The sequence below is a fragment of the Micromonospora sp. WMMC264 genome (assembly GCF_027497275.1).
Lineage (GTDB): Bacteria > Actinomycetota > Actinomycetes > Mycobacteriales > Micromonosporaceae > Micromonospora > Micromonospora chalcea.
The window spans coordinates 5,352,265-5,407,521 of record NZ_CP114907.1 but is presented as its reverse complement, the minus strand read 5'-3'; the positions used below and the strand labels follow the sequence as shown (position 1 = coordinate 5,407,521).

The 55,257-nt window shown below is 72.2% G+C and carries 59 protein-coding genes and 1 tRNA gene (2 of these 60 cut by a window edge); 33 read left to right on the top strand and 27 right to left on the bottom strand.

Annotated features, from left to right (window positions below; all coding sequences use genetic code 11):
- Positions 1-275: the 3' portion of a hypothetical protein gene (locus O7542_RS23800; RefSeq protein WP_064448457.1), read on the top strand. The gene continues 394 nt to the left of window position 1, outside the view; only the last 275 of its 669 coding nucleotides appear in the window; its start codon lies off the left edge, out of view; its stop codon occupies positions 273-275.
- 259 nt (positions 276-534) lie between these two features.
- A complete protein-coding gene (gene ricT, locus O7542_RS23795; protein ID WP_043327224.1) occupies positions 535-1,377 on the top strand; it encodes a regulatory iron-sulfur-containing complex subunit RicT in 843 nt (280 codons plus the stop codon).
- A gap of 30 nt (positions 1,378-1,407) precedes the next feature.
- On the opposite strand, the gene O7542_RS23790 is transcribed toward ricT, so the two are convergent.
- Positions 1,408-3,138 (bottom strand): metallophosphoesterase, encoded by a 1,731-nt coding sequence (locus O7542_RS23790; protein ID WP_069088065.1) that lies wholly within the window; start codon positions 3,136-3,138, stop codon positions 1,408-1,410.
- 133 nt (positions 3,139-3,271) lie between these two features.
- Here O7542_RS23790 and O7542_RS23785 point away from each other — a divergent pair.
- The 3 genes from O7542_RS23785 (at position 3,272) to O7542_RS23775 (ending at position 5,708) form a co-directional block, all read left to right on the top strand.
- Positions 3,272-3,348 (top strand) — tRNA-Thr (locus tag O7542_RS23785).
- 708 nt (positions 3,349-4,056) lie between these two features.
- Positions 4,057-4,563 (top strand): SigE family RNA polymerase sigma factor, encoded by a 507-nt coding sequence (locus O7542_RS23780; protein ID WP_274477211.1) that lies wholly within the window; start codon positions 4,057-4,059, stop codon positions 4,561-4,563.
- Complete coding sequence (locus tag O7542_RS23775; RefSeq protein WP_274477212.1) at positions 4,560-5,708, top strand: hypothetical protein; 1,149 nt, start codon at positions 4,560-4,562, stop codon at positions 5,706-5,708. Before O7542_RS23780 ends, O7542_RS23775 begins: the two co-directional genes overlap by 4 nt.
- Before the next feature lie 601 nt (positions 5,709-6,309).
- Here the strand turns inward: O7542_RS23775 and O7542_RS23770 are convergent.
- From O7542_RS23770 to O7542_RS23745, 6 genes are all read right to left on the bottom strand, one after another.
- Entirely contained in the window at positions 6,310-7,092 is a 783-nt protein-coding gene (locus O7542_RS23770) for a hypothetical protein (RefSeq protein ID WP_281605232.1), read from the bottom strand.
- Complete coding sequence (locus O7542_RS23765) at positions 7,089-7,658, bottom strand: sigma-70 family RNA polymerase sigma factor (RefSeq protein WP_043327218.1); 570 nt, start codon at positions 7,656-7,658, stop codon at positions 7,089-7,091. The genes O7542_RS23770 and O7542_RS23765 overlap by 4 nt, the downstream gene beginning before the upstream one ends.
- A gap of 35 nt (positions 7,659-7,693) precedes the next feature.
- Entirely contained in the window at positions 7,694-8,809 is a 1,116-nt protein-coding gene (locus O7542_RS23760; protein WP_166455723.1) for an acyltransferase, read from the bottom strand.
- 117 nt (positions 8,810-8,926) lie between these two features.
- On the bottom strand, positions 8,927-9,331 hold the full coding sequence (locus tag O7542_RS23755) for a hypothetical protein (RefSeq protein WP_281605231.1): 405 nt from the start codon (positions 9,329-9,331) through the stop codon (positions 8,927-8,929).
- A 342-nt stretch (positions 9,332-9,673) separates the two neighbouring features.
- On the bottom strand, positions 9,674-10,345 hold the full coding sequence (locus tag O7542_RS23750) for a hypothetical protein (protein WP_281605230.1): 672 nt from the start codon (positions 10,343-10,345) through the stop codon (positions 9,674-9,676).
- A gap of 102 nt (positions 10,346-10,447) precedes the next feature.
- Positions 10,448-11,344 carry an NAD(P)-binding domain-containing protein gene (locus O7542_RS23745; protein WP_281605229.1) on the bottom strand — a complete coding sequence of 299 codons (897 nt, stop codon included), beginning with the start codon at positions 11,342-11,344 and terminating at the stop codon, positions 10,448-10,450.
- Positions 11,345-11,441: 97 nt separating this feature from the next.
- Between O7542_RS23745 and O7542_RS23740 the strand changes: the two genes are divergently transcribed.
- The gene (locus O7542_RS23740; protein ID WP_064448862.1) at positions 11,442-11,804 is read left to right on the top strand and encodes a helix-turn-helix domain-containing protein; all 363 of its coding nucleotides are present in this window, start codon (positions 11,442-11,444) and stop codon (positions 11,802-11,804) included.
- Positions 11,805-11,819: 15 nt separating this feature from the next.
- On the opposite strand, the gene O7542_RS23735 is transcribed toward O7542_RS23740, so the two are convergent.
- Positions 11,820-12,644, bottom strand: a complete 825-nt coding sequence (locus O7542_RS23735) for a TrmH family RNA methyltransferase (RefSeq protein WP_281605228.1) — start codon at positions 12,642-12,644, stop codon at positions 11,820-11,822.
- Positions 12,645-12,707: 63 nt separating this feature from the next.
- On the opposite strand from O7542_RS23735, the gene O7542_RS23730 reads away from it, so the two are divergent.
- Positions 12,708-13,262 carry a DUF3592 domain-containing protein gene (locus tag O7542_RS23730; protein WP_281605227.1) on the top strand — a complete coding sequence of 185 codons (555 nt, stop codon included), beginning with the start codon at positions 12,708-12,710 and terminating at the stop codon, positions 13,260-13,262.
- Positions 13,263-13,271: 9 nt separating this feature from the next.
- On the opposite strand, the gene O7542_RS23725 is transcribed toward O7542_RS23730, so the two are convergent.
- On the bottom strand, positions 13,272-13,892 hold the full coding sequence (locus O7542_RS23725) for a pyridoxamine 5'-phosphate oxidase family protein (protein ID WP_281605226.1): 621 nt from the start codon (positions 13,890-13,892) through the stop codon (positions 13,272-13,274).
- Positions 13,893-14,059: 167 nt separating this feature from the next.
- On the opposite strand from O7542_RS23725, the gene O7542_RS23720 reads away from it, so the two are divergent.
- From O7542_RS23720 to O7542_RS23710, 3 genes are read left to right on the top strand one after another with little or no spacing between them, the layout of a single operon-like run.
- Entirely contained in the window at positions 14,060-14,566 is a 507-nt protein-coding gene (locus tag O7542_RS23720) for a DUF2231 domain-containing protein (RefSeq protein WP_030503780.1), read from the top strand.
- Positions 14,563-15,099, top strand: a complete 537-nt coding sequence (locus tag O7542_RS23715) for an Hsp20/alpha crystallin family protein (RefSeq protein ID WP_069088075.1) — start codon at positions 14,563-14,565, stop codon at positions 15,097-15,099. The genes O7542_RS23720 and O7542_RS23715 overlap by 4 nt, the downstream gene beginning before the upstream one ends.
- A 7-nt stretch (positions 15,100-15,106) precedes the next feature.
- The gene (locus tag O7542_RS23710; protein WP_069088076.1) at positions 15,107-16,267 is read left to right on the top strand and encodes a glycosyltransferase family 9 protein; all 1,161 of its coding nucleotides are present in this window, start codon (positions 15,107-15,109) and stop codon (positions 16,265-16,267) included.
- Here the strand turns inward: O7542_RS23710 and O7542_RS23705 are convergent.
- Both O7542_RS23705 and rfaE2 read right to left on the bottom strand, forming a co-directional pair.
- A complete protein-coding gene (locus O7542_RS23705; protein ID WP_064448865.1) occupies positions 16,242-17,114 on the bottom strand; it encodes a glycosyltransferase family A protein in 873 nt (290 codons plus the stop codon). The genes O7542_RS23710 and O7542_RS23705 overlap by 26 nt on opposite strands.
- Positions 17,111-18,976: a D-glycero-beta-D-manno-heptose 1-phosphate adenylyltransferase gene (gene rfaE2 / locus O7542_RS23700; protein ID WP_281605225.1), complete on the bottom strand. Its 1,866-nt coding sequence runs from the start codon at positions 18,974-18,976 to the stop codon at positions 17,111-17,113. Before rfaE2 ends, O7542_RS23705 begins: the two co-directional genes overlap by 4 nt.
- Positions 18,977-19,095: 119 nt before the next feature.
- Between rfaE2 and O7542_RS23695 the strand changes: the two genes are divergently transcribed.
- Both O7542_RS23695 and O7542_RS23690 read left to right on the top strand, forming a co-directional pair.
- The gene (locus O7542_RS23695) at positions 19,096-19,650 is read left to right on the top strand and encodes a type 1 glutamine amidotransferase domain-containing protein (protein ID WP_043327208.1); all 555 of its coding nucleotides are present in this window, start codon (positions 19,096-19,098) and stop codon (positions 19,648-19,650) included.
- A 56-nt stretch (positions 19,651-19,706) separates the two neighbouring features.
- Positions 19,707-21,374: an MDR family MFS transporter gene (locus O7542_RS23690; RefSeq protein ID WP_064448866.1), complete on the top strand. Its 1,668-nt coding sequence runs from the start codon at positions 19,707-19,709 to the stop codon at positions 21,372-21,374.
- A 7-nt stretch (positions 21,375-21,381) separates the two neighbouring features.
- Here O7542_RS23690 and O7542_RS23685 read toward each other — a convergent pair whose 3' ends face one another.
- The gene (locus tag O7542_RS23685) at positions 21,382-21,873 is read right to left on the bottom strand and encodes an NUDIX domain-containing protein (RefSeq protein WP_030503787.1); all 492 of its coding nucleotides are present in this window, start codon (positions 21,871-21,873) and stop codon (positions 21,382-21,384) included.
- 100 nt (positions 21,874-21,973) lie between these two features.
- Here O7542_RS23685 and O7542_RS23680 point away from each other — a divergent pair, with 100 nt between their 5' ends.
- A complete protein-coding gene (locus O7542_RS23680) occupies positions 21,974-23,608 on the top strand; it encodes a fatty acid--CoA ligase (RefSeq protein WP_281606501.1) in 1,635 nt (544 codons plus the stop codon).
- 180 nt (positions 23,609-23,788) lie between these two features.
- Here the strand turns inward: O7542_RS23680 and O7542_RS23675 are convergent, their stop codons facing one another.
- From O7542_RS23675 to O7542_RS23655, 5 genes are all read right to left on the bottom strand, one after another.
- A complete protein-coding gene (locus O7542_RS23675; protein WP_281605224.1) occupies positions 23,789-24,802 on the bottom strand; it encodes an NADPH:quinone reductase in 1,014 nt (337 codons plus the stop codon).
- A gap of 91 nt (positions 24,803-24,893) precedes the next feature.
- Positions 24,894-26,030 (bottom strand): glutathione-independent formaldehyde dehydrogenase, encoded by a 1,137-nt coding sequence (locus O7542_RS23670; RefSeq protein WP_043327200.1) that lies wholly within the window; start codon positions 26,028-26,030, stop codon positions 24,894-24,896.
- Between the two features lie 41 nt (positions 26,031-26,071).
- Positions 26,072-26,725, bottom strand: a complete 654-nt coding sequence (locus tag O7542_RS23665; RefSeq protein WP_281605223.1) for an HAD family phosphatase — start codon at positions 26,723-26,725, stop codon at positions 26,072-26,074.
- 31 nt (positions 26,726-26,756) lie between these two features.
- Positions 26,757-27,605, bottom strand: a complete 849-nt coding sequence (locus O7542_RS23660) for a hypothetical protein (RefSeq protein ID WP_281606500.1) — start codon at positions 27,603-27,605, stop codon at positions 26,757-26,759.
- Positions 27,606-27,744: 139 nt separating this feature from the next.
- Complete coding sequence (locus O7542_RS23655; protein WP_166455733.1) at positions 27,745-28,500, bottom strand: FKBP-type peptidyl-prolyl cis-trans isomerase; 756 nt, start codon at positions 28,498-28,500, stop codon at positions 27,745-27,747.
- Positions 28,501-28,563: 63 nt separating this feature from the next.
- On the opposite strand from O7542_RS23655, the gene O7542_RS23650 reads away from it, so the two are divergent.
- Positions 28,564-28,956, top strand: a complete 393-nt coding sequence (locus O7542_RS23650; RefSeq protein ID WP_281605222.1) for a PPOX class F420-dependent oxidoreductase — start codon at positions 28,564-28,566, stop codon at positions 28,954-28,956.
- A 50-nt stretch (positions 28,957-29,006) separates the two neighbouring features.
- Here O7542_RS23650 and O7542_RS23645 read toward each other — a convergent pair whose 3' ends face one another.
- Positions 29,007-30,026 (bottom strand): Ku protein, encoded by a 1,020-nt coding sequence (locus tag O7542_RS23645; protein WP_043327190.1) that lies wholly within the window; start codon positions 30,024-30,026, stop codon positions 29,007-29,009.
- Positions 30,027-30,113: 87 nt separating this feature from the next.
- Here O7542_RS23645 and ligD (O7542_RS23640) point away from each other — a divergent pair, with 87 nt between their 5' ends.
- The 8 genes from ligD (O7542_RS23640) to O7542_RS23605 all read left to right on the top strand — a co-directional run bounded on the left by ligD (O7542_RS23640) (position 30,114) and on the right by O7542_RS23605 (position 36,008).
- Positions 30,114-31,052, top strand: a complete 939-nt coding sequence (gene ligD, locus O7542_RS23640) for a non-homologous end-joining DNA ligase (RefSeq protein WP_043327188.1) — start codon at positions 30,114-30,116, stop codon at positions 31,050-31,052.
- Positions 31,042-31,956 (top strand): non-homologous end-joining DNA ligase, encoded by a 915-nt coding sequence (gene ligD, locus O7542_RS23635; RefSeq protein WP_274477223.1) that lies wholly within the window; start codon positions 31,042-31,044, stop codon positions 31,954-31,956. Before ligD (O7542_RS23640) ends, ligD (O7542_RS23635) begins: the two co-directional genes overlap by 11 nt.
- Positions 31,957-32,033: 77 nt before the next feature.
- Positions 32,034-32,753, top strand: a complete 720-nt coding sequence (locus O7542_RS23630) for a TIGR03089 family protein (RefSeq protein ID WP_113972164.1) — start codon at positions 32,034-32,036, stop codon at positions 32,751-32,753.
- A gap of 410 nt (positions 32,754-33,163) precedes the next feature.
- Positions 33,164-34,021 (top strand): GNAT family N-acetyltransferase, encoded by an 858-nt coding sequence (locus O7542_RS23625; protein ID WP_166455734.1) that lies wholly within the window; start codon positions 33,164-33,166, stop codon positions 34,019-34,021.
- Positions 34,014-34,307: a hypothetical protein gene (locus O7542_RS23620; protein ID WP_281605221.1), complete on the top strand. Its 294-nt coding sequence runs from the start codon at positions 34,014-34,016 to the stop codon at positions 34,305-34,307. Before O7542_RS23625 ends, O7542_RS23620 begins: the two co-directional genes overlap by 8 nt.
- A gap of 27 nt (positions 34,308-34,334) precedes the next feature.
- Positions 34,335-34,580, top strand: coding sequence for a toxin HicA (locus tag O7542_RS23615; protein WP_227457452.1), 246 nt, complete (start codon positions 34,335-34,337; stop codon positions 34,578-34,580).
- The gene (locus O7542_RS23610) at positions 34,580-34,921 is read left to right on the top strand and encodes a toxin-antitoxin system HicB family antitoxin (protein WP_104115490.1); all 342 of its coding nucleotides are present in this window, start codon (positions 34,580-34,582) and stop codon (positions 34,919-34,921) included. The genes O7542_RS23615 and O7542_RS23610 overlap by 1 nt, the downstream gene beginning before the upstream one ends.
- A 139-nt stretch (positions 34,922-35,060) precedes the next feature.
- The gene (locus tag O7542_RS23605) at positions 35,061-36,008 is read left to right on the top strand and encodes a zinc metalloprotease (RefSeq protein WP_281605220.1); all 948 of its coding nucleotides are present in this window, start codon (positions 35,061-35,063) and stop codon (positions 36,006-36,008) included.
- A gap of 51 nt (positions 36,009-36,059) precedes the next feature.
- Here the strand turns inward: O7542_RS23605 and O7542_RS23600 are convergent, their stop codons facing one another.
- A complete protein-coding gene (locus O7542_RS23600; protein WP_043327178.1) occupies positions 36,060-37,739 on the bottom strand; it encodes a DNA repair helicase XPB in 1,680 nt (559 codons plus the stop codon).
- 186 nt (positions 37,740-37,925) lie between these two features.
- Here O7542_RS23600 and O7542_RS23595 point away from each other — a divergent pair, with 186 nt between their 5' ends.
- Positions 37,926-38,801, top strand: coding sequence for a L,D-transpeptidase family protein (locus O7542_RS23595; RefSeq protein ID WP_281605219.1), 876 nt, complete (start codon positions 37,926-37,928; stop codon positions 38,799-38,801).
- A gap of 125 nt (positions 38,802-38,926) precedes the next feature.
- Entirely contained in the window at positions 38,927-39,163 is a 237-nt protein-coding gene (locus O7542_RS23590; protein WP_030503577.1) for a hypothetical protein, read from the top strand.
- 4 nt (positions 39,164-39,167) lie between these two features.
- On the opposite strand, the gene O7542_RS23585 is transcribed toward O7542_RS23590, so the two are convergent.
- A complete protein-coding gene (locus tag O7542_RS23585; RefSeq protein ID WP_069088089.1) occupies positions 39,168-41,630 on the bottom strand; it encodes a helicase-associated domain-containing protein in 2,463 nt (820 codons plus the stop codon).
- Between the two features lie 37 nt (positions 41,631-41,667).
- Here O7542_RS23585 and O7542_RS23580 point away from each other — a divergent pair, with 37 nt between their 5' ends.
- Together O7542_RS23580 and O7542_RS23575 are read left to right on the top strand one after the other, a co-directional pair.
- On the top strand, positions 41,668-42,291 hold the full coding sequence (locus O7542_RS23580; protein WP_113972161.1) for an HAD hydrolase-like protein: 624 nt from the start codon (positions 41,668-41,670) through the stop codon (positions 42,289-42,291).
- A 28-nt stretch (positions 42,292-42,319) separates the two neighbouring features.
- Complete coding sequence (locus tag O7542_RS23575; RefSeq protein WP_030503574.1) at positions 42,320-42,706, top strand: cold shock domain-containing protein; 387 nt, start codon at positions 42,320-42,322, stop codon at positions 42,704-42,706.
- On the opposite strand, the gene O7542_RS23570 is transcribed toward O7542_RS23575, so the two are convergent.
- On the bottom strand, positions 42,667-43,500 hold the full coding sequence (locus O7542_RS23570; RefSeq protein ID WP_281605218.1) for a 1,4-dihydroxy-6-naphthoate synthase: 834 nt from the start codon (positions 43,498-43,500) through the stop codon (positions 42,667-42,669). The two genes, O7542_RS23575 and O7542_RS23570, sit on opposite strands and share 40 nt — an antisense overlap.
- 34 nt (positions 43,501-43,534) lie before the next feature.
- Positions 43,535-44,245, bottom strand: coding sequence for a TetR/AcrR family transcriptional regulator C-terminal domain-containing protein (locus tag O7542_RS23565; protein WP_187693186.1), 711 nt, complete (start codon positions 44,243-44,245; stop codon positions 43,535-43,537).
- Positions 44,246-44,362: 117 nt separating this feature from the next.
- Here O7542_RS23565 and O7542_RS23560 point away from each other — a divergent pair, with 117 nt between their 5' ends.
- Positions 44,363-45,346, top strand: coding sequence for an NAD(P)-dependent alcohol dehydrogenase (locus tag O7542_RS23560; protein ID WP_281605217.1), 984 nt, complete (start codon positions 44,363-44,365; stop codon positions 45,344-45,346).
- A 56-nt stretch (positions 45,347-45,402) separates the two neighbouring features.
- Here O7542_RS23560 and O7542_RS23555 read toward each other — a convergent pair whose 3' ends face one another.
- Complete coding sequence (locus O7542_RS23555) at positions 45,403-46,080, bottom strand: futalosine hydrolase (RefSeq protein ID WP_281605216.1); 678 nt, start codon at positions 46,078-46,080, stop codon at positions 45,403-45,405.
- Positions 46,077-47,690: an MFS transporter gene (locus tag O7542_RS23550; RefSeq protein ID WP_043327166.1), complete on the bottom strand. Its 1,614-nt coding sequence runs from the start codon at positions 47,688-47,690 to the stop codon at positions 46,077-46,079. The genes O7542_RS23555 and O7542_RS23550 overlap by 4 nt, the downstream gene beginning before the upstream one ends.
- A gap of 87 nt (positions 47,691-47,777) precedes the next feature.
- Between O7542_RS23550 and O7542_RS23545 the strand changes: the two genes are divergently transcribed.
- Complete coding sequence (locus O7542_RS23545; RefSeq protein WP_043327164.1) at positions 47,778-48,617, top strand: DUF3027 domain-containing protein; 840 nt, start codon at positions 47,778-47,780, stop codon at positions 48,615-48,617.
- 4 nt (positions 48,618-48,621) lie between these two features.
- On the opposite strand, the gene O7542_RS23540 is transcribed toward O7542_RS23545, so the two are convergent.
- Positions 48,622-48,885 carry a DUF2530 domain-containing protein gene (locus O7542_RS23540; RefSeq protein ID WP_030503567.1) on the bottom strand — a complete coding sequence of 88 codons (264 nt, stop codon included), beginning with the start codon at positions 48,883-48,885 and terminating at the stop codon, positions 48,622-48,624.
- A gap of 92 nt (positions 48,886-48,977) precedes the next feature.
- Between O7542_RS23540 and O7542_RS23535 the strand changes: the two genes are divergently transcribed.
- The 5 genes from O7542_RS23535 (at position 48,978) to thpR (ending at position 53,478) form a co-directional block, all read left to right on the top strand.
- Complete coding sequence (locus O7542_RS23535; protein ID WP_043327162.1) at positions 48,978-50,459, top strand: NCS2 family permease; 1,482 nt, start codon at positions 48,978-48,980, stop codon at positions 50,457-50,459.
- Positions 50,460-50,520: 61 nt separating this feature from the next.
- Positions 50,521-50,970 (top strand): MarR family transcriptional regulator, encoded by a 450-nt coding sequence (locus O7542_RS23530; RefSeq protein ID WP_030503565.1) that lies wholly within the window; start codon positions 50,521-50,523, stop codon positions 50,968-50,970.
- A gap of 68 nt (positions 50,971-51,038) precedes the next feature.
- A complete protein-coding gene (locus O7542_RS23525) occupies positions 51,039-52,325 on the top strand; it encodes an MFS transporter (RefSeq protein WP_064448807.1) in 1,287 nt (428 codons plus the stop codon).
- Between the two features lie 75 nt (positions 52,326-52,400).
- Positions 52,401-52,910 carry a hypothetical protein gene (locus O7542_RS23520; RefSeq protein ID WP_069089571.1) on the top strand — a complete coding sequence of 170 codons (510 nt, stop codon included), beginning with the start codon at positions 52,401-52,403 and terminating at the stop codon, positions 52,908-52,910.
- A gap of 4 nt (positions 52,911-52,914) precedes the next feature.
- Positions 52,915-53,478, top strand: a complete 564-nt coding sequence (gene thpR / locus O7542_RS23515; protein WP_281605215.1) for an RNA 2',3'-cyclic phosphodiesterase — start codon at positions 52,915-52,917, stop codon at positions 53,476-53,478.
- 80 nt (positions 53,479-53,558) lie between these two features.
- On the opposite strand, the gene O7542_RS23510 is transcribed toward thpR, so the two are convergent.
- Positions 53,559-54,545: an aldo/keto reductase gene (locus O7542_RS23510; RefSeq protein WP_043327155.1), complete on the bottom strand. Its 987-nt coding sequence runs from the start codon at positions 54,543-54,545 to the stop codon at positions 53,559-53,561.
- Between the two features lie 64 nt (positions 54,546-54,609).
- Positions 54,610-55,257, bottom strand: partial view of a septation protein SepH gene (gene sepH / locus O7542_RS23505; protein WP_043327153.1) — the 3' portion only. 432 nt of this gene lie beyond the right edge of the window; only the last 648 of its 1,080 coding nucleotides appear in the window; its start codon lies beyond the right edge, outside the window; the stop codon is at positions 54,610-54,612.

Below are 55,257 nucleotides of genomic sequence, written 5' to 3'. Positions count from 1 at the left end.
GCCGGGTCGCGCTGGCCCGCGCGCTGGCCGAAGTGCTGGGTTCGTCCGAAGCGGTCGCCGTGCACGCGGCGACCCGGCCCGGCGTCCACGCCGGACCGGCCGGGGCGTCGGCCGCGGCCGAGATCGCCACCCGGATCCTGGGCGTGCTCGGAGTCGCCTACGACGGCGCCGAGACGCTGCTGCGTCAGTGGGGGCCGAGCCTCGCCGAGACGGTCTGGCGGGATCGGCCGGCGGTCGCGCCGCACTACGGCGGCACCACCCGAATCGGCTACTGACGGTCCACGGCGCCGCGCGCCGGACCGGCCGTGGCCGGGCAACGGCGGCGACGCCGTGGACTTCCCCTGCACCCCCCGCAGGTATGTCTTCACTCAACGCTGTCGGCAGACGCTTGTCCCGGCGGCGGGCGAGGTTTCAGCCGTCCGGGCGAGGCGAAGGGGCGATTCGGCCGGGTCGACGGAGCCGATCGCCGCTGTCGGTGACCGTACGGCGACCGCCCGCCGTACGGCGGGCCCCGATCCGCGTAGGGTGGGGCGCATGGGCATGCTCTGCGCGGTCAGTTTCAACCGGTACGGGCGCCTCTACTACCTCGACCCGGGCGAGCTGCGCCCGCAGGTGGGCGACCGGGTGCTGGTGCCCACCGACGAGGGGCCCGAGGTGGCCGAGTGCGTCTGGGCGGCCCAGTGGGTCACCGAGGACACCGACGGATTCCCGAAACTCGCCGGGCTCGCCGAGGACGACGATCTGCGCCGCGACGAGATGCTGCGCCGGCGCAAGGCCGAGGCGAAGGTGGCCGCCAAGCGGCTGATCCGCGAACACGGCCTGCCGATGAAGGTGGTAGCCGTCGACCACGTCCTGGCCACGCCGGAGAACGGCAGCGACCGCACCACCATCTACTTCACCGCGCCGCACCGGGTCGACTTCCGTTCCCTGGTCCGGGACCTGGGCGCCACCCTGCACTGCCGGGTCGAGCTGCGGCAGCTGTCCGCCCGCGACTCGGCACGGGTGCAGGGCGGCATCGGCTCCTGCGGGCGTGACCTGTGCTGCGCCACGTTCCTGACCGACTTCGAGCCGGTGACCATCCGGATGGCGAAGGACCAGGACCTGCCGCTCAACCCGCTGCGCATCTCCGGCGCGTGCGGGCGGCTGATGTGCTGCCTGAAGTACGAGCACCCGCTGTACCAGAAGTTCCAGGAGACGGCCCCCGCGGTCGGCAGCCGGGTGTCCACGCCGCAGGGTGAGGGCAAGGTGGTCGGCCACAGCGTCCCGCGCGACGCGGTGACGGTCCGCCTGGACGCCGACGGCTCCCGCTCGATGTGCTCCCGCGCGTCGGTCTGCGGCCCCAGACAGGCCCACGACCAGCACTACCCCCAGCCCTGACCCTCCCGCCCCTTCGGCGGCGATCAGGGGTCAGCGGATGACGATGGGGGGTTCGGCCAGGCGGGGGGTCAGCGGGGTCTTCGGGGTCAGCCAGGAGGCGGTGGGGGACTGGTCGGGGTTGAGCTGCCAGTCGTGGGACACCTTGTCCACGGCGATCGGGTAGATCGTCAACGTGCCGTCCGGGTCGATCCGGAACCGCAGGAACGCCTTCGAGTCCTCGATGCCCTGGGCGGCGAACAACTCGTTCAGGTTGACCCCGAACGCGCCGGCCACCAGCAGGTACAGCGCGACGAGCTGGCTGGCGACCAGACCGCTCACCGGCCCGTAGAGCACCGCTGCGGCGACCGCCGGCAGCGGCCACGGCCAGTCGTAGAACGGCAGCTGCAACCAGACCCACGTGCCGCCGGCGGCGAGAGCTATCTGGGCCAGTCCGTGCGCCACCCCGAGGATCCAGTGGCGGGCGTGCCGCTTCCCGCCCGCCGTCGGCGGCTTGGCGAAGAACACCGCGCCCATCATCGCCACCACCAGCATGATCGCCAGCGGCACGCTGAACAGGCGCTGCTCGGTGGTGCCCACCCGCTGCACCGCCACGCCGGCCATGGCCAGCATCAGCAGCGTGTGCAGGGTGCCGAGCAGCGTGGTGAAGCCCGGATTGCGGAACGGCAGCCGGGCGAAGATGCCCCAGCCGTACCGGCGGGAGCGCGCCTTGTCCGGGTAGCGCGCGGCCAGGTCGTACTCCCGGGTGTTGCTGGCCCGCCGGGTCAGCGTGTCACGCGGCGGCACCTCCAGCTTCTCCGGCAGCCGGTGCGTGGGGTAGAGGTAGGCGCCGCCACCGCCGCACGTGACGAGCTGCCGGTCCGCCCCGGCGTAGCGGGCGTAGTGGTGCAGGTCGCCGGAGACCAGCACCCGCACCTGCGCGCCGGTCGGCGCGACGAGGGTACGGATGAAGTAGTCGATCGAGTCGTACGCGTTGGGGTGGTCCACGGCCTTGACCCACGTCGGCGCCGGTACCGCCAGGATCACCTTGGATTCCGGGGTGAGCTTGCGGGCCACCTCGTCGAAGTAGGTGAGCTGCGGGTCGTCCAGGTACGAGCCGGACTGGTCGTCGAGGCCGAGCAGCCACCAGCCGGCCGGCAGCTCGACCGCGAAGTACGAGCGGGACTGGCCGGTGCCCCAGCCGCCGAAGTGCCGGTCCCGGGTCCGCACGAACAGCCGCAGGAACGCGGTCAGCCCGTCGTACCAGTCGTGGTTGCCCGGCACCGCGAACAGCGTCGGCTTCTCCGGCGGAGCGACCGGCAGCGCGGACTGGTACGGGCCCTTGCAGCGGTCCTCGTACGCCTCGTAGCCCGCCGCCGGGTAGACCTGGTCACCACCCATCACCAGCGTCTGCGCCCGCGGAAGCCGGTGCCCGTCCACCGTCAGCTCCGGCTGGGCGAGCAGGTACGCCACCGAGTACGTGGCGTCGAAGCCGTCACCCAGGTCGGCCACGTAGTCGAGCCAGAGCCCGCCGTCCGGCCCGACCTGCCGGAACGTGCCGTCGCCGAACGCGTTCTGCAGCTCGCGCTTGTCCAGGTACGCCCCGAACAGCATCGCCAGCAGCGTACGCAGGCCGGTGCTGATCAACAGCAGCGGCGCGAGCCAGGGCACCGGCCGGCGCGGGGTGAAGCCCAACTCCTGCGGGTCGATCTTGCGGGGGCGGCGGGTGGCGCGCTCGCCGGGATGCGCCTCGGGGGCCGCTGGTCGCGGCGGTTCGTCGGTCACCCGCCGCAGGGTAGTCGGGACGCGGCGCGAAGTCTCTCCCGTGACGGGGCGGATGTGGCTCGGTGTCCGGGTTCGGAGGCGGGGGGATCCGGTTCGGCTTCGGCCGGGGAGTGCCGTACACTTTACGATCGTTGCCGCCTTAGCTCAGTCGGCTAGAGCGACGCACTCGTAATGCGTAGGTCGACGGTTCGATTCCGTCAGGCGGCTCCACGGAAAGGCCCAGGTCACCGGCTTGATCGCCGATCATGACCTGGGCCTTTCGCCTACCGTCGCAGGGCCGAGCAGCCAAGCGAGCAGCCGACCTATTCATCCGACCACCGCGCCCCTCCAGCCGCGAAGCCGCTTCTCGTGCGATCCCCGGAGCAACGTGGGCGTAGATGTTGAGGGTGACGTAGGCCCGCCGGCCGGATGATCTCCCGGAACGACCGGTGGTCGTTGCGCGGATGGATGGGCGTGCCAACGGCTGTCGCGAAGACCAGAGCCGGATCAGCCCAGCTGTCAGCGTCGAACCGTTCCGCCGCCTTGGGCCTGGTGAAGCATTGGTTGTGCTGGCCGTGCTGCCCCAGCTTGGGCGATCAATGCCGGTCGTGAGCATGGTGGCGCAGCACGGCGAGACGTCCGCAGCGGCGAGGCAGCAAGAAGACAGCACGAAGCCTGAGCAGGGATGACCAGGAGCATCAAGAGGCGCCGGCCTTCAGCTGCTTGCCGATGCCAGTCAGCACGGTTCGGGAGCCGTCAAGAGTTCGAGTCCGCATCCCCCGCCGGGGTCATGTCCGACGGAGGATGCTGGGCGGGCGCTGCGGGTGAGATCCACGCAAGCCGGCTGCTGAGTCGGTGATGACCTGGGCGTTGACGCCGGGGCAACCGTCGCATCGAGTCAAGGCGTAGATGAGGGGCAGGCCCGACGGAGGAGGACGGTTGGCCGACCGAACCGAATACGACCAATTTGTGGTCGACCGATCGCCCCGATTGCTGCGGGTCGCCTACCTGCTGACCTGCGACTGGGCGGCGGCCGAGGACTTGCTGCAGACGGCTCTGGTGAAGGCCTGGTTCGCGTGGCATCGGGTGCACGGCGACGCCGAGGCGTACATCCGCCGGACCATCGTCAACACCTACGTCTCCTGGCGCCGTCGCCGCTGGACCGGCGAGATCCCGCAGGCGCTGCCCGAACGCATCGAAGCAGCCGACCGAGTGACGGAGTACGTCGAACGAGATGCGTTGTGGCGGATGCTCGCCGAACTCCCGCGACGGCAGCGGGCAGTCATCGTGCTGCGGTACTTCGAGGACCTCACCGAGGCCCAAATCGCCGAGACGCTCGGCATCAGCGTGGGCACCGTCAAGAGCCAGGCCAGCAAGGGTTTGGCGAAGCTCCGCACGCATCCCGCGCTAGTCGATAGCCCAGACCAGAAGGAGCTCCTCCCTTGACCGTCGAAGAGGAGCGCCTGCGCCGTCTCCTGACGACGCAGAGCGCTGAAATTCCGACCGGCGTGGACCGTGTGGGCATGCTGCACCGTCGCATTGCCCGGCAGCGACGGGTCCGCGCCGCGGGCGTCGTCGCCGCCGTACTGCTGGTGACCACCGGGACGTCGGTCGGCCTGGTCACACGTCAACCCGCCGACTCGACGCCGTCGCCCATGGCCAGCATCACCTCGGCCGCCCCGGCTCCAACGGCCACGGCCAGCCCGGTGCCTCCACCGGCCGACGAACTGCTGCCCGAGTATCTCCGCGGATATCGCCGGATCCTGGCGCGCGAGATGACGCTGCCACGGCAGTCAAGCATCACCTTCACCTTCACCCCGCAGACGGCAGACTTCCAGCTGGGCATCCGATGCGACGATCGATTGGGCGCGGGCTCGGCTCCGGGCCGATCCGACCACCTGATTCAGGTCACGGTCAGCAAGGCCGTGATCGGCACTGGTGACTGCAGCTCGTCGCCGCAGCCCGGCACAGTGCTGGTCGGCGCCGGGATGAATGGGCATTATGAACAGTGGAGCGATCTTGGCGTTCGGGCGGGAAAACCGGTGACGGTCACCGTCAAGATCGGCAAGCCGCTGGTCGCCGACAACAGGGACGCGCGGCCGGGTGACCCGAGCCGCCTCACCGGCACGATGGCGGTCGGTGTCTACACGCCGGTGCCGTTCGAGCAATTCCCGATACCGCCTCGGCCCGCGGAGTTGGTCGATCTGGACACGGCAGGGGAGTTGGTGACTGGCAATCCGGCTCAGCCATTCCCTGATCAACTCGGTGAGCTCGACGCCCGCGCCCTTGCATCTCCGAACGGATCCCACCACCTCGACTTGGCCATGCCGTTGCAGCTCGACATCTTCATCTGCGCCGTGGCGCCCGGCCGGATCCGCGTACTGGTCGACGGAAAGGAGGTTGAGCGGCGAGCGTTCTACGACTGGAGCGGCGAGTGCTCGACGGGTGGCGCGTTGGCCGTTGAATACGACCTGCCGCCCAGGTTCAAGGTGCCTGCCCGGACCGGGCAACGGGTCACGGTCACGGTCATCGCCGACAGCTTCACCGTACCCGGTTGGCGGGTTGGCCTCGCTCGCGGCGCCGCCAGCTGACCCGAACGGTCCGGCTGCGGTGAGCGATCCGCCGGACCGGCTAGTGACCCGCCAGCCCGGCCCGACGCCGATCAGACGGTCACGTCGAGCAGCCAACCCAGCGAACGACAGCGGACAATCGCGGACTCCAGCACTAGGCCGAGGAGAGGACCAAGCGGCGGACCAGCACCGGGGGACCGACTCGTAATGCGTAGGTCGACGGTTCGATTCCGTCAGGCGGCTCGGTACAGAAGCCCAGGTCATCGGCCTGGGCTTCGCCGTTTCTCGAGGCGTCGGTGAGGTCGATGAGCGAGAGCTCGACTTCCCCTGGATCCGCGCTTTCGGCCAGAGCCTGCATTCCAACCACTGCGACCGATTTTCGTGGCATGGATCGAGGCCGTGAACTCCGGGGATGTTGAGGCATTGCGCCAGGCGCACGAGGCCATCTATCCGGCCGTGACGCCGCTGATCGATAGCAAACCGGCCAGTACGTGGTACGTCGGGTGGTCGCCACGGGGTACGACAGGCAGGTCCCGGGCCTACCCGCACAGGTCGGGCCGGCGACGGTGCGAGGACATGCCGCCAGCCGGCATCCCGGCGGGCGGGGCCTGCCGAGCCACCCTCAGTCCAGCTTCGGTTGTTCGTACAGTTCGCGGGCGGACAGGATCACCGCGCTGCCGTCTGCGAGGTGGACGGTCAGTGTGGTGGTGTTGCTGCTCGACTCATCGAGGCCTTCGGGGTACCAGGCGCCGAAGTAACCGTCGCGAACGGTTGCCCGCGCCGTCCGTGACGAATCGCCATCCTCGGCCCGCAAGTTGATCTCCACGCTCGTCACCTGTGAGCCGACGTGTCCCGCCATGATCCGGACGTAGCCTTCGTCGGTGCGTAGCTGACCCCACGAGTACAGCTCGACACCCCCGGCGCCGAGCCGCTCGGTGCTGGTCAGCACGGTCAGGATGCTGGTATTCGTCACGTCCCCGTTGCGATCGCGGAAGCATGTCTGGCTTCCAGCCGGCGACACGGCGTTCACGTATGCGTACTCGCCGCGTTTTTCACCGATGACCACCCTTGCGACGCTCGCGTCCTGGGCAGGCAGGCATTTGCCGGCGATGTCGCGTGCCTCGGTATCCGAGATCGGACTCGGCTCGGGCGTCCACGACGCAAACGCGGGACCAGCGTTGAGAAATGTCAGGGTGAAGGCGACAGCGGCGGCGAGCGCTCCGGCCGCGCCGGCGATCGCCAGGCGAGGCCGACGGTGCGGTGTGCGCGCTGGTGCCGGGCGCGGTCGCCGATCAGTGGCGACGATCCGCTCGAGCAATTCTCGCGCGGGTTCCTGCGCGACGCGTGCGGGCACCGGGACGGCGGCAGAGCGGATTGTCCGGGCGAGGACGTCGTCGTGGGTCATGCGGAGCCTCCGCGTCGTGAAGGGCCGGCCGGTGCAGGGACGTTTGTGGGTTCGCTGATCGGCCGCTGACCAAGATGCTGACGCAGGCGGCGACGGGCGCGCAGCAGGCGCAAACTGAACGCGGGCCGGGAAATGCCCAGTACGTGTGCTGCCTGCGGCCCGGTGAGGTCTTCGATCGCGGTCAGCGTCAGCACTTCCTGATCGGCCGATGACAGGCGCTGCCAAGCCTTCACCAGGTCGACGCGGGTAGCCGCGAGGTCGGCCTCGGCGCTGCTCGGAGCATCGGGTTCCTGGAGGACGCGAAGCGCGAGGCTCTGCTGCCGCTGGTCGCTGCGCTGCCGATTGTGCAGAACATTGCGGGCGACGGTGAACAGCCAGGCGCGGGCCTCGCCGAGTGACTTCGGTACTTCGTCCAAGCGGCGCCACGCTATCAAGAACGTCTCGGCGACCACGTCTTCGGCAACGGCGAGGTGTGCACGGCGTTCGACGAAGAGCAGCAAATCGTCATACGCGGCCTCGAACAGCTCGCGGAAGGCGGAATCGGCCTCCGCGGTCGTCGGATCCACACCCTTCCTCGTGTTCGGCGCGTGGCGTCTGGTGCTCATAGTCGTCGCCGGTCCAATACGAAGCCGCGGATCAAGGGTGCGAGTGGGCGCTCGACGAAGCGATGGACAAGCCAGGCTGCCGCCAGCAGCCCAAGCACGGTGCCGCCGATCAGTATCGACGCGGGAAGGTTGGTTTCCTCGTACACGTTGCGGATCACGCTGTATCCAATGCGCGGGTGCAAGAGGTAGAAGGGGTAGCTGATGGCACCCGCAATGGCCAGCCAGCGCATTCTCACCCGGTCGGTGTAGCCGAGCGCGATGACGAGCATCAGAAGGTACACCCCGGTGAGCAGTACCGGTGCCGGCCAGACGGGCACCTCGAAGCCGGGCTTCAACTCCAGGGTCCGCCCGTACACGCGCTGCAGGCTGACCAGCCACGTGGCGAGTAGCAGCACCCACAGCCATGGATCGGATCGGTTGCGGCGAAGCAGGAACAGGGTGATTCCGGCGATGAAGTACGGCGCGAAGTCGGACATCACGACCTCGTCCAGGGCGGCACCCCGGAAAACGGGCATGACCACGGCGACTGCCAGCCACACCGCGCCGAATATTTTTACTCCCCGCTCGGTCGGCTTGGCCGCAAGAATGCACGCCGCGATCAGATAGAACCGGAGCTCGATCCAGAGGGTCCAGTACACGGTGTCGACAAGCGGCGTGTTGAGGGGCTCCGCCAACATGGTCAGGTTGACCAGCACGCCCCACCCGTCCGGCAGAGGTGGGAAAGGCAGCCCGCCACTGATCGGCAGCACTGCCGCCACGGCTGTCGTGGTCAGCACACACACCCAGAACGCCGGATAGAGTCGCGCGACGCGGGAGGCAGCGAACTCGCGAACGGTACGCCCCCAGCCGCTCATGAGGATCACAAATCCGCTGATCAGAAAGAACGTCTCGACTCCGAGGAAGCCATAGATCAGCACCGGTGCCGCGTCCGGCAGGAAGTATGCCGGCGGGCGCACGCCGTCCAACCTCCATGAGTCGCCGAAGTGGTATCCGGCCACCGCAAGAGCACAGATCAGCCGCAACCCGTCCAGCACGTACAACCGGGGCGCCCGCCCGGGAGGGCTGCTGACGGGCGGCGTCGTCGGCGCGCGGTCGAGCACCGCGGTCGTCATACTCTGCTCCTGTCCTGGACACACGACTGCATCCAGGACAGACATGTGCAGCACCGCGTCAAGTGCTACAGGTGATCACCGTCACGGGTGGTTCGACCAGATCTGGCGCCTCTGGCCTCAGCCGATGCGCAGCAGCAACACCTGGTCGTCGCGGAGTTCGGAGATGCTGTCGCGCAACAGCCTCAGCCCATCCAAACCGGCCGTGCCGCTCTCCTCGAAGTCCAGCCCCATTTCCTCGAAGTGGGCGGCCAACTCCGCCTCGCCGTGCCCGGCGGGGTCGAGTTGATCCAGGAACCGCTTGTGTGCGGGAGTGATGAGCACGGTCAGGTCGTGCACCTTGTTGATGGCCGCCGACTCGGCATCGAACTCCGACTGCTCCAGGTCTACGTCGCGCTCCTCCAGATAGCTCAAGACGTGCAGCATGCAGTACCCGGACCAGTCGTACTCCTCCCGCGGCTCGCGTCCGTGTTCGGCGAGGTAGGAGCCGAGTGACGACGACGATGTGCGGGCGAGGCGGGCCAACTCGGGGATGCTTCTCCTGGGAACCAGGGTCAGTGACGCGACAGCAGACAACGCACCCTCCGTCGTACGGACTCTGCCAGGCAGGCTACGGGGAGGGAGCGACAACGTGTCAGCGGATCGTTGCGGCGGCCGATGGCTCCCTAGCCATCCGTACAGCCAAGGAAAGCCGCAGGCGCTGACGGCACCCGACCCATGTCGTAAGCGCCTGTTACGGTGCGCCGCAGTTGGCCGGTCAGAGCAACCCCACGCAGACCCACGAGCCCGAGGTGAGCGGCCCGCATCCAATCCGCATCCCGCGTTGCGACCGCCTCGCCCAGCCGGTTGGCGACGGCGTCCAGGTCGTCACCGAACAGAGCCACGTACACGTCCAGGTGATGGTGCGGGGGAGCCGGACAAGACGGCGGCAGCGGCCCAGGCCAGCAACAAGCCCATGGTCAGGCCGGGCGGCAGGTACCAGAACGTGAGGAAGCCGGCGGGTGGCGTCAACGGCAGTGCCGCGACGAGCGCCCATGCGACGCGGCGCGGCAGCACGCCGCGACGCAGCCCCTGCAGCCCGCACCAGACGGTGCCCACCAGCGCCGTCAACAGGGCCACGAGGTCGAACAACCACCCGTACCCGGGGGTGCTGTATTCCAGGCCGATCGCGATGCCTGCGGTGAGGAGCCCGTACCTCGTCAGGCGGCGGGGCATCGCGGTGGCGTGGCCGGTGACCGTCCAGACGAGCGGCAGCGCCAGCAGCACGGACACGAAGAAGGGCCCGCGCCAGATCCACGCCGGCTCCCCACCGTCGAACAACGGCAGGTTCTCGGCCATCCATCGCGACGGAGCGGGTAGGGAGCTGACGGCGCGGCCGCCGCCGACCTCCCACTGCGTGGCCATCGCGGCGCCGAGCACCGCCGCGATCACCGGCGCGAGAACCGCCAGGACGCGCCGCCAGCGGGCGACCGGCAACTTGCCCTCGACGCCGGTCGGGCCGGCACGATCGGGTACGCGCTGCGGATGCTTCTGTCGCATCGGACGATCGTCATTGCGTCGCTGGGAATTCTCATCAGGGGAACAGCCGAGATCACCATCGGTGTATCGGCTGTCCACGTGGGTTGTCTCGGTCCGTGGCGGTCAACGCACCAGCAGGTCGATGACGCCCGTCAGGTCCTCGTCGCCGCTGCCCTCGGCCAGGCGGCGGCGCATCAGCGCGAAGTAGGGGCTGAGCAGTTCCGGGCTGACGCCCTGCTCTTCAGCGGTGCGCAGGAACGACGGCGTGCCGGCCACCTGCATGGCGAGGGTGGAGACGACACCCTTCGTGTAGTCGCCGCTGCGCAGCTGGTCGGCGGTCTGGTGGACGGCCGGGGCCATCGCGACGAGCCAGTCGGCGAGCAGCGGGGCCAGCGACGCGGGGTCGATGTCCTCGCGGCGGATCAGGGCGAAGGCGTGCGCCGCCCCGGCGAACATTCCGTACATGGCGCTGAGCAGGGCGACGTCGTGCAGGGCGGCGAAGCCCGCGTCCGGGCCGACGTAGGTGGTGCCGGCCGGGACGGCGAGCGTCTCCCGGTGCCGTTCGAACAGCTCGCGGGAGCCGCTGTAGAAGACGTAGCCGCCGGCGTCCGGGACGCCGATCATCGGAGGAACGGCCATGATTCCGCCGTCCAGGTAGCGAGCGCCGCGCTCGCGGGCCCAGTCGGCCCGGGCGCGGGCCTGGGCGGGCGTACCCGTGGTCAGGTTGACCAGGTCCCTGCCGGCCAGGTCGGCGCCGGCCAGGTCGGCGCCGGCCAGCACCTCCTCGACCGAGGCGTCGTCCAGCAGGCAGACGACGACAAGGGTGTTCGCGGCGACGGCCTCGGCGGCGCTGTTCGCGACCTTCGCTCCCTCGGCGGAGATTCCCGCGGCGCGGGCCGGGGTGCGGTTCCAGACGGTGAGCGGGTGGCCGGCGGCGAGCCAGGCGCGGGCCAGCGCGGCGCCCATCGCGCCGAGGCCCAGCAGCGTGACGGGCGTCTTCTCCACAGTCTCGTGTGCCATGCCGATCAGGCTTGTCGCAGGCCCGCAGGTGAACAAGTACGCACTTCGGAGTAGGTGGTTACTCTGAGGTGAGCGAGCAGGTCGGAAGGGCGGGCGTATGACGACGTTGAACCGGCCGGGCGCACCGGACGGCCATGTCTGCGGGATCGACGCCGCGATGGAGGTGATCGGGGGCAAGTGGAAGGTGCTGATCCTCTGGGCACTCCACGAGCACCCGTACCGCCGCTTCGGCGAGTTGCGCCGGCTGCTGCCGGGGATCACCGAGAAGGTGCTGGCCGCGCACCTGCGCGAGATGGAGGCGGACGGCGTCGTGCGCCGCGTCTCCTACGACGAGGTGCCACCCCGCGTCGAGTACTCGCTGACCGAGGACGGCGTACGCCTCAACGATGCGCTCGAACCGCTGGCCGCCTGGGGACGTGAGCGGCCGTCGAGGACCGCTACCGGCACGGCCGCCTCGTAGCGGCGGGCCCAGGCATCACCGCTGCTTCGCGCGCTGGCGGGCGGCCTCGTACAGCGCCACCGTCCCGGCCGCCGCCGCGTTCAGCGAACTCGCCGCACCGACGATCGGAATGCGTACGATCCGGTCGGCCGCCTCCTGCCAGCCCTTGCTGAGTCCGTGCGTCTCGTTGCCGACGAGCAGGAGAGTGGGCCCGGTCAGGTCGTGCTCCGCTACGTCCACGTCGCCGTGTTCGTCCGTACCGATGATCTGGATCTGTGGCCCCGCCTTCCGCACCGCGGCGACCCAGTCGAGGACGGCGTGGTGGCTGGGGACGCGCACGGCCGGTACGGCGAACAGCGACCCGGTGCTGGCCCGTACCGCCTTCGGGTCGTACGGGTCGGCGGCGTGACCGGTGACCACCACGCCGGACGCGCCGAAGGCGTCGGCGGACCGGATCAGCGTGCCGATGTTGCCCGGGGTCTTGGGGCGGTCGAAGACCACCACGAGCATGTCGGGCCCGACCGGGATGCGGGCCAGGTCGTCATCGGGCTGCGCCACCACGGCCAGCAGTTCGGGGGACTCCTCCTCCTTGCCGCTGAGTTCCCGCATCAGCTCGGGCGCGAGGGCCACCCGCCGGGCGTCGGTGCGGTCGAGCAGTTCCCGGCACCAGCGGGACAACTGTTGCCGGTCCGGGTACAGCAGCGCCCGGATCTCCCAGCCCTGTTCCAGGGCGACGGTGATCGGGCGTACCCCCTGGACCAGGAACTCCCCGGAACGCTGGCGCTTGTTGCGGTTGGTCAGCAGCGCCTGCCACTGCTGGAAGCTCGCGTTCCGGGTGGTGATCGTCAAGGTCTTCGCCACGCAGCCGATTCAACCCCATCCGGTGCCGGTCCCGGGGTTGCGGGCCCCGGCGACGATGGCCGGGTGATCAACCGTCGGCCGTTCCTGATCCGCCTCGCGTGCGTACTGCTGGTGGTCGGCGGCGGCGCGTTGCTGTGGCTGCCGTTCCACACCCAGATGGAGCTGGACGACTGGGCGGTGACGCTGCGCGAGCGGGGTACGCCCGCGCGGGCGGTCGTCGTCGACCAGGTGACGGAGAGCGGCGGCAACCGGAGTCCCTCGTCGAGCACCATGTACTTCAGCTACGAGGTCGACGGCCGGACGCACGCGCAGGAGGTGGCCTGCTTCGAGGTGTGCCGGGCCGCGGGGGCCGAGGTGCCGATCTGGGTGAACCCGGCGGACCCGGGCGACTTCGTGACCGACTTCGGTCAGCTCAGCGGCCATCGCGGCCGGGTGCAGGGTGTCCTCGGCGTGGTCGGGCTGGCCGTCCTGGGTGTCGGGGTGGTGCTGACCCTGTCCCGTATCAGGCGTCGGCGTGCCACCCCGCCGGGCCGCGACCGGCCGCGCCGGGTGCAGCCGGCGACGGGCGGTCGCGGGTACGTGGGCCGGGGCAAGCGCAAGCGCAACGTCCGGCCCTGACCACGGGACTCAGCGGTACAGGGTCTCCAGGTACGCCGGGCCGTAGTGGCGTTCCAGGTCGGCCAGGCTCTCCGCCGGGGCCTCCACCTCTTTGATCAGCCGGGCCCGGGTCGGCAGCACGTCCGGCTGCCAGGTCTCCGGCTGCCACAACTCGGAGCGCAGGAACGCCTTCGCGCAGTGGTAGAAGATCTGCTCGATCGCGACCTCGACGGCCAGCACCGGCCGGTGGCCCTTGACCTCCATGTCGGCGAACCACGGCGCGTCGGCGATCAGCCGGGCGCGCCCGTTGATCCGCAGCGTGTCGGTGCGGCCGGGAATCAGGAAGATCAACCCGACGTGCGGGTTGGCCAGGATGTTGCGGTAGCCGTCGGCCCGCCGGTTGCCGGGCCGCTCCGGAATCGCGATCGTGGTGTCGTCGAGCACCAGCGCGAAGCCGGGCGGGTCACCCTTGGGGGAGACGTCGCAGCTGCCGTCCGCGCCGGCGGTGGCGATCAGGCAGAACGGTGACGCGGCGAGCCACTCCCGGTCGCGTTCGTGCAGCGTACGGCGGTCCTTGGCGGCAGCGCGCGGCATCGGCGTGCCGATCAGCTCGCGTAGTTCGGCCTCGCTGGTGATCTCCCGGGTCGTCACGTCTTCCTCCCCCGTCCGTTGATCGTCACGACGGTTCCGGCCCGCGACGGGCCGCGTTCCGCCATGGTCAGCCTAGGAGAGCGCGTCGAGTGTCGGGTTTGCCCCCGGGGCCGGCGGGTAGGGACCGGTTCGCAGCGTGCGGCCGGACGTGACGGATGGAGGCCGAGATGGAGAGCCGGCTCAAGGTGCTCGGCCATCCCGTGCACCCGATGCTCGTGATGTTTCCGGTGGCGCTCTTCGTGACCGCCGTGATCTTCGACGTGGTGGACACCGTGGGCGGGCCCGGCTTCCTGGCCGAAGTCGCGTACTGGAACATCACCGTCGGTCTGATCGGCGGCCTGCTGGCCGCGGCGGCCGGGGCGTTCGACCTGCTCGCCCTGCCGGCCGGCACCCGCGCCAAGCGGGTCGGTGTCACCCACGCCGCCGCCAACGTGGCGGTGATCCTGCTGTTCGCCGCGGTCTGGGTGGTCCGGCTCAACGCCGACTCGCGGGCGGCCGGGGGCGCGCTCGTCGCCATCGAGGTGGTCGCCCTGGCGATCCTCGGCGTCAGCGCGTGGCTCGGCGGTGAACTGGTGGACCGCCTCGGCGTCGGCGTCGACCCGGAGCACGATCTCAACGCGCCCAGCTCGCTGCGACCCCCCTCGGCGACCCAGCGGATCGGAGACGCGCGATGACGGAACAGAGCGGCGGACGGGGCTGGCGTGGCCGCCAGCAGGGCTGGGACCCGATGGGCGAGCTCCAGTCGCTGCGCTCCGAGCTGAGCCGGCTGGTCGGCGGACGCTCCGGCAGCCAGGACGTGGATCTGGCCGAGACGGCGGACGGCTGGGAAGTGGTCGTCCGGCTCCCCGGTGTGGCGCCGGAGGAGGTGGCCGTCGAGCTGGACGACCGGGAGCTGTGCGTACGCGCCCGGTCGGAAGCCGAGGTGAACGCCGACCACGGCATCCCGGGCGGGTTCACCACGCGTGGCTTCGAGTACCGCGTCGACCTGCCGTCCCGGGTGGACCCGGACCGGATCGACGCGGTGATGGACCACGGCCTGCTCCGGGTGCGGTTGCCCCGGGCGGCCCGGCCCGCGCCGCGCACCATCACCGTCGGCCGCACCGGCCCGCGCGCGGGCGTCGACCGTACGCCGATGCCGGCCGACCCGGCCGCGGACCGGGAGCTGCACCACCCGGACACCGCGCTCGACGAGATCGACAGGCCGTAGGGGCCGCGTGACCAGCCCGTCGGGTGACTCCGACCCGCCGCGCCGCGACCCGGAGCCGTCGCTGCTCGGCCCGGTCGGCGAGCGTGTGCCCGACGTCGAGCGGATCGCCGTGCTGCGCGCCAACGCGCTCGGCGACTTCATCTTCGTACTGCCGGCGCTGGACGCGCTGCGGTCGGCGTACCCGTCGGCGGAGATCGTGCTGCTCGGCGCGCCGTGGCACGCGGCGCTCTGGCGCGACCGGCCCGGCCCGGTGGACCGGGTGCTGGTGGTGCCGGCGGCGCCCGGCATCCGCGATCCGGGCCCGGGCGAGTCGCCGGGCGACGTGCCGGGCTTCCTGGCCGCGGCCCGCGCCGAGCGGTTCGACCTGGCGTTGCAGGTGCACGGCGGTGGCGCGAACTCCAACCCGCTGGTGGCGGGCCTGGGCGCGCGGGTCACCGCCGGCCTGCGGGCCGAGGGCGCGCCGCCGCTCGACCGCTGGCTGCGCTACGTCTACTACCAGCACGAGGTGATCCGCTACCTGGAGGTCGCCGCGCTGGTCGGCGCGCCCGCCACCACGATCACCCCGTCGCTGGCGGTCACCGCCGCCGACCGGGCCGAGGCCGCCGCCGTGCTCGGCGAACCCACCCGGCCCCGGGCGGCGCTGCACCCGGGCGCCACCGACACGCGACGCCGCTGGCCGCCGGAATGCTTCGCCGAGGTCGCCCGCGCGCTCACCGGCGACGGGTACGAGGTGCTGGTCACCGGCACCCCCGCCGAGCAGGAGACGGTGGACGCTGTGGTGGCGGCGGCCGGCGTGCCGGTGCGTCCGCAGGTCGGCACGCTCAGCCTCGGCGCGCTGGCCGCCGCGTACGCGGACTGCGCGCTCGTGGTCTCCAACGACACCGGCCCGCTGCACCTGGCCGCCGCCGTGGGCGCGCCGACGGTCGGGGTGTTCTGGGTCGGCAACCTGATCAACGGGGCGTCGCCGCTGCGCGGGCGGCACCGCCCGATCGCCGCCTGGACCACCCACTGCCCGGTCTGCGGCGTCGACTGCACACCCGGGATCTACCCGCACCGGCCCGGCGACGGGGAGTGCCCGCACCGGGTGTCGTTCGTGGCCGACGTGCCGGCGGCCGAGGTGATCGAGGCGGCCCGCGAGCTGCTCACACCTCCGCCGTCGACTCGCTGAGCACCACTTCCCACGCCTCCACGTCCCGCTCGGTGACTGTGGTCGGCGACTCCAGGTGGTAGGCCCCGCTGGGCAGCACGCCGGCGCCGCCGTGGCGCTCCAGCACGGCGAGCTGGGCGGCGACGTCCTCGCCCTGGTGCCGGTCGGGCAGCCGCTCCCAGAAGTCGAAGCCACCGGACTCGACCAGCTTCGTCCGGTCGTAGAGGACGCAGCCGCCGATCCAGGAGACCTTGTACGCCCGCCACTGTCCCGGCGGCAGGTTCAGCTTCTCGGTGACGTGCAGCAGGTTCGCGGCCGGGTGGATCGACGCCCTGTGCCATTCCGGCGTGCCCGGCAGGATGCGTTCCGGCACCGGCCGTCCGGCCCACTCCTCGTAGTGCTGGTGCGTCTCCGGGCGGACGTCGTCGGCGTAGGAGAGCCCGTGCACCGCGTTGCCGACGAACCCGCAGCCCAGCTCGTCCAGCGCGGTCATCAGCCGGGACAGCGTGCCCGGCTCCAGCCACACGTCGTCGTCGAGGCAGAGCACCGCGTCGGCCGCCGACTGGGCCAGCAGGTAGCACCGGTGTTCGGCCAGGCCGCGACGGGGCAGCCGCCGGGTCAGCAGCACCGGATGCCCCCGGTGCCGCAGCGCCCGGACCATGGTGGCGGCGGCCGGATGCGCGTACGCGGGTTCGCCGTCGGACTGGTCGCTGACCACCACCCCGAACCCCGGTACGCCCTCCTGCGCGGCCAGCCCGGACAGCGTGACAGCCAGTTCGGCGGGCCGATTGCGGGTGGGAATGAGCACGTCGAGCCGGCGGCGCTGCCGGAACTGCCCGGGCGTGCCCGGGTCGAGCGGTCGCGTCACGCCGGCCTGCCTTCGCCCACGGGGCTGTCCTCGCTCCGCTCGGTGCGTTCGCTCATGAGCGACTGGGCGCGGATGCGGTCGATGATCGCCGAGGTGGAGCGGTCCGGCACGTACCCGAGCGTGCGTACCTGCCCGCCCAGCCGGCGTACCAGCGGCGCCTCCGGCACCATCTCCGGCGGGTAGTCGCCGCCCTTGACGTAGACGTCGGGGCGGACCGCCTCGATCAGCCGGGCCGGGGAGTCCTCCTCGAAGACCACCACGTGGTCGACGCAGGCCAGCGCCGCCAGCAACGCGATCCGGTCCTCGACCGGGTTGACCGGCCGGTCCGCGCCCTTGAGCCGGCGGACGCTGCCGTCCGAGTTGACCGCCACGATCAGCAGGTCACCGAGCGCGCGGGCCTGGGTCAGGTAGCGGACGTGCCCCGGGTGCAGCACGTCGAAGCAGCCGTTTGTGAACACCACCGACCGGCCAGCCTGCCGGTGCTCGCCCACCAGCGCGGCCAGTTCGTCGGCGCCGACCAGCGCCGGGTGCCCGCCGTCGTCCGGGCCGGTGCCGAGCGCGGCGAGGAGGTCCTCGCGGCGGCACACGCAGGTGCCGGTGTCGGCGACCGTGATGGTGGCGGCGAGCTGCGCGAGCTGGGCGGCGGTGGGCAGGCCGGCGTCGGCGGCGAGCGCCAGCGTCATGGCCGCCAGGTACGCGTCCCCGGCGCCCACCGCGTGACTGGCCGGGACCGGGGTGCTGTGGCTGCGCCGGGGCTCGCCCTCGGCGCCGCCGACCACCGCGCCCTCGGTGTCCAGGGTCACCGCCACCACGTCCGCGCCGGTGTGCGCGCGCAGCTCGGGCAGGCGCGACTCGGCCAGCACGGCCCGGTCCACGCCGGTGCCGGCGGTCGCGCTCACCGTCACGCCGGTGCCGGTGACGCTCAGTCCGTCCCCGGTCAGTGCCACCCGCTCCTCGCCGGGCGTCGGCTCGCCGGTCGGGCCGGTCGAGCCGCCGGACGTCGCTGCGGCGGGCGCGCCCGAGGTCGGGTGCGGGCTGCCCGGCGCAAGGTCGCCGGACCCGCCGGGCGCCGCGCCGACCATCAGCTCGGACGGGCCGTCGGCCTCCGCCGGGTGGTCCAGGTGCAGGTCACCCCCATTGGGTACGGCGTTGCGCTCGCCGTGTGCGAAACCGGCGGCGGCGCGGGCCAGCAGCCGGGTGGCCTCGGCGAAGCTCGGCGTCACCACAGTCGGGTTCAGTCCACGCCAGTCGGCCAGGTCGTGCGCGTCCAGCGCCACGGTGCCGTAGCGGTCCCGGTTGGCGACCAGCCAGGCGCGTACCGCCGAGGGCAGGGCGCCCAGGCCGTAGTCGCAGACCACGAGCGTGAGCGGCTGTCCCGGGGCCACCGCGCGCAGCTCCTCGGTGGCGCAGTGCAGGGCGGTCAGCAGCCGTGCCACCCCGTCGTCGTCCAGCGCGTCCTCCGGGCCGCCGGAGTCCTCACGGAGCAGGATCTGGTTGCCGGCGAGCATCCGCCGCTTCACCGGCGTAGGCCGGCCGGGCTGGCTCACCGTACGGTCCCAGACCGCCGCGCGGTCCAGGCAGTCGTGCAGCTCGTCACCGGCCACGTCGGCACCGACCGGGGCGACGAGCGCCGCCCGTCCACCGAGCGCCGCCACGTTGACCGCCGTGTTGGCGGCGCCCCCGGCCGCGGAGATCCGCCGCCGCAGGGTGAGGACCGGCGCGGGCGCCTCGCGGCAGAGCCGCTCCGACTCGGCGAACCGCCACTCGTCCAGCATGGCGTCCCCGACGACCAGCACGGGACGCTGCTGCCAGCTCGCCACCACGGTGGCCAGCCGGCGCTCTTCCGCTGCTGCTCCTGCCATGCCTCTGCGGATCCCCCCGCGCCGTCGGGCCAAACGCGACGCGGGCCACCCGGTGCGCCCGGTTTCGCCGCATCGGCCGGGGGAACGGTGCAGACATACCCCGGAGAGGAGAGAAGAGCATGGCAGCGACACTTCAGGGCAAGCGCATCGCCTTCCTGGCCGCCGACGGCGTCGAGGAGGTCGAGTACACCCAGCCCCGGGAGGCGGTGGAGAACGCCGGCGCGCAGGTCGAGCTGGTCTCCCTCGACTCCGGCTCGATCCAGGCCTTCAACCACCTGGACCACGGCAAGCAGTACCGGGTCGACGTCACCGTCAAGGAGGCGGACGCCGGCGCGTACGACGGTCTGGTCCTGCCCGGTGGCGTGGCGAACCCGGACTTCCTGCGCGCGGACCCGGACGCGGTCCGGTTCGTGAAGTCGTTCTTCGACGCCGGCAAGCCGGTCGGCGTGATCTGCCACGGCCCGTGGACGCTGGTCGAGGCGGACGTGGTGCGGGGCCGGACCATCACCTCCTGGCCGAGCCTGCGCACCGACCTCACAAACGCCGGCGCGAACTGGGTCGACAAGGAGGTCGTCACCGACAACGGGCTGGTCAGCAGCCGCAAGCCGGACGACCTGCCGGCGTTCTGCGCCAAGATCGTGGAGGAGTTCGCCGAGGGTCGGCACGCCGCCTGAGGAAAGTCACAGGCCCACCGGGGGCATGATCCGCCCCCGGTGGGATAGGAAGCGGGATGACCGCCCAGACCGCCCCGCCCGCGCTGCCCGCCCGCCAGATCCGCCTGCTGATGTTCGGTCTGATGACCGGGATGCTGCTGGCGGCGCTCGACCAGACCATCGTCGGCACCGCCCTGCCGACGATCGTGGGGGAGCTGGGCGGCATCAACCACTACTCGTGGGTGGTCACCGCGTACCTGCTGGCGTCGACCGCCTCGACGCCGCTGTACGGCAAGATGGCCGACCTGTACGGACGCCGGCCGGTCTTCCTGTTCTCGATCGGCATGTTCCTGCTCGGCTCGTTGCTGGCCGGGCTGTCGCAGGACATGACCCAGCTGATCGTCACGCGCGGCGTGCAGGGTCTCGGCGCGGGTGGGCTGATGACGCTGGCGTTCACCATCATCTCGGACGTGGTCTCGCCCCGGGAGCGCGGGCGCTACCAGGGGTTGTTCGGCGCGGTGTTCGGCGTCTCCTCGGTGGCCGGGCCGCTCGTCGGCGGTTACTTCGCGGAGACCAACTGGCGGTGGATCTTCTACATCAACGTGCCGCTGGCGATCCTCGCCATCGTGGTCTGCTGGCACGTGATGCGGCTGGTGCCGTTCGAGCGGCGGGAGCACACGGTCGACTGGATCGGCGCGGCGCTGCTGGTGGCCGGCGTGAGCTGCCTGCTGCTGGCGCTGAGCTGGGGCGGCGCCGAGTACGCCTGGGGCTCCGGCGTGATCGTCGGCCTGTTCGCCGCGGGCGCGGTGCTGGGCGTGCTGTTCGTCGTCCAGGAGGCGCGGACCAAGGAGCCGATCCTGCCGCTGCGGCTGTTCCGCAGCGCCACGTTCGCGCTGGCGAACGCGGCGGGTTTCGTCCTCGGTCTGGTGATGTTCGGGTCGATCATCTTCATCCCGCTCTACCTCCAGATCGTCAAGGGCGCCTCGCCGACGCGCAGCGGTCTGCTGATGCTGCCGATGATGGCCGGCGTCATCATCACCTCGATCGTCACCGGCCGGGCGATGAGCCGGATCGGCAGGTACAAGTGGTTCCCGGTGGCGGGCGCGGCCGTGCTGGTGGTCGGCATGCTGTTGTTCCAGCAGCTGCGGGTGGCCACCTCGCTCTGGGCCGCGTTCGGCTACATGGTGGTGATCGGGATCGGGCTGGGCCTGTGCATGCAGTCGCTGATCCTCGCCGTGCAGAACGCGGTGAGCGTGCGCGACCTGGGCGCGGGCACGTCCTCGGCCACGTTCTTCCGGTCGCTCGGCGGCTCGTTCGGCGTGGCCATCCTGGGCGCGGTGCTGTCGTCCCGGCTCACCACCGAGCTGGCCGGCCGGCTGCCGGGCGCGCTCGCGCAGCTCCCACCGGAGCAGCGGGCCGCGGTGTCTGCAGGCGGGAACTTCTCGATCAACGACCCGGCGGCCATCCTGGCCCTGCCCGCCCCGGTACGCGCCGCCGTCCAGGCCTCGTTCGTCGAGTCGCTGCACCTGGTCTTCCTGACCACCGGGCTGATCGCGATCGTCGCGGTGCTGGTCACGCTGGCCATGCCGAACCACCAGTTGCGCGGCACCGGTCCGCAGGGCGCCACCGGCGGCGCCGACCCGATCGGCGGCAAGGCCCCCGCGCCCGGCGGCAAGCCGCTGACCAAGGAGTCGAAGGAGGAGGCCGCCGCCGACATGGAGGCGAAGTCGCAGACGATGCTGTGACCGGCGGCTACTTGAGGATCAGCCGGTTGGTCTGCTCGAACACGTCCAGGTCGGCGAGTGTCTCGTGGACGCTCGACGAGAGCGGGTGCGGGAAGTCCGCCGGACGGAAGAAGGCGGCGTCGGTGGTCTCGTCGGTGAACCGGTCCAGCTCGCCGTCCCACTCGTCGACGCGGAACGCGGTGGTGAAGACCTGGTACGTGTGCCCGTACATGTTGGTGTGGGTGCGGTCCGGGCCGGTGTAGAGCGCGAACGCGCTGACCCGCAGCGCCCGCAGGCCGGTCTCCTCCCGCACCTCGCGAACCGCGCAGTCGGCGATCGACTCGCCCAGTTCCATGGCGCCGGCCGGCAGCGCCCACTGGCCGTTGTCGGAGCGCTGGATCAGCAGCACCCGGGCGGCGTTGTCGCGCACCACGGCGCGGGCGCCGACGAACATCAGGGTGCGGTCACCGGCCAGGGCGCGTAGCTGCCCCACGTACGAGTCGGCCCACGAGATGCTCACCCGGACAATCTACGCATCATCCGTGATCACCTCGGTGGTTCCGGGGGGTTCCGTAGATGTGACCGCCGCCACTACGTTGTTACCCATGCGTAGCACGATGATGGACGCCCCCCTCCAGGTCGCCCGGATCCTCGAACACGGCTCCACCGTGCACGGCGCGGCGGAGGTGGTCACCTGGACCGGCGCCGAACCGCGCCGGATGACGTACGCGGAGGTCGGCCGCGCCGCCGCCCGGCTGGCCCAGGCGCTGCGCGACGAGTGCGGCGTGACCGGCGACGAGCGGGTCGCGACGTTCATGTGGAACAACAACGAGCACCTGGTGGCGTACTTCGCCGTGCCGAGCATGGGGGCGGTGCTGCACACGCTCAACATCCGGCTCTTCCCCGACCAGGTCGCCTACATCGCCAACCACGCGCAGGACCGCGTGGTGCTCGTCGACACCACGCTCATCCCGCTGCTCGCCCGGGTGATCGGCGAGATGACCACCGTGGCGCACGTGGTGGTGGTCGGCGGCGGCGACCCGGCCCCGCTGCTGGCCGCCGCCGGCGACCGGATCACCGTGCACCACTGGGACGCGCTGCTGGCCGACCGCCCCGACCACTTCGACTGGCCGGAGGTGGACGAGCGGGACGCGGCTGCGCTCTGCTACACCTCGGGCACCACCGGCCACCCCAAGGGCGTCGCCTACTCGCACCGCTCGATCTACCTGCACTCGCTCCAGGTCTGCATGCCGGAGGGCTTCGGGCTCGGGCCGAACGACCGCGAGCTGGCCATCGTGCCGATGTTCCACGCCATGTCCTGGGGCCTGCCGTACGCGGCCTTCCTCTCCGGCGCCTCGCTGATCATGCCGGACCGGTTCCTCCAGGCCGAGCCGATCGCCGCGATGATCGCCGCCGAGCGCCCCACGCTGGCCGGGGCGGTGCCGACCATCTGGACCGACCTGCTGGCCTACCTGGACGCGCACGAGGTGGACCTCTCCTCACTGAAGGAGGTCATCGTGGGCGGGTCGGCGTGCCCGCCGGCGCTGATGCACGCCTTCCACGACCGCTACGGCATCGACGTCATCCACGCCTGGGGCATGACCGAGATGTCGCCGCTGGGCTCGGTGTCCCGGGCGCCGGCCGGCGCGACCGGCGACGACGCCTGGCGCTACCGCTACACGCAGGGCCGCGTACCGGCGGGCGTGACCGCGCGGATCGTCGGCCCGGCCGGTGAGCCGCTGCCCGCGGACGGGACGTCGGTGGGCGAGCTGGAGGTGCGCGGGCCGTGGGTGACCGCCCGGTACATCGGCGACGACGTGCCGGAGGAGGAGAAGTTCCGGGACGGCTGGCTGCGGACCGGTGACGTCGGCACGCTCTCGCCGGACGGCTACATCACGCTCACCGACCGCGCCAAGGACGTGATCAAGTCGGGCGGGGAGTGGATCTCCTCGGTCGAGCTGGAGAACGCCCTGATGGCGCACCCGGCGGTGCTGGAGGCGTGCGTGGTGGGCGTACCGGACGAGCGCTGGGACGAGCGCCCGCTGGCCACCGTCGTGGTTCGCGAGGGCGCCTCGGTGACCGCCGAGGAGCTGCGGGACTTCCTGGCCGGCTCGGTGGCCCGCTGGCAGTTGCCGGAACGCTGGGCGTTCATCGACGCCGTGCCCAAGACCAGCGTCGGCAAGTTCGACAAGAAGGTGGTGCGCTCGCGGTACGCCGACGGCGGGCTCGACGTACGGGAACTGACCGCGTCGTAACGTTTCGGGGCGTACCGTCGCCTACACGGGCAGGAACACGTTTCCAACGGGCATTCCTCCCAGAGGGCGGCCCCGGCGTTCGCACCGCGCCGGGGCCGCCCGTCCGTTACGGGCTGACCCGCACCGTCATTGTTGCGAAACTTGTTCGCGTCTGTCCGGCTGTCGGGGAAATCCGGTCACCTACTCGTCCGCGGTGGTGACCAACACCTTGCCCACCACGCTGTCCTGCACCGCCTGCTGGGCGGCAGCGGCGTCCGCCAGCGGATACCGGTGCAGCGGCAGCCCGGCGTCCTCACCGACCCGGATCGCGCCCTGCGCCACCGCCGCCGCGATGTCGGTGACCGCCTGCGCCTTGGCGACCTTCGGCGCGGTGTAGATCAGCACGAACTGCCAGCGCGCGTTCGGAACCATCAGCGGCCGGATCGGCAACGTGATCTCGTCGCCGCCGTCGTCGGCGTACACGCAGACCGCCCCGCCGGTACGCAGCATCCGCACGTCGGCGGCGGCGTTGCGGGCGGCGGAGACCTCGACGATCGTGTGCACCCCGTCGGGCGCGACCTTGCGGACCTCCTCGACCACGTCCTGCTCGCGATAGTTGATCACGAAGTCGGCCCCGGCCGCCGCCGCGAGCTGCGCCTTCTCCGGGCTGCTCACAGTCGCGATGACACAGGCGTCGGCCCAGCTCGCGAGCTGGATCGCCGCGTTGCCCACCGCGCCCGCGCCGCCCTGCACCAGCACCACGTGGTCGCTCAGCGCGCCCGCGTGCAACTTGTCCGGCATGTACTCACCCGCGGTCAGGCAGCGGTGCGCCGTCATGAACGGGATGCCGAGCGCCGCCCCCAGATCGAACGACGCCGGACCGAGCGGCACCGCGTGCCGGACCGGAACCAGCGTGTACTCCGCGGCGGTGCCCCACGGCCGCTGCCACGCCGCCTCCCACACCCAGACCCGCTCGCCGATCAGCGTCCGGTCCACGCCCTCACCGACCGCCTCGACCACCCCCGCGCCGTCCTGGTGCGGGATCTGCCAGCCGGCCGGCAGCGGCCACGCCTGGCGGGCCTTCCAGTCGGTCGGGTTCACCCCCGACACGGCCATCCGCACCAGCACCTCGCCCGGCCCGGGTTCCGGCACCGGCCGGTCCACCACCTGGAGCACCGAGGCGTCCCCGCTGCGCTCGTACACGATCGCCTTCATCGCCGTCCCTCCGCCGTCCTTCCGGGTGCGCTACCCGGCAGCCGCCCGAACATGCGGCCCAGGGCGCACCCGGCCACCGTACGACGGCTCGTCAGGCGGCCGGCTTGAGCACGACCTTCGAGTAGCCCGGCTCGCGGCGGTCGAAGCGCTGGTACGCCTCCGGCGCCGCGTCCAGCGGCAACTCCTTGCTCACCACGAAGCTCGGGGTCGCCCGCCCCGCCATGATCAGGTTTCGCAGGTACGCATTGTAGGTCTTCACGTTCGCCTGCCCGGTGCCGATCCGCAGGCCCTTCTCGAACAGCTTGCCCACCTTGAACAGCAGCTCACCCCGGGCGGAGTGCTCGTCCGGGGCGCCCGGGTCCGCCGAGAGGTAGAGCCCGACCACGCCGATCGCCCCGGTCGCGCGCACCACCTCCACGAGCGTGTTCAGCACCAGCGCCGGCTGCTCCTCGCCGCTGGGCGCGGACGCCTGGTATCCCACCGCGTCCACGCCGTGATCGGTCCCCACCCCGGCGGTCCGGTCCCGGATCTGCTCGACCGGGTCGCCCGCGCTGAAGTCGATCGGGGTGGCGCCGATCGACTCGGCCAGCCGCAGCCGGTCCGGCACCCGGTCCACCACGAACACCTCGGACGCCCCGATCAGCACCGCCGAATACGCCGCCATCAGCCCGACCGGCCCGCCGCCCATCACCGTCAGGTTCTCGCCCGGCCGCAGCCCGGTCATCGCCACCCCGTGGTAGCCGGTCGGGAAGATGTCGGCGAGCATCGCGTAGTCGTTCTCGTGTTCGGTGCCCGGCGGCAGCTTCAGGCAGTTGAAGTCGGCGAACGGCACCCGCAGGTACTCCGCCTGCCCACCCCGGTACGGCCCCATCGACACATAGCCGTACGCGCCGCCGGCGAAGCCCGGGTTCACCGTCAGGCAGAACCCGGTGCGCTGCTCCCGGCAGTTGCGGCAGAACCCGCACGCCACATTGAACGGCATCGAGACCCGGTCACCCACGCGCAGGCTCGTCACGCCCGGCCCGGTCTCGACGATCACGCCCATGTTCTCGTGGCCGAACACGATGCCCGGTTCGGCGGCCGTCCGTCCCTCGTACATGTGCAGGTCCGAACCGCAGATTGCGGTCGTCGTGACCTGGACGACCACGTCGTTCGGATCCTCGATCCGCGGGTCGTCGACCTCGTTGACGGCCACCTCGTGCGGCCCCTCGTACACCACAGCCCTCATGTCACCGACCGTAGGCCGGGTGGTGGCGGCGGGTGGGTGGATCAGTCGATCCCCGCCACCACAGCGGGCGTGAGCGCGCCGATCGAGGGGAGAAGCACGGTCGCGAGCGCCTCGGCGTCCGGATCGAGCGGGTACGACCCGTGCGGCACCGCCACCACCCGGCACCCGGCGGCAACTGCCGAACGGACCCCGTTCGACGAGTCCTCCACGGCCACGCAGCGGGCCGGGTCGACTCCCAGCCGCCCGGCCACCGCGAGCCACACGTCCGGCGCGGGCTTGCCCCGGGCGGTCTCCTCCGTCGACAGGGTCGCGCCGAACGAGCCGGCCAGGCCCGTCGCGTCCAGCGCCGCCGCGATCAGCCGGGTCGGGGAGGAGCTGGCCAGCCCGAGTGGCCACCGCGCGGCGATGCGGCGCACGACCTCCTCCGCCCCGTCGATCACGGGTACGCGCTGCGCGTACCGGCGGGCCATCTCGGTCACCACCTCGGTGGCGACCTGCTCGGGCGACCTGTCGACGCCCAGCTCACCGCTGAGGTACTCGGCCCACTCGCCGGTGCTCATGCCCATCAGCCGGCGCTGCGTGTCCGGCTGCCAGACGCCGCCGTGCTCGGCCACGTACGCGCGCCGGACCTCCTCCCAGACCGGCTCGGAGTCCACGATCACGCCGTCCAGGTCGAAAAGCACCGCGTCCACCATGCCGCCATCCTGCCCCAGCCGGCGGCCCGGCTCACCGTGGCAGCGCGGCTCCGACCGACCGCTGCGCCGGCAGGCCGATCGGCGCCTTGGCCGGGATGATCGTGCGGCAGCGGGTAGCGATCGGCTGCAGCAGGTCCCGCAGCCGGGCGGTACGTTCCGCGCCCAGCGCCCGCCACGGCCCCGCAGCGGCCCGGTCGGTGGCCTCCTCGACCACGCGGAACGTCTCCGTGGCGTACGGCGTGGCCGTCCGGTCGGGGGTCAGCCAGCCCTTCTCCACCAGCCGCTCCTCGGCCGCGGTCCACTGCTCGTCGGTCCAGCCCCGGGCGGGCTGGTGGAACTCGCGGGACTGGTCGACCCGGCACCGCCAGGCCACCACCTCGGCCGGTTCCAGCCCGGTCGTCACCAGCGCCGCCACGTGGCCGTCACCGCGGTGCTCGCGCAGCGTGGTGGCGGCCTGCCAGAGCCGGGCCAGCGGGTACTCGCCCCGGGGCAGGGCGGCGTTCACCGCGCCGAGCACCCGGCCGGCGACGTCCACCCGCGCGGCCGCCTCCTCCAGCAGGTCGGCGGCCTCGACCAGATGCGACTCGGGCAGCTCGTAGGTGAACTCGGCGAGCGCCTGCACACCACCGGTGAGCCGCGCCCGCAGCGCCTCCTCCGGGGTGGCCAGACGCCACACCGACGGCAGCGCGCGGGCCACCATGGCCGGCGCGAAGCTGAAGAACGCCGCGGTCACGGCGGGCGCGTCGACCGCGCCGAGCGGCGCGGCCCGCCCCGCGAAGTAGCCGCGCCAGTAGCCGCGCAGCCCGACCGCCTCGAACGCGGCGCGGGCCCGCGGGTGGAAGTAGGTCACCGCGTGGACCGGCTCGTACAGCGTCCACATCTGCCGGGTCGCCCCGGCCCCGTCCAGCGCCGCCACGTGCACCTCCGCGTCGGTGAGCAGATCACCGCGGACGGACGTGCCGCCCGCGGTGACCATGAACCTACTGCCGCAGGGTGACCGGACGGAAGCCTGGAGTGAGCTACTGCGCAGCCAGCACGTCGACGACGAAGCGCAGCGGCCCGGCCGGGCGGCCACCGGCGGCGTCGTTGCCGTACGCCAGGTCGGCCGGCAGGTCCAGCTGCACCCGGCTGCCCACCGGCACGCCGACCAGGCCCTGGTCCCAGCCCTTGATGACCTGGCCCACGCCGATCTGGAAGGTGGCCGGCTGGCCGTTGTCCCAGGACGCGTCGAACTGCTTGCCGTCGGAGTAGAACACGCCCACGTAGTTGGTGGTGATGTTCTGCCCGGCCTTCACCGCCGGCCCGGTGCCCTTCACCAGCGTGGTGACGGTGAGCTTGGTCAGCTCGCCGGTGCCGGCCTGCACTGTCGGCTTGGTCTTCAGCGCCGGGTCGATGCCGGCGGGCAGCTCCGGAGCGGGCATCTCGGTGGGCTCGACCGGGGCGGTGGGGCTGGCCGAGGAGCCGGCGGTGGCCGCCTTGTCGTCGTCCCCGCTGTTCAGCCAGACCAGGCCACCGACCAGGGCCACCACGGCGAGCACGCCGACAGCCGCGCCGAGCATCGACTGCCGGCGGCGACGCGCCTCGGCGGCCTTCTTCTCGGCCAGCTGGGCGGCCAGCCGCCGCCCTGCCTTGGTGGCCGGGGCGGCCTGGCCCTCCGACCGGTTCTCCACACGCTCGCTCACGTCGACTCCCTGCAGGGTGGGTGGGTGCGCCCCCGGCGGGCCGCCGCCGAGGCCAGCGCACACGGTACCCGCCCGGACCCCCAGCGTGCCCATACGCCCGCACCGATCAGGACACGGAGACCGATACGGGGGCACCGCACAGGGTACGTTTCGGGCATGGCGATCCTCAGCGAAGAAGACCTGGCCCTGCTCGGCGAGCCGCAGCTCGCGCACGTGGCGACGGTCGAGGCCGACGGCACCCCGCACGTCACCCCGGTCTGGGTCGACACCGACGGCGAGCACATCGTGTTCAACACGGCCAAGGGGCGGCAGAAGTACCTGAACATGGCCCGCAACCCGGTGGTCGCGGTGTCGGTGGCGGACAAGGCCGACGACTTCCGCACGCTCTGGATCAAGGGCACCGTCGAGTTCGTCACCGAGGGCGCCGACGAGCACATCGACCGGCTGGCGAAGAAGTACCTCGGCCAGGACACGTACCCGTGGCGGCGCCCCGGCGAGGAGCGTGTCATCGTCCGGGTCACCCCGACCGAGAAGCTCGGGCGAGGCTGAGCGGCCCGGCCCCGCCCTCCACCGAGGGCGGGGCCCCGGCCGTACGCGCGTCAGGCGCTCTTCTTCGCGGCGGCCTTCTTCGCCGTCGTCTTCTTGGCGGCGGTCTTCTTGGCCGGTTCGGTCTTCTTCTCCGCCGTCTTCTTCGCGGGGGTCTTCTTGGCGGCCGTCTTCTTCGCCGGCTCGGCCTTCTTCTCGGCCGGCTTCCGGGCCGGGGCCTTCTTCGCGGCCTTCTTCGCCGATCGGGCCGACGAGATCGGCGTCGGCTCGGCCCCACCGCCGGACGGCGCCTCGCCCCGGGCCGCCCGGGCCCGCTCCACGGATGCCTTCAGCGCGGCCATCAGGTCCACCGCGGCGGCCGGCGCGGCCTCTTCCTCCTCCGGCTGCACCACCTCGCGGCCCTCGACCTTCGCGTCGATGACCTCCTGCAACGCCGCCCGGTAGTCGTCGGTGAAGGCGTCCGGCTCGAACTCGCCGGCCATCGAGTCGATCAGTGAACTGGCCATCGCCAGCTCCGGCGGGCGTACCTTCAGGTCCTCGTCCAGGAAACCGAAGTCGGGCCGGCGGATCTCGTCCGGCCACAGCATGGTGTTGAGCAGCAGCACGCCCTCGCGGACCCGCAGCGTCGCGAGCTGCTCCCGCTGGCGCAGCGCCACCTTGACGATCGCCACCCGCTCCGAGTCGGACAGCGCGTCGCGCAGCAGCACGTACGGCTTCGTCGCCGAGCCCTCCGGCTCCAGGAAGTACGCCTTGTTGTAGAGGATCGGATCGACCTGCTCGGCCGGTACGAACTCCAGCACGTCGATCGCGTGCGACGTGCTCAACGGCAGGTCGGCGAAATCCTCGTCGGTGAGGATGACCATCTCGCCACCACCGATGTCGTACCCCTTGGCGATGTCGTCGTAGGTGACCTCCTCGCCGCAGACCGAGCAGGTGCGCTTGTAGCGGATCCGGCCGCCGTCCTCACGGTGCACCTGGTGGAAACGGATGTCCTTCTCCTCGGTGGCCGAGTAGACCTTCACCCCGATCGACACCAGGCCGAACGACACCGCTCCTTTCCAGATCGCCCGCATACCCGCGCTCCTCTCCCCGGTTGACCACCAGAATCGCAAACGATCGAACGGGACGCACGCGCTTCCGCACCCAACTACAGTCGGAACGTGCCCGGCGCGCCGTTGAAGCCGATGCTCGCGACGACCGGGCAGCTCCCGGCCGGCGCCGCCTGGTCGTACGAGTTCAAGTGGGACGGCGTCCGCGCGCTCGCCGACATCTCCCGCGGCGACCGGCACTTCTACGCCCGCTCCGGCGTCGAGATCACCACCGCGTACCCGGAACTGCTCAACCTGGCCGAGCAGGTCGGTGACGCGCTGCTCGACGGCGAGGTGGTCCTCTTCACCGACGGGCAGCCCTCGTTCACCGCGCTCGCCGAACGGATGCACGTGCGCAACCCGGCCAAGGCGGCTCGGCTGGCGGCGACCGTACCCGTCACGTACATGATCTTCGACCTGTTGCGGCTCGACGGCGAGGACCTGACCGCCCGGCCGTGGCGGGAGCGGCGGGCGGCGCTGGAGTCGCTCGGGCTCGGCGCCGCCCGGTGGGCGGTGCCGCCGGTCTTCGGCGACGGCCCGGCCACCTACGCGGCGGCCGGCGAGCACGGGCTGGAGGGGGTGATGGCCAAGCGGGTCGACTCGCTCTACCGGCCCGGCGTGCGCTCCCCGGACTGGGTGAAGGTCAAGCTGGAGGTCACCGGCGACTTCGTGGTCGGCGGCTGGCGGCCCGGCGCGCGGCGCGTCGGCGGTCTGCTCGTCGGCGTGCCCGGCCCGGACGGGCGGCTGATCTACCGGGGGCGGGTCGGCGGCGGGATCGGCGCGGCCATCGAACGGGAACTGCTGCGTGAGCTGGAACCGCTGCGGGCCACCGCGTCGCCGTTCGCCGCCGGGGTGCCGCGCGAGGATGCCCGCGGCGCGATCTGGGTAACTCCCCGGATCGTGGTGGAGGTCAAGTACGGCCAGCGCACGCCGGACGGGAGGCTGCGCTTCCCGCGCATCCTGCGCCTGCGCCCGGACAAGCCGCCCGAGGAGGTCGACGATGCCGGCTGACCGGCTCAAGGTCGAGGTCGAGGGGCGCTCGCTGGAGCTGTCCAACCTGGACAAGGTGCTCTTCCCGCAGGCCGGCTTCACCAAGGGCGAGGTGATCGACTACTACACCCGGATCGCCCCGGTGCTGCTGCCGCACCTGAACGACCGCGCGCTGACCCGGATCCGGTTTCCCAACGGCGTCGACGGCGGCTCGTTCTTCGAGAAGAACGCGCCCGCCGCGACCCCCGGCTGGGTACGCACCGAGAACCTGCCCGCCCCCGGCTCCACGAAGGGGCGGGAAACCATCGACTACGTGGTCTGCGACGAGCTGCCCACGCTGGTGTGGCTGGCCAACCTGGCCGCGTTGGAGCTGCACACTCCGCAGTGGAAGATCGGCGCGCACCCGGACATGATGGTGGTCGACCTGGATCCGGGCGCTCCGGCCGCGCTCAAGCAGTGCTGCCAGGTGGCGCTGCTGATGCGCGACCGGCTGGCTTCCGACGGGATCTCCTCGTTCCCGAAGACGTCCGGGAAGAAGGGCATGCAGCTGTGCTGCCCGATCGCCGGTACGCAGGACGCCGAGATCGTCTCCGACTACGCCAAGCGGATCGCGCAGGAACTGGAGCAGGCGCACCCGAAGCTGGTCGTGTCGAAGATGGCGAAGAACCTTCGGCCCGGCAAGGTCTTCATCGACTGGAGCCAGAACAACGCGGCGAAGACGACAGTGGCGCCGTACTCGCTGCGGGCCCAGCCGGTGCCGGCCGTGTCGACGCCGCTGACCTGGGACGAGGTGGAGGCCGGGGCGGCCGGGAAGCGGCCGTCGACGCGGCCGTACACCGCCGGGGAGGTGCTCAAGCGGGTGGAGAAGCAGGGCGACCTGCTGGCGCCGCTGCTCGACGGCGGTCCCGAGCTGCCCGTGCGCTGATCCGGGCCGCTTCGGTTGCTCCGGACCGGCGGCTCGGACGGTTAGGGTGAGCGGACCGGCAGACAGGAGTTTCGCGCATGGCCCACCAGGCAGCCGTCGCCGTCGCGCCCGACGCGGTCGGGTACCCGCTGCTCAGCTACCACGACGACGGGACGGGCGAACGCACCGACCTGACCGCCGCGCAGCTCGGCGAGTGGACGGCCCGCAGCGCCGGGCTGCTCCGCGACGGTTGCGGGCTGCGCCCCGGTGACCGGGTGGCGGTGCTGCTGCCGCCGCACTGGCGTACCGCGGCGGTGCTGCTCGGGGCCTGGTCGGTCGGGTTGACGGTGTCGTTCCGTCCCCGCGCGCTGGCCGGCCTGCCGGTGCTGGAACCGGGCGCGGACCGGCCGTACGACGCGGTGTTCGTGACGCCGGAGCGCCTCGACGACTGGCTGGAGGACGTGCCCGAGGGGACGCACTGCTACCTGGTGGGCACCGGTCCGGGGCCGCTCGGCGAGGTGCCGCCGGGCTGGCTGGACTGGTCGGCCGAGGTGCTGCGGCACCCCACCGACCCGCCGGACTACACGGCAGTCGACCCGTCCGGCCCGGCCACCGCGGACGGCACCAGCTTCGGCGCGTGGCGTCGCCTGGCCGCCGAGATCGCCACCCAGCTCGATCTGCACCCCGGCGACCGCCTCCGGGTGGACCCGACCGAGGACGAGCAGCCCCTGAAGTGGCTCTTGGCCCCCCTCTCCGCGAGTGCCACGGTCCTGATCCACGCCAACTCCGCCTCCGCATCCGCCTCCTCGCCTCGCTGATCTTGCAGTCGCGGCCCCTCGGGTGCCCGTTTTGCAGCTCTTGCCCGGGCCGCAACTGCATGATCAACGGCACTCCTGGCGTTTCGCGTCGATCCACGCAGAGATCTTGGAAGGAGGCGGTCGTCATGAGGGCCCTCTCCTTCCAAGATCTCCGCGAGTCCCAGTGAGCGAAACGCTCGTCTCATGTTGCGGGCGCGCGGGGTAGTCGCGCACGGCCCTCTTCTGCGCTGCCCACGCGCTCGCGCCGATCTTGGAGTTGTGGTGCCTCGCGTAAGCCGCGAAGCGGGCATCTGAGGCGCCACAACTCCAAGATCGACGCGGGGGGTGGGTGGGGAATCCGGTTGACCGTGAGGGACGGGGTTTGGCCTACTGCGTCGGAGTGCTGGGTCGGGCGGGGGACGGGAGTGGGCGTGGGCGGGACGGGTGCGCTTGTGTGGCGGGAGGTCGGCGAGGACGACCTGCCCGCGTTGACCGGCCTGGCGCAGGCGTGCCTCGCCACTGACGGCGGGCTGTCGCTGTTCGGGCGTACCCCGCTGGTGCGGGCGCGGCTGCTTCAAGCGCGTACCCACGGGGCGTGGTCCGGCGGCGACCTGGTCGCGGCCGTCGGGGTCGGCGCCGGGCGGACGCCGGCCACCGCCACCGGCCTCGTGCACCCCGCGTGGCGCGGGCGCGGGCTCGGCGGCGCGCTGCTCGACTGGGCGGAGAAGCACGCCGGCGACGCTGGACTGCTGGTCACCACGGAGACGTGGAACGTAGGCGCGGAGGAGTTGTTCGCCAAGCGCGGCTACACGCGGACGTTTCTGGAGTGGGTGCTGCGGCACGACCTCGACGCGCTGCCCGAGGTCACCGCGCCGGACGGCGTCACGGTGGAGCCCGCCACGCTGGGGCCGGAGCTGTTCGCCACCTACCGCGCGTCGTTCGCCGACCGGCCCGGATTCGTGGAGCCGGAGGCCGACGAGTGGCTGGGCGACCTGCGCGACGACGAGGACTTCCGGCCGGAGTTGACGCTGCTCGCGCGCGGCCCGGACGGCGTGGCGGCCGGATTCGTCACCGTGCTCGACAACTGGATCGACCAGGTCGGCGTCGTGCCGGACTGGCGCGGGCGGCGGGTCGGCGCGTACCTGGTGGCGCGCGTGCTGCGCGGCCTCGCCGACGCGGGCGCGGACGCCGCGTGGCTCTGCGTCAACGACGACAACCCGGCGGCCGGGCTGTACCGGCGGCTGGGCTTCCGCGACTTCGGCCGCCGCGCCCGCTACCTGCGTGACTGACCCGACGCGGGAGGCGATCCTGCGGGGCCTCGCCGACCTGTGGGCGAGCGGCTGCCCGGTGCCCGCGCCGGAGCTCCACGAACGGCTCGCCGACGTCGGCCTGCGCCGCTGGCACAGCGTCGCCCGCCGGCACCGGGGGCGGCGGCTCGGCCCGGACGACCGGCTGAGAGATCTGGTACGCGGACTGGTCGCCGCGTTCGAGCCGGACCCCACGCTGGTCGGGCCGCTGGTACGCGACTACGAGTGCGTCGCGCGGGTGATCGCCGACGCCGCGACGGGGCGGTAGTGGTACTACTTGCGGTACCATGAGTGGGTGCCGTCCATAGCCAGGCTCGTCGAAGCGATGCGCAAGAGCCAGCAGAACGTCGCGTACAACGATCTCTATCGGGTCTGCGAACACCACTTTGGCAAACCACGGCAGGCCGGCACCTCGCACGCCGTGTTCAAGATGCCGTGGGCGGGAGACCCGCGCGTCAACATCCAGGACGACAAGGGCAAGGCCAAGGCGTATCAGGTACGGCAGGTGCTCAAGGCGATCGACAAGAAGGAGGCCATGTGATGTCCGAGTCCCGTCCGGAGATCTCGCACTACACGTACCGCGTCACCTGGTCCGTCGAAGACCAGGAGTTCGTCGCCACCTGCGCCGAGTTCCCGTCTCTCTCGTGGCTCGCCACCACCCAGATCGAGGCGCTCCAGGGGCTTCAGGAGATGCTGCGCGAGGTGATCGCGGACATGGCGGAACAGGGCGAGCAGATCCCGGAGCCGCTGTCCGAGCGCAGGTACTCGGGCAAGTTCAACCTGCGGGTCGGCGAGAGCCTGCACCGAGAGTTGGCCATCCACGCCGCCGAGGAAGGCATGAGCCTGAACCAGTACTTGCTGAGGAAGCTGAGCGCCGCCTGACCCGTCCGGAGCGGTCCCTGCCGGGGACTGTTGCCGATGCCCATTGACGTGGTCTTATGGCGGGACGACGACGTCATCGATCCGCAGCTTTGACAACCCCGCGTCGGTACTCCTTTCATGCCTTCCGAAAGGTGCAACGATGCACAGGAAACCGACGATTCACCTGGCAGTGCTCGTCGCTGCCGCCGCCACCTTCCTGACCACCGGCGGAGCCCCCGTCGCGGCCACGGCCGCCTCTCCCGCCGCCGCCGAGTGCGAGCCGGGTGCCGACAACCACAGCGCCGCCCGGGTACGTGAGGGCGCCACCGCAAAGGAGCCCGCGCTCTACTCGACCAACGAGGCCAAGGCGTACGGCGTCATCAAGGACTCGCCGCGCCTCGCCAACGGCAGCGTCACCGTGCCGACGGTCTTCCACATGATCTCCGACCACGAGCTGAGCGCGGCCGAGAAGGCCCGTTGGAACACGCTCATCTCGGCGCAGATGACGGTGCTCAACGACTCGTTCGCGGGTCGTACCGCGGCCGACGCCTCGGACACGCCGTTCCGCTTCTCGCTGGTCGACACCACGTGGACTGTCAACAGCACCTGGTACACGGTGGTGCCGGGCAAGAACGAGCGGGACATGAAGAAGGCGCTCTACACCGGCGACTCCCGCACCCTGAACGTCTACGCGGCGAACATCGGTGACGGGCTGCTCGGCTGGGCGTACTTCCCGAAGGGCTACAACAACGGCCGCGACTACATCGACGGCGTGGTGATGCTGGACGAGTCGATGCCGGGCGGCACGGCCGGCAAGTACGCGCTCGGCGACACGCTGACGCACGAGGTCGGGCACTGGCTGATGCTGGAGCACACGTTCGCGCACGGCTGCTCCGCGTCCGGCGACTTCGTGGCGGACACGCCGCGTGAGGCGGCGCCGCAGTTCAACTGCCCGATCGGGGCGGACACCTGCACCGCGCCGGGGCTGGACCCGATCCACAACTTCATGGACTACACGCAGGACTCCTGCATGAACATGTTCACCCCGGGCCAGGCCGACCGGATGAGCGACGCCTGGGTCGCGTTCCGCGCCAGCGGCAAGGGCTGACCGCGAGACCGGGCGGGCCGCACCACGGCGGCCCGCCCGGCCGCGCGCCGGTCAGTCGACAGTCGGCAGCGTCGGCCCGAGCACGTCGTCGGCGTCCACGATGGTGTACGCGTACCCCTGCTCGGCCAGGAAGCGCTGCCGGTGCGCGGCGTACTCGGTGTCGATGGTGTCCCGGGATACCACCGTGTAGAAGTGCGCCTGCCGCCCGTCGGCCTTCGGGCGCAGCACCCGCCCGAGCCGCTGCGCCTCCTCCTGCCGGGAGCCGAACGTGCCGGACACCTGGATCGCGACAGCCGCCTCGGGCAGGTCGATGGAGAAGTTGCCGACCTTCGAGAGCACCAGCGTCCGCAACGAGCCGGAGCGGAACGCGTCGAACAGCCGCTCGCGTTCCTTGTTCGTGGTGGAGCCCTGCACGATCGGCGCGTCGAGGTATTCGCCCAACTGGTGCAGCTGGTCGAGGAACCCACCGATGACGAGGACCTGCTCGTCCGGGTGCCGGTCCACCAGCGCCCGCACCACGGGCAGCTTCGTGCGGGCGGTGGCCGCCATCCGGTAGCGCTCCTCGGCCTCCGCCGTCGCGTACGCCATGCGCTCGGCGTCGGTGAGCGTCACCCGTACCTCGGTGCACTCCGCCGGGGCGATCCAGCCCTGCTGCTCGATGTCCTTCCACGGCGCGTCGTACCGCTTCGGGCCGATCAGGCTGAACACGTCGCCCTCGCGGCCGTCCTCGCGTACCAGAGTCGCGGTGAGGCCGAGCCGGCGACGGGCCTGGAGGTCCGCCGTGAAGCGGAAGATCGGCGCGGGCAGCAGGTGCACCTCGTCGTAGACGACCAGGCCCCAGTCGCGGGCGCCGAACAGGTCCAGGTGGGTGAACGCGCCGCCGCGCCGCGAGGTGAGCACCTGGTACGTGGCGATGGTGACCGGGCGGATCTCCTTGCGCTCGCCCGAGTACTCGCCGATCTCCTCCTCGGTCAGCGACGTGCGGGCGATCAGCTCCCGCTTCCACTGCCGTCCCGCCACGGTGTTGGTGACCAGGATCAGCGTGGTCGCCTTCGCCTCGGCCATGGCCGCCGCGCCGACCAGCGTCTTGCCGGCGCCACAGGGCAGCACCACCACGCCGGAGCCGCCGGCCCAGAACGCCTCGACGGCTTCCCGCTGGTACGACCGCAGCGTCCACGGCTTGCCGCCGTCCTTGCCGGCCTCGGCCAGCTCGATCGGGTGCGCCTCGCCGTCCACGTACCCGGCCAGGTCCTCGGCCGGCCAGCCCAGCTTGAGCAGCGCCTGCTTGAGCCGGCCCCGCTCGGACGGGTGCACCGCGATGGTGTCGTCGTCGAGCTTCGCGCCGAGCATGCCGGCGAGCTTCTTGCTCTTGGCGACCTCGATCAGCACCACCCGGTCCAGCGCGCGCAGCACCAGGCCGTGCACCGGGTCGTTGGCGAGCTGGAGCCGGCCGTACCGGTCCATCGTCTCGGCCACGTCGACCAGCAGCGCGTGCGGCACCGGGTAGCGGGAGTACTTGATCAGCGAGTCGACCACGCCCTCGGCGTCGTGGCCGGCGGCCCGCGCGTTCCACAGGCCCAGCGGCGTCAGCCGGTACGTGTGCACGTGCTCGGGGGAGCGTTCCAGCTCGGCGAAGGGCGCGATGGCCATCCGGCACGCCTGCGCGTCGGGGTGGTCGATCTCCAGTAGCAGCGTCTTGTCCGACTGCACGATCAGTGGTCCACCGCTCACGCCAGCGTCCTCTCGCATCGCCCGGAACCCCGCTGCCCGGAACCCCGCCGCACCCCGGCTGACCTGCCGGAGGCCGACCAACCAGTGTTGCACGCCGGAGGGCTGCGCAAAAAAGTCCGGCTGGACAGGCAACGTCATACTCGTCCCACACGTCTAGCAAGCGGGACGACTGTCCAGGGAGGGCCCATGCAGCGTGTCCGGTTTCTCGCCCGGGTCACCGCCCTGGCGGTGGTCGTGCTGGTCGGTGTCGGCGCCTGCGCGCTCGATCCGCAGGCGGACGGCGCCGGGGGGAGCACCCCCGGCCCGGTCGGGCTGACGGAGGGAGCATCGGGGGCGAGCGCGTCGCCCACGCCGGAGCAGCCGGTCACGTCCCCGTCGGCGCAGCCGAGCCGGACGGCCTCGCCGAAACCCTCCCGATCGCCGGAGGCGACGAAGACGACGAAACCCAAGCCGAAGCCGAGCGCGTCCGCCGGGTGCCCGCAGGGCGAGCACCAGCGGGCCGTGGAGACGTACCTGACCCGGCTGGGCGGCTTCGGGACGCTGACCGTGGACGGCGAGCAGTCCGCCGCCGACTGCGCCGCGATCAAGAAGTTCCAGGTCCGGTACGGCATCAGCCCGTCCTCGGGTCGCGCCGGCCCCACCACGTACGACGTGGCGAAGCGGCTGGCCGCCACCGACACCGCGCGGTGCAAGGCCGGTTCCCGGCTGACGTTCTGCGTCGACCTGACCCGGCAGACGGTCTGGGCGATGCGCGGCGGCACTGTGGTGATGGGCCCGACCGTGACCCGCACCGGCATGTCCGGCTACGCCACCCCGGCCGGCACGTACTCGGTGGGGCGGAAGAACCCGCGCGAGTGGTCCAACCCGTACGAGGTGTGGCTGCCGTACTGGCAGCAGTTCAACGGCGGGATCGGCTTCCACGAGACCACGACGTACCTGCACAACGGCGCGATCGGCTCGCACGGCTGCGTGAACCTGCTGCACCGCGACGCGGTACGCCTGTGGGAGCTGGGTTCGGTCGGCACCCGCGTGGTGGTGATCGGCCGCCGCCCCGGCACCTGAACCGGCCCGGAACCCGCCCTCACCCGTGACCGGACGGCCCGGATCAGGGTTTTAACCCCTGTCCGCCCGGTCCGGCAGGTGCCACTCTGGAAGCCGGGTCCAAGCCGGGACGGGGAGGGACTGCCATGACCGTTGACCAGGACGTGCTTCCCGACGAGGAGCGGACGCAGCAGCAGGAGGTGCCGACGGCGGTCCTGTTCGGCTACGCGGCCGCCGCCGTCGGGGTGTTCGGCTGGTTCCTGTTCGGGCTGCTGGTGCAGCAGCAGGGCTTCGTGGACTCGGTCGGCGAGTCGGCCGGCGCGGCGTTCGCGTTGCTGCTGGCCGTGTCGGTGGTGGGCACGTTGCGCCGCAACGGGGAGTGACGCCTCACTCCTCCAGCACGGCCGCGGTGATCCGGTGCAGCGCGAACGTGTGCAGCATCTCCGTCCGGTCGTCCTCGGCGCGCAGGTAGCCGGCGCCGATAGACACCGGCCGGACCAGCCGGGACGCGGTCGCCCCGTGCGCGTCGACGTAGCCGACCCAGACAAGCGCCTTGTCCCGTACCGCCTGCTGGAGCACCGCCAGCGCGTCACCGTGACCGGGCACCGGGGCGGGACCGCCCGCCGCCGCGCCGCCCCGGACCACCGCCGGGGCCCGCCGCGCCGCCCGGGCCGCCGCGTCGCCCCGGCGGATCTGCTCCACCACGCCGAGCAGACGGGGCATCGGCAGCTTCGGCGTGGCGAGCGGGTCCACCGCGCGGCCGATCCCGGTACGGGCCGGCGCCCGCCGGGTCTTCGGCCGGGCCAGCACCGTCGCTCCGCTGGCGTCCTCGGGCACCGGGGCGTACCCGGCGTCGCGCAACGCGGTGAGCATCCGGTTGACCTGGTACGGCGTGACCAGCACGGTGGGTGCGAGCCGGCGGAACGCCAGCGGCTCCAGGCGCCGGTCGGCCTGCACCTCGGTGAGCAGCGCCTCGTCGTCGCTGCGCACGTATGCGCCGGACGACCCGACGCGCAGCCCGCCGTGCTTGCGGGCCACGTCGTCGACCAGATAGGTCAGGCCCTGCGGCACCGGGGTACGGGACCGGCGGCGGAACAGCGCGTGCAGGTCCTCCGCGGTGTAGCCGGCGTCCAGCGCCCGCCGGATGCTGCCCGTGGTGACCCGGTGCACGCTCGCACCGCCCGCCGACTCGTGCTCGGCCACCACGTCCAGTTCGGCGGCGAGCGCCGGGTCGGGCGGGCCGGGCACCACCACTGTCAGGTCGGCCTGCACCAGCACGTGGTCGACCGGGGCGGGCAGCAGCCCGTCCAGCGCGCGGACGGTGGTCGACGGGTCGCCCGACTCGGCGTCGGAGCGCAGCCCGAGCGGGTCGTCGCCGCGTTCGTCGGCGTCGGTCAGCTCGGCGAGCAGCAGCCGCCCGTACGTGGTGAGCGCGCCGAGCCCGGTCACGCCCAGCGAGGCCGCCTCGGCCAGCACCTCCCGGTGCGCCGTCTCCCGCCCCCGGGCCCGCCGGGGCGCGCGCCAGTCCAGCAGTTCCAGCACCTCGTCGGGGGTGGGCGCGGTGCCGGCCGGCAGGTCGGCGAGCACGGCGAGCACCGCACGTCGGGCGGCCGGCGCGCCGGCTCGTTCCGCCTCGGCGGAGAGCACCGAGATGGGCCGGTCCCGGTCGTCGCGCTGCCCGATCAGGCCGGCCTGGCGGGGCATCGACATCCAGGCGCGGGCGAGCTGCTCCCAGCGCTGGGCCAGCGACGCCGCGCGCCACACCTCGTACCCGCCGGTGGGCAGGATCTGCTGGTCGCCGCCGTAGCGGGTGGTGGCCGCGCCGGTCAGTTCCATCTCACCGGTCAGCCCGGCCGCGTACGCGACCTCGAACAGCAGCGCGGTGGTCGTCTCGTCCAGCCCGAGTCCACGGGCGAGTCGGCGCAGGTCGCGGACGCCGACGCCGCCGGAGCGCAGCACCGGGGCCGGCTCCACGATCAGCGCCTCCAGCAGCGCCTCGGTGTGCCGGACCACCTCCATGGTCTGCCCGGCCCCGGCCGAGTCGACGGACTTGACCTCGCGGGGCGGGCCGGACACCACGGGTGGGCTGGTGCGCAGCGGGCCGAGCGGGCCGGAGTCGCGGCGCAGCACCAGCCCCACCTCGCGGGGCAGCTCGACGGTGCCGTTGCGGCCGCCGGACATCCGCACCAGCAGCCGGTGCTCGACCAGCCAGCGGATCGGGGAGCCGGTCGGCGCGCCGCCGTTCACCAGGTCCGGCGGGAGCACGTCCTCGGCGCCAGTCGCGGGGGCCTCCAACGCGCCCGGCGCGACGGTGCCGACCGGCGGTCCGGCGGCGAGCCGGTCCAGGACGGCGCGGGCCGAGGGCGGGGCGGACAGCAGCGTCCGCCGCAGCTTCGCCGGGTCCGCGCAGAGGGCCGCCACGCGCGGGTCCAGCTCCGCCGCCGGCCGGCCCAGCCCCGCCGGGTACGGGGACACCTCGTCGATGCCCCCGGCCACGCACAGGTCGTGCTCGGGGCCGTACAGCAGGAACCGGGCCCGGAGCCGGTCGACGGCGGCGCGGACCGCGGTGGGCGCGGGGGGCCGTGGCCCGGCGGTGGCCATGGCCAGGATCTGGTCGGTGGAGGTGGCGCCCTCGGGGCCGCGGGTGAGGCGGGCGGCGTCGAGGATCTGGAGGGTGAACTGGTCCAGCCCGTCGAGCGCCCGGGCCACGGAGACCCGGGACTGGGCGCGCAGGGCGAGGGCGGACACGTCGGCCGGCACCGGTACGACGAGGTCCGGCCGCAGCTGGAGCAGCGCGGCGAGGGACTCGTCGGGGAGGGCCCGCAGGTGGTCGGCGAGTGAGGTGGTCATCGTCGTACCACGCTAGCCCGCTGGGTAGGTTCTCGGCATGCCTCCGCTGATGGTCGGCTTCGACCTCGACATGACACTGGTCGACTCCCGCCCCGGGATCGCCGCTGCGTTCCGGGCGCTCACCGCGCGGACCGGCGTGCACGTGGACGGGGATCTGGCGGTGTCGCGGCTGGGCCCGCCGCTGCGCACCGAGCTGGCGCACTGGTTCCCGCCGGAGCGCATCGAGGAGGCGGTGACGCTCTACCGGGAGCTGTATCCGGCGTACGCGATCACTCCGACGGTGCCGATGCCGGGCGCGGATGCCGCGCTGCGCGCGGTGCAGGCGCGCGGCGGCCGGACGATGGTGGTGACCGCGAAGATCGGCCGGCTGGCGAAGCTGCACCTGGACCACCTCGGGCTACCGGTGGACGAGCTGGCCGGGGACGTGTTCGCCGAGCAGAAGGCGGTCGCGTTGCGCGAGCACGGCGCGACGCTCTACGTGGGTGACCACGTGGCCGACATGGCCGCCGCGCGAGCTGCGGGAATCCCAGGCGTGGCAGTGGCGACCGGTCCCTGCTCGGTCGACGAACTGACCGAGGCCGGGGCGTACCTGGTGCTTGATGATCTCGTCGAATTCCCGAGGGCGCTGGACCGGATCATCGGGCTAGCCTTGGAGGGGTAGACGGTTCGAGTGGAGCGGGGTTCAACAGGTGCCGACGGGTCGAGTGAAGTGGTACGACGCCGCCAAGGGGTACGGGTTCGTCACCAGTGACGAGGGTGGCGACGTGTTCCTGCCGAAGGGCGCGCTACCGGCGGGTGTCGCCGACCTGAAGGGTGGCCAGCGGGTCGATTTCAGCGTCGTGGACAGCCGGCGGGGCGCCCAGGCGATGGGGGTCAAGCTGCTGGAGGCGCCGCCTTCGGTGGCGGAGCTGCGCCGCCGGCCGGCCGAGGAACTGCACGGCCTGGTGGAAGACATGATCAAGGTGCTGGAGGCGAAGGTCCAGCCGGACCTGCGCCGGGGTCGCTTCCCGGATCGAAAGACCTCCCAGAAGATCGCTCAGCTGGTCCACGCGGTGGCGCGCGAGCTGGAGGTCTGAGGGACGAGCCCGGCGTCGGCGGCCCGGCCCAGCAGCGCCTCCACGGCGGCGAAGCCGGCCTCACCCAGGTCGGCGGTGAACTCGTTGACGTAGAGGCCGATGTGCCGGTCCACCACGTCGGGCTCCATCTCCTGCGCGTGCGTGAGGACGTACTCGCGGCTCGCAGCCGGGTCGGCCCACGCCTGGCGTACCGACTCGCGGATCCAGGCGGCGGCCTCGGCCGGGTCGACAGCGCCCCGGCGGGCCAGGATCGCGCCCAGCGGGATCGGCAGCCCGGTGTCGCCCTCCCACCACTCGCCCAGGTCGACGAGCGCGGTCAGCCCGTGCCGCGGGTAGGTGAAGCGCGCCTCGTGGATCACCAGGCCGGCGTCGTACCGGCCGGCGGCCACGCCCGGCATGATCTCGTGGAATGGCACCACCTCGATGCGCGCCGGCGCCTGGTCGGCCGCCGCCCAGAGCCGGAACAGCAGGTACGCGGTGGTCCGCTCGCCGGGCACCGCCACCGTCGCGCCGGACAGGTCGGTCCGGTCGCCGCGGGTCAGCACCAGCGGGCCGCAGCCCCGGCCGAGCGCGCCGCCGCAGGGCAGCAGGTGGTAGTCGTCCAGCAGCCAGGGCAGCGCCGCGTAGCTGACCTTCACCAGGTCGAACGCGCCCCGCTCGGCGGCCGTGTTGGTCACGTCGACGTCCGCGTAGGTCACCTCGACCGGCGGCGCGCCGGGCACCCGGCCGTGCACCAGGGCGTCGAAGACGAACGTGTCGTTGGGGCAGGGGGAGATCGCCAGGGAGAGCGCCACGTCCCCACCGTAACCCCGGGGGCCGGGCCGCCCGTCACAGCGTCCGGTGTGACGTCCAGCCGTCCCGGTGCAGCCGTTCGATGCCGTCGAGCAGCAGGTCCAGCGCGAACTCGAATTCGAACTGGTCGTCGCAGCCCGGCCCGACGACCGAGTCGCCGTCGTGCGACGCCGCGGTGGCGATCGCCGCGAGGTTGGGGAACCGGGCGGCCATCTCCGGCGGCAGGTCGGCCGGTGGCTCGGGCACTGTCGCGCCGGACCGGCCGGCCTGCCGGGTGGCGTCGAACAGTTCCTGGCTGAAGCCCAGCACCCGGCTGCCCATCGCGTGCATCACGTGGTGGGCGAGGTCGGTGGAGAACCCACCGGCGCGCAGCGCCCCGACCGTCGAGTCCAGGTACGCCAGCACGGCCGGCGTCGCAGTGCTGCGGGACTCGATCGCCAGCGGCGCCCAGGGGTGGCGCAGCAGCACCTGTCGCGCCGAGAGGATGCGCCGCCGGATCGCCTGCTTCCAGTCGCCGGGCTCCGGCGGATCGATCTCCGCGACCACGACGTCGATCATGCCGTCGACCAGTTCGTCCTTGTTCGCCACGTGCTTGTAGAGCGCCATCGGCACGACGCCCAGGTCTTGGGCGAGGTTGCGCATGCTGAGCGACTCGATGCCGGTCCCGTCGGCGAGCGCGACGGCGGCACGCAGGATCCGGTCCCTGCTCAGCGGTGCCCGGCGCACCTTCTCCGCCTGCTTCGGCATGTGGTTCCTCGCCTTCCCGGGGGCGGTTGTCACAGTATCCGCCTTGACTGGTGTACGGCGTACACCTAGCCTGGTCCCATCGAGGTGTACGCCGTACACCTGGGAGGGAGCGGGACCATGAGAGCGATCGTCCAGGACCGGTACGGCCCACCCGAGACACTCACGCTGGCCGACGTCGACACGCCCGTACCCGCCGTTGACGAGGTGCTGGTCCGGGTCGAGGCGGCCGCGCTCAACGCGTACGACTGGCACGTCACGCGCGGCGATCCCCGGCTGTCGCGGCTGGCGCTCGGCCTCACGCGGCCCCGGGCGCGCATCCGTGGCCGCGACGTGGCCGGGCGGGTCGAGGCCGTCGGCGCCGGGGTACGGCAGATACGTCCCGGCGACGCCGTCTTCGCCGACCTCGGCGAGGCCGACGGCGCGTTCGCCGAGTACGTGTGCGTACCCGAACGCCTGGTCGCGCCCCGGCCGGCGAACCTGTCCCCGGAGCAGGCCGCCGCCCTGCCTCTCGCGGGCGTCACCGCGCTCCAGGGGCTGCGCGACGCCGGGCAGGTCCGGCCCGGCCACCGGGTCCTGATCAACGGGGCGTCCGGCGGCGTCGGCACGCTCGCCGTCCAGCTGGCCAAGGCGCTCGGCGCGACGGTGACGGGCGTGTGCCGCACCCGCAACGTCGACCTGGTCCGTTCGCTCGGCGCCGACCACGTGGTCGACTACACCCGCGACGACTTCACCCGCGCCGGGCGCCGGTACGACGTGGTGTTCGACCTGGTCGGCAACCGTTCGCTGCGCGCGCTGCGGCGCGCGTTGACGCCGACCGGGACGCTCGTGCTCTCCGGCGGCGGGGTCTACCGCGGCGGCAGCCTCATCGGACCGGTCGGGCTGCTCGCCCGCGGACGGCTGACGGCGCCCTTCGTCCGGCAGCGCATCGTCGCGCTCGCCACCTCACCCGGCCGGGCGCACCTGGACGCGCTCCGCGAGCACGCCGAGGCCGGCCGGCTCACCGTGGCCATCGACCGTACCTATTCGCTCCACGAGGTGCCCGACGCCATCCGCTACCTCGAAACCGAGCACGCGCGGGCGAAGGTCGTCGTCACCATCTGAGGCCGTCGTCCCCAGCCCGGCGAGTTGTCCACAGGGTTGTCCACAGGTGGACAAGATCAGTGGAGGGCGGCTGCGGCGCTGGTCAGCGCGGCGAACGCCTCGCGCATGCGCCACGCGCTCCGGTCGCGCGGACCGATCGGGTTGGAGACCGTACGCAGCTCGGCGAAGGGCACACCGGCCTGGGCGGCGGCGACCGCCACGCCGTACCCCTCCATGGCCTCGGCCACCGCGTCCGGGTGCCGTTGCGCGAGCGCCGCCGTGCTCGCGGCGGTGCCGGTCACCGTGCTCACGGTGAGTACCGTGCCGACAGTCGCCCCCGGCAGGGCGGCCCGCAGCCCGGCCAGCAGGCCCGGGTCGGCGGGCACGATCCGGCCGCCGCCCAGCAGCTCGGGGGGCATCCCCAGGTCCTCGACCGGGATGAACCCGCCGGGCGACTCGGCGCCCAGGTCGGCGGCGACACTGCGGTCGGCGAGCACCGTGCCGCCCACCGCGACCCGGCCGACGAAGCCACCGGCGATGCCGGCGCTGACCACCGCCCGGTACGGCCGCCCGGCCGCCTCGGCCAGCGCCAGCAGCCGTGCCGTGGCGGCAGCGGCGACAGCCGGCCCGACACCGACCGGCAGCACCGTCACGTCCGGCGGTGCCGTCGCATCCGGCGCGGCGGATGCGGTCAGGCCGGCGCGGATCGCCTCGGCCTCGGCGGGTACCGCCGTGACCACGAGCAGCCCGGTCACGCCACCGGCCCCCGGGGGTCGCGCCGCTCGGTGTCCTCGACGCCGCCGGAACCGCCCACCGATGAGGAGGGCCGGTAGATGTGGAAGCCGGGCGGCGCGAGCCCGTCGTCCTCCGGCGGGCCGGCACGCTGGGGCGCCGGTGACGTGGGCGCCGGGTCGTCGAACGAGGTGGTGGCCGGTTCCGCGGCCCGGGTGGCCTGCTCCGCCGCCAGTTCCTCGTCGCCGAGCGGCCGGCCGACCAGGTGCTCACCCCGCAGCTTGCCGGCGACCAGCACGCCGCGTACGGCCACCAGCGCGGCCACCACGGCGGCGACGGTCACCCCGATCAGCCCGGTGAACGGCACCAGCCCGAGCCCGCCCCCGGCTACGAACGCGAGCATCAGCGCGGTCTCCGAGTGCGCGAACGAACTGGCCCGCAGCCGCTCCGGGATGCGTTCCTGGATCGAGGCGTCCACCGTCAGCTTGGCGATCCCGCTCATCATCGCCGCCACCAGGCAGAGCAGCGCCACCATGGGCAGGGAGAACTTCAGCGCGGCGAGCACCGCCACGCCGGCCACCACTATCGTGCCGCTGGACTGGAGCGCGGTCGGCCGGTGGATGCGCAGCCGGGTGCCGATCGCGGTGGCCAGGAACGTGCCGACGGCCAGCGCGCCGCCGACCAGGCCCAGCGCGCCCTGGGCGCCGAGGTCACGGCCGAAGAAGTCGGTGGTCAGGTCACCGGCCTTGATGGCGAAGGCCAGGAAGAGCAGCAGGAAGCCGTAGAGCCCGCGCAGCGCCGCCGCGCCGATGAGCGTGGCGATCACCAGGCGGCCGGCCGGGCGGCCCCGGCCCAGCGGGCGCTCGCCGTCACGGCGGCGCATCGCGCGCAGCGGGTGCGGCATCCGCTCCGGCGGCTCGGAGTCGGCCTTCGGCGGCAGCCGCAGGGAGATCACCATGCCGACCAGGAAGATCACCGACGCGACCCGCAGCGGCCACTGCGGCCCGAACCAGAACGCGGCCAGCCCGATCGGCGCGACGAGCGCGCCCGCCACCGTGCCGTAGACGCTCGCCCGCGCCCCGACCTGGGACAGTCCCAGGCCCTCGGGCAGCAGCCGGGGGACCGCTGCCGAGCGGGCCACGCCGTACGCCCGGGAGAGCGCGAGCACGCCGAACGCCGCCGGGTAGAGCCCGAAGCCGCCGATGTAGTCGGAGATCAGCCAGGCCAGGAAGGCGCGGCCGAGCATGGTGGTGGCCAGCGCGTACCGCCGGCCGTGGCGGAAGTGGTCGAGCAGTGGGCCGACCACCGGGGCGAGCATGGCGAACGGGACCATGGTCACCAGCAGGTAGAGGGCGACCTTGTTGCGTGCCTCGCCCAGCGGCACGTCGAAGAAGATCGTCCCGGCCAGGCCGATGGCGATGAGCGTGTCGCCGGCGCAGGAGAGGGCGTGCAGGTCGAACAGCCGGACCATGCCCACCTCGTTGCCGGCGCTGCGGGCCCGGGCGGTGCCGGCGCGGCGGGTCATCCAGCGCCCGCCGTGCAGAGACCCGCGCAACAGCAGCCGGGTGGCGCGGATGCCGGTGCCGACGGTCCGCCCCAGAAAGGAGCGGCCGGAGCGGGAGGACAGCGCCATGCGTCCCATCCTCGCCCATTCGATCCACGCGCGCCGCATCACCCGCGGAGAACGACTCCGGGGAGTGCCTGTCACCCGTGGACCGGCATGGGGAACAATGGTCCGGTGACCAGGCCCGCCTCCGCCCGCGCTCCCCGGCTCGACCAGGTCTGCGCCGCCGCCGTCGAGGTGGCCCGCGACGCCATCACCGAGGTGGAGCCGACAGACATCGGCGACCATCTCCAGGCCGTCGCCGAGGGCGACCGGGTCGTCACCCACTACTTCGAATGCCGGATGGCCGGTTACCGCGGCTGGCGCTGGGCCGTCACGGTGACCCGGGTGCCGCGCAGCCGGCACGTCACCATCTGCGAGACGGTGCTGCTGCCCGGCCCGGACGCGCTGCTCGCCCCGGGCTGGTTGCCCTGGCAGGAGCGGCTCAAGCCGGGCGACCTGGGCCCGGGCGACCTGCTGCCCACCCCGGCCGACGACGAGCGGCTCGCCCCCGGCTACCTGCTCTCCGACGACCCGGCGGTCGAGGAGACCGCCTGGGAGCTGGGGCTGGGCCGGGCCCGGGTGCTGTCCCGGGAGGGGCGCGCCGAGACCGCCCAGCGCTGGTACGACGGTGACCACGGCCCGGACGCCGCGATCTCGACGGCCGCGCCGGCCGCCGCCCGCTGCGGCACCTGCGGTTTCTACCTGCCGCTGGCCGGGGCGCTGCGACTGGCCTTCGGCGCGTGCGGCAACTTCTACGCGCCCGACGACGGCCGGGTGGTCAGCGCCGACCACGGGTGCGGCGCGCACTCGGAGACGCTTGTGGAGACGCCCGAGACGCCCGTCGAGGAGCTGCCCACCGTCTACGACGACAGCGCGGTCGAGGCCATGACGGTCAGCCGGGCCCCCGGGTCGGTCGAGGCGTCCGAGCCGGCGGAGCCGTACGGCCACCCCTGACCGGTCAGCGCGGCCGCTGCGCGGCGGCCGCGCGCCGGCGACGCCGGTTGGCGTCGTGCCGCATCATCACCGCCAGGCCGGGAAAGCCCCACAGAAAACCGGCCAGGCAGGTCCAGAGCCAGTTCTGACGCCCGGACTCGGTGAGCCAGTCCCGGAAGAAGATCAGTAGCACCAGACCGGCCACCGCCCAGGCGATCAGCCCGGCGACGGCGAACGGCACCATCGGCGGGTCGAGCGGCTCCGGCCGCGGCTGTTGCTCCTGTGACACCGGCCCAGCCTACGTGATCGTTCTTCCCTGCCCGCCAGGTGATCTGGGACGATGCGCGCGACAAAACCCGGCCGATGACCAGATGAGGAACCATGTCCATTGCTCCACCGCCCGATCACGGCACTCCGCCCGATCCCGCGCATCCACGTAACGGCTTCGACCGCTTCTTCCTGATCTCGGCACGCGGGTCCACGCTGAGCCGGGAGCTTCGGGGCGGTTTCGCCACGTTCTTCACGATGGCGTACATCGTGGTGTTGAACCCGCTGATCCTGGGCAGCGGGAAGGACGGCGACGGCCGTTCGCTGGCCATTCCGGCGCTCGCCGCGGCGACCGCGCTGGTCGCCGGCCTGATGACCATCCTGATGGGCGTGGTGGCCCGGTTCCCGATCGCGCTCGCGGCCGGCCTGGGTGTGAACGCGCTGGTCGCGTACGAGATCGCGCCCCAGATGACCTGGGCGGACGCGATGGGCCTGGTGGTCATCGAGGGTGTGCTGATCGGCATCCTGGTGCTCACCGGCCTGCGTACCGCGGTGTTCCGGTCGGTGCCGACGCAGCTCAAGACCGCGATCGGCGTCGGCATCGGTCTGTTCCTGACCATCATCGGCCTGGTCGACGCCGGCTTCGTCCGGCGCGTGCCGGACGCCGCGAACTCCACCGTGCCGGTCGGGCTGGGCATCAACGGCAAGATCGTCAGCTGGCCGATGCTGGTCTTCGTGGTCGGCCTGCTGATCACGCTGGTCCTGGTGGTACGCCGGGTCCGGGGCGCGATCCTGATCGGCATCCTCGCCTCCACCGTGCTGGCCATCGTGGTCGAGGCGATCGCCAACGTCGGCCCGTCCTTCGTCGACGGCAAGCCGAACCCGAAGGGCTGGGCGCTGAACGTGCCCGAGCTGCCGAAGCAGATCGTGGACGTGCCCGACCTGTCGTTGCTGGGCCAGTTCAACGTGCTGAACTCGTGGAGCCGGGTCGGCTGGCTGGTGCCGCTGATGTTCATCTTCACGCTGCTGATCACGGACTTCTTCGACACCATGGGCACGATGGTCGCGATCGGCCAGGAAGGGGACATGCTCGACGAGACGGGCACCCCGCCGAAGGCCAAGGAGATCCTGCTCGTCGACTCGATCGCCGCCGCGGCCGGTGGCGCCGCCTCGGTGTCCAGCAACACGTCGTACATCGAGAGCGCCGCAGGTGTCGCGGAGGGCGCCCGGACCGGCGTGGCCAACCTGGTCACCGGCAGCCTGTTCCTGCTGGCCATGTTCCTCGCGCCGCTGTCGTTGATCGTGCCGTTCGAGGCCGCGTCGACGGCCCTGGTGGTGGTCGGCTTCCTGATGATGACGGCGGTCCGCACGATCGACTGGACCGACTACGAGATCGCCATCCCGGCGTTCCTCACCATCGCGCTGATGCCGTTCACCTATTCGATCTCCAACGGCATCGGGGCCGGCGTGATCAGCTTCGTGCTGCTGAAGGTGGCGAAGGGTAAGGCCCGGGAGGTCCACCCGCTCCTGTACGGGGTCGCCGCGCTGTTCATCGTGTACTTCCTGCGCGGGCCGGTCGAGTCCGTGTTGCTCTGACGCTGGTGAGCCTGGTCATAACGCGTGTCGTTAGCCAGGCTCATTAGTTAAGCTAACTACCGTGACGGAGCGGACGGTGACGGCGAAACGCGTGCCACCGGCGCAGCTGGCCCCTCAGCTGCGAGATGCGATCACCCGGCTCAACCGGCGGGTCCGACAGGCCCGGCCGGTCGGCGACCTCACAGTCACCCAGCTGTCGGCGCTCACCAGCCTCAACCTGGCGGGCGCCCTCACACCACGGGAACTCGCTGATGTCGAACGGGTGCAGCCGCCCACGATGACGAAGATCGTCGCGAAGCTGGAGGAGCGGGGCCTCGTGCAACGCACCCCCCACCCGACCGACGGACGGCAGGTCATCCTGGCGGCTACCGAAGGGGGACGGGCCGTACTCGACCAGTTCGAGCGGGCCCGCAACGAGTGGCTGGCCACCCGGCTGGCCGAGCTCACCGAGGACGAACGCGAAACGCTACGGCGCGCCGCGGACATCCTCCAGGGCATCGCTCGCGCCTGACACCGCCGCCCGCGGTTCGCTTCGTCAGCTGTGGATGAAGCGTACCGACGCAAGGAGGCGCACCTAGAGTGCAGGCCAAATTGAGCACGATGTTCCAGTCCCTACGGGTCCGTAACTACCGACTCTTCGCCACCGGGCAGCTGATCAAACTGATCGGCGTCTGGATGATGTTCATCGCCCAGGACTGGCTCGTGCTCGAGCTCAGCGACAACTCGGCGACCGCGCTCGGCGTGGTCACCGCGTTGCAGTTCACGCCCGTACTCCTGCTCACGCTGCTCTCCGGACGGCTCGCCGACCGCTACGACAAGCGGATGCTGCTCTTCGTCGCCAACGCGTTCTGGACCGTGCTCGCGCTGGCCATGAGCGTCCTGGTCCTCACCGGCCTGGTGCAGCTCTGGCACGTCTTCACGTTCGCCGCCCTGCTCGGCGTCTCCAACGCGGTCGAGACACCGGTCCGCCAGGCGTTCGTCTCCGAGCTGGTCGGCATGCCGCTGCTGCCGAACGCGCTCTCGCTCAACGCGGCAGTGTTCAACTCCGCCCGGATCGTCGGCCCCGCCGTCGCCGGCCTGGCCATCGCCGCCGTCGACGTCGGCCCGGTCTTCCTGGTCACCGCGCTCAGCTCGATCGCCCCGCTGGTCAACGTGGTCCGGATGCGTACCGAGGAACTGCACCGCAAGGACCTGCCGCCGGTCGGCGAGCGGGACCAGGCCCGCGTGGTCGACGGCCTCCGGTACGTGGCACGCCGCCCCGACATCCTGCTGCCGATGGTCCTCATGTCGGTGATCGGGATGAGCCTGTTCAACTTCCAGCTCACCCTCGCCGCGCTCGCGAAGACCGTGTTCAACACCGGCGCCGCCTCGTTCGGCCTGTTCAGCACCGCGCTCGCGGCCGGTGCGCTGGTCGGGGCGCTGGCCGGCACCGGACGGCGCAGCCGGCCCTCGGTCTGGCTCGTGCTCGGCGCCGCGATCGGCTGCGCGGTCTTCGGCACGCTCGTCGGGCTCGCCCCGGCGTACTGGCTGGTCGTGGCGCTGCTGCTGCCCGCCGGGTTCTTCATGATCTACTTCGCCCAGGCCGCCAACCAGCGCGTCCAGCTCGGTGTCGACGCCTCCTTCCGGGGACGGGTGATGGCGCTGTGGGTGCTGGTGTTCCTGGGCACCAACCCGGTCGGCGCGCCGCTGATCGGCTGGGTCGCCGAGCACTACGGCGCGGGCGCGAGCATCTGGGCCGGCGGCCTGATCTCGCTGACCGCCGCGCTGCTGGCGCTCACCTGGCAGCTGCGCCGCTCCGGCGCCCGGCTGCGGATGCGGGTGCTCCCGATGCCCCGCTTCTACGTCGTGTCGCCCGGAGCCAAGTAGCCCCGATAGCCGGTCGTGCCGGCCCGATTACCCAAACGGGTGGCGGGCCGGTGCGGCAGGGCTTAGCGTCGATGTGTGGAAGTGGGGCAGGGACTGCTGCTGGCGCTGGCGATCCTCGCCGTCTGCTGCCTGCCCGCCCTGTTCGCGCTGCTGTTCTGCGCTGACGAGATCATCGACCGGGTCGCGTGCGGGTGGGCCGAGTGGCGGGAGCAGCGCCGGGAACGCCGTACCATCGCGCGGCTCGACCGGGCCATCGAGGCCGAGGCGCTGACCCGCGACATCGACCTCACCGAGTTCGACCGGGACGGCCGACGGCCGCTGGACCAGCTCGCCACCGACCTGCGCCGCCTCGGCGGCCACCGGCTCGCCGCCGCCGACCGCAGCGTGGTGTGGCACGGCGCGGTCATCGAGGCGTACGACGAACGGCTGCGCGCCGCCTGCCGGGCGCTCGGCATCGACGAGCACCTGGCCGAACTGGACGGCGTCGACCGGGAGATCGAACGGGTACGCGTCGAAGGGCTGCTGCACGCCGCCGGGCTGACGTTGCCGGCTGCCCGCGCCGCGCACCACCAGCGGCACCGCTGACCTGGTGCGTCTCTTCGCGGCGATCTACCCACCTGCCGTGGCGGTCGCCGACCTCACCGCCCGGGTCAAGGGCCTGCGGGTCGCGGCCGCCCGCCACGCCCGGCTGGCCGATCCGGCGGACCTGCACCTCACGCTGGCCTTCCTCGGCGAGGTGCCGGACGTCCGGCTCCCCGACGTGAAGCACGCGCTCGCCTCGGCCGCCCGGACAGCTCGTACCCCACTGCTGCGCCTCGCGGGCGGCGGCAGCTTCGGTCAGGGCCGGTCCACAGTGCTCTGGGTCGACGTACGCGGCGACGTCGAGGCGCTCGACGCGCTCGCCCGCTCGATTCGCGGCGGGCTGCGCGAGGCCGGGCTGCCCTGCGACGACAAGCCGTTCCGGGCGCACCTGACCATCGCCCGCCCCGGTGACCGGGTGCCCGAGGCCGACCTCCACGCCGACCGGGACACCCTCAACGGGTACGCCGGCCCACAGTGGTCGGCCGGTGAGGTGATGCTGACCCGCAGCCACCCGGGCAGTACGCCCCGCCACACGCGCATCGCCGCGTGGGCGCTCGCGCCGGCGCGTTGATGCGGGCGGCGTGCTAATTCGGCGGCGTGTTAAGAAGGGGCCCCTTCTCTACCTGAGGCGTTAAGAAGGGGCCCTTCCTTTCACCAGGCCCAGGCCTCGGGGCCGGGGCCGCCGTTGCCTACGGGCGGGAACAGCTCGTCCAGGCGGGTCAGCGTGGGCTCGTCCAGGTGGACGTCGAGCGCGCCGAGGTTGCGGTCGAGCTGGTCCATGGTGCGCGGGCCGACGATCGGGGCGGTCACGCCCGGACGGGACAGCAGCCACGCCAGCGCCACATCCGCCGGGTCGTGGCCCAGGTCGGCGCAGAGCTTCTCGTACGCCTCGATCGTGCTGCGGTGCTCGGCCAGCGCGTCGGCCGAGCGGCCCGTGGTGCCGCGCGCCGCGCTGCCCTCGGCCATCTTGCGGATGATGCCGGAGAGCAGCCCGCCGTGCAGCGGCGACCACGGGATGATGCCCAGCCCGTAGTGCTGCGCGGCCGGCACGACCTCCAGCTCGACGTACCGGGTCAGCAGGTTGTAGATGCACTGCTCGGAGACGAGGCCGAGGAAGTTGCGCTTGCCGGCTGCGGCCTGCGCCTGCGCGATGTGCCAGCCGGCGAAGTTGGACGAGCCGACGTAGAGCACCTTGCCCTGCGCGACGAGCGTCTCCATCGCCTGCCAGATCTCCTCCCACGGCGTGGTCCGGGAGATGTGGTGCATCTGGTAGAGGTCGATCGTGTCGGTCTGGAGGCGGCGCAGCGAGTCCTCGCAGGCCCGGATGATGTGCCGGGCGCTCAGGCCCTGCTCGTTGGGCCACTCGCCCATCTTGCCGTACACCTTGGTGGCGAGGACGACCTTGTCGCGGCGCCCGCCGCCCTGCGCGAACCAGCGGCCGACGATGTGCTCGGTGACGCCCTCACCGAGCTTCCAGCCGTAGACGTTCGCGGTGTCGAAGAAGTTGATCCCGTGTTCGAGCGCCCGGTCCATGATGGCGAAGCTGTCCGGCTCGTCGGTCTGCGGACCGAAGTTCATCGTGCCGAGGCAGAGTCGGCTCACGGACAGGCCGGTGCGTCCCAGGTTCGTGTACTCCATGGCTCCACCCTGGCACGCCGGGACTTGGAGTGCCCTCTCAACGAGCCAGGGTGGAGCTTGCGGATCAGGAGGATTCGCGGGCCGCCGGGCCGGTGCCGAAGAGCACGTCGTCCCAGCTCGGCAGCCGCTTGCGCGGCTTGCCGCCGGCCTCGGTGGACTCGCCGCCCGCGCCGCCGGTCGCCGCCGCGGCACCGGTGCGCCGCGGCCGCAGCACTGCCAGCGAGGGTACGGCCGGGATCTCCTTCGGCGCGTCCGAGTCGTCGTCGAAGGCCGAGCCCTGCCCGCCCCCGAGCAGCGCGGCGGCGCCACCGGCGACGGCCCGCTGGCGGGGCGCCTCCTGCGCGGCCGGGGAGCGGGTGTCGAGACCGCGCCCGGACGTGCCGCCGAGCGGCCGGTCCAGCGAGGCGAGCAGCGCGTCCCGGCCGGCGCGGATCGGGTCACGCCCCGGACGGGCGTGCTCGGAGGCGGCCGGCAGGCCGTGCCCGCCCCGGCTCGGCTCGCCACGCGACGGACCGGGCAGCGCGTGACCGCCCCGCTCCGGCGCCGGCTCCTGGCCGAGGATCGGCGTGGGTCGCTCGGCGCAGAGGTATTGCGCCATGTCGTCGTGCGGGGCGACGTTCTGCCGGGTCTTGTCCAGGTCCCACACCGCCTGCGCGGTGGCCTTGCCGGACGGCCAGGTCGCGATGATCCGCCAGGTGCCGTCGTCGCGGCG

Coding starts and splice junctions, on each gene's coding strand:
- ricT (WP_043327224.1), top strand. CDS start 535: ATGGGCATGCTCTGCGCGGTCAGTTTCAACCGGTACGGGCGCCTCTAC.
- O7542_RS23770 (WP_281605232.1), bottom strand. CDS start 7,092: ATGACCCACGACGACGTCCTCGCCCGGACAATCCGCTCTGCCGCCGTC.
- O7542_RS23760 (WP_166455723.1), bottom strand. CDS start 8,809: ATGACGACCGCGGTGCTCGACCGCGCGCCGACGACGCCGCCCGTCAGC.
- O7542_RS23750 (WP_281605230.1), bottom strand. CDS start 10,345: ATGCGACAGAAGCATCCGCAGCGCGTACCCGATCGTGCCGGCCCGACC.
- O7542_RS23745 (WP_281605229.1), bottom strand. CDS start 11,344: ATGGCACACGAGACTGTGGAGAAGACGCCCGTCACGCTGCTGGGCCTC.
- O7542_RS23740 (WP_064448862.1), top strand. CDS start 11,442: ATGACGACGTTGAACCGGCCGGGCGCACCGGACGGCCATGTCTGCGGG.
- O7542_RS23720 (WP_030503780.1), top strand. CDS start 14,060: ATGGAGAGCCGGCTCAAGGTGCTCGGCCATCCCGTGCACCCGATGCTC.
- O7542_RS23715 (WP_069088075.1), top strand. CDS start 14,563: ATGACGGAACAGAGCGGCGGACGGGGCTGGCGTGGCCGCCAGCAGGGC.
- rfaE2 (WP_281605225.1), bottom strand. CDS start 18,976: ATGGCAGGAGCAGCAGCGGAAGAGCGCCGGCTGGCCACCGTGGTGGCG.
- O7542_RS23695 (WP_043327208.1), top strand. CDS start 19,096: ATGGCAGCGACACTTCAGGGCAAGCGCATCGCCTTCCTGGCCGCCGAC.
- O7542_RS23690 (WP_064448866.1), top strand. CDS start 19,707: ATGACCGCCCAGACCGCCCCGCCCGCGCTGCCCGCCCGCCAGATCCGC.
- O7542_RS23680 (WP_281606501.1), top strand. CDS start 21,974: ATGGACGCCCCCCTCCAGGTCGCCCGGATCCTCGAACACGGCTCCACC.
- O7542_RS23675 (WP_281605224.1), bottom strand. CDS start 24,802: ATGAAGGCGATCGTGTACGAGCGCAGCGGGGACGCCTCGGTGCTCCAG.
- O7542_RS23670 (WP_043327200.1), bottom strand. CDS start 26,030: ATGAGGGCTGTGGTGTACGAGGGGCCGCACGAGGTGGCCGTCAACGAG.
- O7542_RS23665 (WP_281605223.1), bottom strand. CDS start 26,725: ATGGTGGACGCGGTGCTTTTCGACCTGGACGGCGTGATCGTGGACTCC.
- O7542_RS23660 (WP_281606500.1), bottom strand. CDS start 27,605: ATGTGGACGCTGTACGAGCCGGTCCACGCGGTGACCTACTTCCACCCG.
- O7542_RS23655 (WP_166455733.1), bottom strand. CDS start 28,500: ATGGGCACGCTGGGGGTCCGGGCGGGTACCGTGTGCGCTGGCCTCGGC.
- O7542_RS23650 (WP_281605222.1), top strand. CDS start 28,564: ATGGCGATCCTCAGCGAAGAAGACCTGGCCCTGCTCGGCGAGCCGCAG.
- O7542_RS23645 (WP_043327190.1), bottom strand. CDS start 30,026: ATGCGGGCGATCTGGAAAGGAGCGGTGTCGTTCGGCCTGGTGTCGATC.
- ligD (WP_274477223.1), top strand. CDS start 31,042: ATGCCGGCTGACCGGCTCAAGGTCGAGGTCGAGGGGCGCTCGCTGGAG.
- O7542_RS23630 (WP_113972164.1), top strand. CDS start 32,034: ATGGCCCACCAGGCAGCCGTCGCCGTCGCGCCCGACGCGGTCGGGTAC.
- O7542_RS23610 (WP_104115490.1), top strand. CDS start 34,580: ATGTCCGAGTCCCGTCCGGAGATCTCGCACTACACGTACCGCGTCACC.
- O7542_RS23605 (WP_281605220.1), top strand. CDS start 35,061: ATGCACAGGAAACCGACGATTCACCTGGCAGTGCTCGTCGCTGCCGCC.
- O7542_RS23595 (WP_281605219.1), top strand. CDS start 37,926: ATGCAGCGTGTCCGGTTTCTCGCCCGGGTCACCGCCCTGGCGGTGGTC.
- O7542_RS23590 (WP_030503577.1), top strand. CDS start 38,927: ATGACCGTTGACCAGGACGTGCTTCCCGACGAGGAGCGGACGCAGCAG.
- O7542_RS23585 (WP_069088089.1), bottom strand. CDS start 41,630: ATGACCACCTCACTCGCCGACCACCTGCGGGCCCTCCCCGACGAGTCC.
- O7542_RS23580 (WP_113972161.1), top strand. CDS start 41,668: ATGCCTCCGCTGATGGTCGGCTTCGACCTCGACATGACACTGGTCGAC.
- O7542_RS23565 (WP_187693186.1), bottom strand. CDS start 44,245: ATGCCGAAGCAGGCGGAGAAGGTGCGCCGGGCACCGCTGAGCAGGGAC.
- O7542_RS23560 (WP_281605217.1), top strand. CDS start 44,363: ATGAGAGCGATCGTCCAGGACCGGTACGGCCCACCCGAGACACTCACG.
- O7542_RS23550 (WP_043327166.1), bottom strand. CDS start 47,690: ATGGCGCTGTCCTCCCGCTCCGGCCGCTCCTTTCTGGGGCGGACCGTC.
- O7542_RS23545 (WP_043327164.1), top strand. CDS start 47,778: ATGGGGAACAATGGTCCGGTGACCAGGCCCGCCTCCGCCCGCGCTCCC.
- O7542_RS23535 (WP_043327162.1), top strand. CDS start 48,978: ATGTCCATTGCTCCACCGCCCGATCACGGCACTCCGCCCGATCCCGCG.
- O7542_RS23510 (WP_043327155.1), bottom strand. CDS start 54,545: ATGGAGTACACGAACCTGGGACGCACCGGCCTGTCCGTGAGCCGACTC.